At 69.6% G+C, this 54,330-nt stretch carries 55 protein-coding genes and 10 pseudogenes (1 of these 65 only partly in view); 36 read left to right on the forward strand and 29 right to left on the reverse strand.

The window, feature by feature from the left end; all coding sequences use genetic code 11:
• The first annotated feature begins 348 nt into the window (after positions 1–348).
• Positions 349–774, forward strand: a complete 426-nt coding sequence (locus tag ACFVXA_RS36810) for a hypothetical protein (RefSeq protein WP_362033096.1) — start codon at positions 349–351, stop codon at positions 772–774.
• On the opposite strand, the pseudogene ACFVXA_RS36815 reads toward ACFVXA_RS36810, so the two are convergent.
• A pseudogene (locus tag ACFVXA_RS36815) lies at positions 691–1,551 on the reverse strand (IS5 family transposase). The gene ACFVXA_RS36810 and the pseudogene ACFVXA_RS36815 sit on opposite strands and share 84 nt — an antisense overlap.
• 160 nt (positions 1,552–1,711) lie before the next feature.
• Between ACFVXA_RS36815 and ACFVXA_RS36820 the strand changes: the two are divergent.
• The gene (locus tag ACFVXA_RS36820; protein ID WP_362033004.1) at positions 1,712–1,930 is read left to right on the forward strand and encodes a hypothetical protein; all 219 of its coding nucleotides are present in this window, start codon (positions 1,712–1,714) and stop codon (positions 1,928–1,930) included.
• 61 nt (positions 1,931–1,991) lie between these two features.
• Here the strand turns inward: ACFVXA_RS36820 and ACFVXA_RS36825 are convergent, their stop codons facing one another.
• Positions 1,992–2,132 carry a hypothetical protein gene (locus ACFVXA_RS36825; RefSeq protein ID WP_383909465.1) on the reverse strand — a complete coding sequence of 47 codons (141 nt, stop codon included), beginning with the start codon at positions 2,130–2,132 and terminating at the stop codon, positions 1,992–1,994.
• A gap of 250 nt (positions 2,133–2,382) precedes the next feature.
• A complete protein-coding gene (locus ACFVXA_RS36830) occupies positions 2,383–3,765 on the reverse strand; it encodes an MFS transporter (RefSeq protein WP_390028395.1) in 1,383 nt (460 codons plus the stop codon).
• 522 nt (positions 3,766–4,287) lie between these two features.
• Here ACFVXA_RS36830 and ACFVXA_RS36835 point away from each other — a divergent pair.
• The 10 genes and pseudogenes from ACFVXA_RS36835 to ACFVXA_RS36880 all read left to right on the forward strand — a co-directional run bounded on the left by ACFVXA_RS36835 (position 4,288) and on the right by ACFVXA_RS36880 (position 12,998).
• Positions 4,288–4,896: a riboflavin synthase gene (locus ACFVXA_RS36835; protein ID WP_362033012.1), complete on the forward strand. Its 609-nt coding sequence runs from the start codon at positions 4,288–4,290 to the stop codon at positions 4,894–4,896.
• Complete coding sequence (locus ACFVXA_RS36840; protein WP_384404228.1) at positions 4,893–5,540, forward strand: nicotinamide riboside transporter PnuC; 648 nt, start codon at positions 4,893–4,895, stop codon at positions 5,538–5,540. Before ACFVXA_RS36835 ends, ACFVXA_RS36840 begins: the two co-directional genes overlap by 4 nt.
• Complete coding sequence (locus ACFVXA_RS36845) at positions 5,537–6,877, forward strand: bifunctional 3,4-dihydroxy-2-butanone-4-phosphate synthase/GTP cyclohydrolase II (protein ID WP_390028398.1); 1,341 nt, start codon at positions 5,537–5,539, stop codon at positions 6,875–6,877. Before ACFVXA_RS36840 ends, ACFVXA_RS36845 begins: the two co-directional genes overlap by 4 nt.
• 23 nt (positions 6,878–6,900) lie before the next feature.
• Positions 6,901–7,416 carry a 6,7-dimethyl-8-ribityllumazine synthase gene (ribH, locus tag ACFVXA_RS36850; protein ID WP_390028399.1) on the forward strand — a complete coding sequence of 172 codons (516 nt, stop codon included), beginning with the start codon at positions 6,901–6,903 and terminating at the stop codon, positions 7,414–7,416.
• A 223-nt stretch (positions 7,417–7,639) separates the two neighbouring features.
• Positions 7,640–8,023, forward strand: a complete 384-nt coding sequence (locus ACFVXA_RS36855; protein WP_390028400.1) for a transposase domain-containing protein — start codon at positions 7,640–7,642, stop codon at positions 8,021–8,023.
• A gap of 54 nt (positions 8,024–8,077) precedes the next feature.
• Positions 8,078–8,575, forward strand: a pseudogene (locus ACFVXA_RS36860) (transposase); the annotation flags it as partial.
• Between the two features lie 255 nt (positions 8,576–8,830).
• Positions 8,831–9,382: a SigE family RNA polymerase sigma factor gene (locus tag ACFVXA_RS36865; RefSeq protein ID WP_390028402.1), complete on the forward strand. Its 552-nt coding sequence runs from the start codon at positions 8,831–8,833 to the stop codon at positions 9,380–9,382.
• Positions 9,379–10,095 (forward strand): hypothetical protein, encoded by a 717-nt coding sequence (locus ACFVXA_RS36870; RefSeq protein WP_390028403.1) that lies wholly within the window; start codon positions 9,379–9,381, stop codon positions 10,093–10,095. Before ACFVXA_RS36865 ends, ACFVXA_RS36870 begins: the two co-directional genes overlap by 4 nt.
• Positions 10,096–10,794: 699 nt before the next feature.
• A complete protein-coding gene (locus ACFVXA_RS36875; protein ID WP_390028405.1) occupies positions 10,795–11,793 on the forward strand; it encodes a DUF1259 domain-containing protein in 999 nt (332 codons plus the stop codon).
• Positions 11,793–12,998, forward strand: a complete 1,206-nt coding sequence (locus tag ACFVXA_RS36880) for a cytochrome P450 (protein ID WP_362033030.1) — start codon at positions 11,793–11,795, stop codon at positions 12,996–12,998. Before ACFVXA_RS36875 ends, ACFVXA_RS36880 begins: the two co-directional genes overlap by 1 nt.
• Before the next feature lie 527 nt (positions 12,999–13,525).
• Here ACFVXA_RS36880 and ACFVXA_RS36885 read toward each other — a convergent pair.
• The gene (locus ACFVXA_RS36885; protein WP_390028406.1) at positions 13,526–14,863 is read right to left on the reverse strand and encodes a PLP-dependent aminotransferase family protein; all 1,338 of its coding nucleotides are present in this window, start codon (positions 14,861–14,863) and stop codon (positions 13,526–13,528) included.
• A gap of 88 nt (positions 14,864–14,951) precedes the next feature.
• Between ACFVXA_RS36885 and ACFVXA_RS36890 the strand changes: the two genes are divergently transcribed.
• Positions 14,952–15,575 carry a DJ-1/PfpI family protein gene (locus ACFVXA_RS36890; protein WP_390028408.1) on the forward strand — a complete coding sequence of 208 codons (624 nt, stop codon included), beginning with the start codon at positions 14,952–14,954 and terminating at the stop codon, positions 15,573–15,575.
• A gap of 57 nt (positions 15,576–15,632) precedes the next feature.
• On the opposite strand, the pseudogene ACFVXA_RS36895 reads toward ACFVXA_RS36890, so the two are convergent.
• Together ACFVXA_RS36895 and ACFVXA_RS36900 are read right to left on the reverse strand one after the other, a co-directional pair.
• Positions 15,633–16,016: pseudogene (locus ACFVXA_RS36895) on the reverse strand (helix-turn-helix domain-containing protein); the annotation flags it as partial.
• A gap of 4 nt (positions 16,017–16,020) precedes the next feature.
• Positions 16,021–16,893: a hypothetical protein gene (locus ACFVXA_RS36900; RefSeq protein WP_390028409.1), complete on the reverse strand. Its 873-nt coding sequence runs from the start codon at positions 16,891–16,893 to the stop codon at positions 16,021–16,023.
• Between the two features lie 200 nt (positions 16,894–17,093).
• Between ACFVXA_RS36900 and ACFVXA_RS36905 the strand changes: the two are divergent.
• The 4 genes and pseudogenes from ACFVXA_RS36905 to ACFVXA_RS36920 form a co-directional block, all read left to right on the forward strand.
• Positions 17,094–17,165 (forward strand): annotated as a pseudogene (locus tag ACFVXA_RS36905) (ArsR family transcriptional regulator); the annotation flags it as partial.
• 151 nt (positions 17,166–17,316) lie between these two features.
• The gene (locus ACFVXA_RS36910) at positions 17,317–17,583 is read left to right on the forward strand and encodes a hypothetical protein (RefSeq protein WP_390028438.1); all 267 of its coding nucleotides are present in this window, start codon (positions 17,317–17,319) and stop codon (positions 17,581–17,583) included.
• Complete coding sequence (locus ACFVXA_RS36915; protein WP_390028411.1) at positions 17,580–17,792, forward strand: hypothetical protein; 213 nt, start codon at positions 17,580–17,582, stop codon at positions 17,790–17,792. Before ACFVXA_RS36910 ends, ACFVXA_RS36915 begins: the two co-directional genes overlap by 4 nt.
• 560 nt (positions 17,793–18,352) lie before the next feature.
• Positions 18,353–19,240 (forward strand): hypothetical protein, encoded by an 888-nt coding sequence (locus tag ACFVXA_RS36920; RefSeq protein WP_383745566.1) that lies wholly within the window; start codon positions 18,353–18,355, stop codon positions 19,238–19,240.
• A 211-nt stretch (positions 19,241–19,451) separates the two neighbouring features.
• Here the strand turns inward: ACFVXA_RS36920 and ACFVXA_RS36925 are convergent, their stop codons facing one another.
• A complete protein-coding gene (locus ACFVXA_RS36925) occupies positions 19,452–20,666 on the reverse strand; it encodes an RNA-guided endonuclease InsQ/TnpB family protein (protein ID WP_390028413.1) in 1,215 nt (404 codons plus the stop codon).
• A 51-nt stretch (positions 20,667–20,717) separates the two neighbouring features.
• On the opposite strand from ACFVXA_RS36925, the gene tnpA reads away from it, so the two are divergent.
• Positions 20,718–21,146, forward strand: a complete 429-nt coding sequence (tnpA, locus tag ACFVXA_RS36930) for an IS200/IS605 family transposase (protein WP_390028414.1) — start codon at positions 20,718–20,720, stop codon at positions 21,144–21,146.
• A gap of 461 nt (positions 21,147–21,607) precedes the next feature.
• On the opposite strand, the gene ACFVXA_RS36935 is transcribed toward tnpA, so the two are convergent.
• From ACFVXA_RS36935 to ACFVXA_RS36960, 6 genes are all read right to left on the reverse strand, one after another.
• Positions 21,608–22,336: a GntR family transcriptional regulator gene (locus ACFVXA_RS36935; RefSeq protein WP_384023384.1), complete on the reverse strand. Its 729-nt coding sequence runs from the start codon at positions 22,334–22,336 to the stop codon at positions 21,608–21,610.
• A gap of 38 nt (positions 22,337–22,374) precedes the next feature.
• Positions 22,375–23,988 (reverse strand): sugar ABC transporter ATP-binding protein, encoded by a 1,614-nt coding sequence (locus ACFVXA_RS36940; RefSeq protein ID WP_390028415.1) that lies wholly within the window; start codon positions 23,986–23,988, stop codon positions 22,375–22,377.
• Positions 23,985–25,070, reverse strand: a complete 1,086-nt coding sequence (locus ACFVXA_RS36945) for an ABC transporter permease (protein WP_362033067.1) — start codon at positions 25,068–25,070, stop codon at positions 23,985–23,987. Before ACFVXA_RS36945 ends, ACFVXA_RS36940 begins: the two co-directional genes overlap by 4 nt.
• Positions 25,067–26,140 (reverse strand): ABC transporter permease, encoded by a 1,074-nt coding sequence (locus ACFVXA_RS36950; protein WP_390028417.1) that lies wholly within the window; start codon positions 26,138–26,140, stop codon positions 25,067–25,069. The genes ACFVXA_RS36945 and ACFVXA_RS36950 overlap by 4 nt, the downstream gene beginning before the upstream one ends.
• A complete protein-coding gene (locus ACFVXA_RS36955) occupies positions 26,137–27,225 on the reverse strand; it encodes a mandelate racemase/muconate lactonizing enzyme family protein (protein ID WP_390028419.1) in 1,089 nt (362 codons plus the stop codon). Before ACFVXA_RS36955 ends, ACFVXA_RS36950 begins: the two co-directional genes overlap by 4 nt.
• A gap of 82 nt (positions 27,226–27,307) precedes the next feature.
• Positions 27,308–28,378 carry a sugar ABC transporter substrate-binding protein gene (locus ACFVXA_RS36960; RefSeq protein WP_389470732.1) on the reverse strand — a complete coding sequence of 357 codons (1,071 nt, stop codon included), beginning with the start codon at positions 28,376–28,378 and terminating at the stop codon, positions 27,308–27,310.
• Positions 28,379–29,112: 734 nt separating this feature from the next.
• On the opposite strand from ACFVXA_RS36960, the gene ACFVXA_RS36965 reads away from it, so the two are divergent.
• On the forward strand, positions 29,113–29,565 hold the full coding sequence (locus ACFVXA_RS36965) for an ANTAR domain-containing protein (RefSeq protein ID WP_383909514.1): 453 nt from the start codon (positions 29,113–29,115) through the stop codon (positions 29,563–29,565).
• A gap of 61 nt (positions 29,566–29,626) precedes the next feature.
• On the opposite strand, the gene ACFVXA_RS36970 is transcribed toward ACFVXA_RS36965, so the two are convergent.
• Positions 29,627–30,688 (reverse strand): YihY/virulence factor BrkB family protein, encoded by a 1,062-nt coding sequence (locus tag ACFVXA_RS36970; protein WP_383909517.1) that lies wholly within the window; start codon positions 30,686–30,688, stop codon positions 29,627–29,629.
• A gap of 643 nt (positions 30,689–31,331) precedes the next feature.
• On the opposite strand from ACFVXA_RS36970, the gene ACFVXA_RS36975 reads away from it, so the two are divergent.
• Positions 31,332–31,712: a hypothetical protein gene (locus ACFVXA_RS36975; RefSeq protein WP_390028420.1), complete on the forward strand. Its 381-nt coding sequence runs from the start codon at positions 31,332–31,334 to the stop codon at positions 31,710–31,712.
• Positions 31,713–31,799: 87 nt separating this feature from the next.
• Positions 31,800–32,483 (forward strand): DUF6766 family protein, encoded by a 684-nt coding sequence (locus ACFVXA_RS36980; RefSeq protein ID WP_383909523.1) that lies wholly within the window; start codon positions 31,800–31,802, stop codon positions 32,481–32,483.
• 31 nt (positions 32,484–32,514) lie between these two features.
• Here ACFVXA_RS36980 and ACFVXA_RS36985 read toward each other — a convergent pair.
• Both ACFVXA_RS36985 and ACFVXA_RS36990 read right to left on the reverse strand, forming a co-directional pair.
• Positions 32,515–32,718 (reverse strand): annotated as a pseudogene (locus tag ACFVXA_RS36985) (hypothetical protein); the annotation flags it as partial.
• Positions 32,719–32,895: 177 nt separating this feature from the next.
• The gene (locus ACFVXA_RS36990) at positions 32,896–33,069 is read right to left on the reverse strand and encodes a hypothetical protein (RefSeq protein ID WP_362033087.1); all 174 of its coding nucleotides are present in this window, start codon (positions 33,067–33,069) and stop codon (positions 32,896–32,898) included.
• A 266-nt stretch (positions 33,070–33,335) separates the two neighbouring features.
• Here ACFVXA_RS36990 and ACFVXA_RS36995 point away from each other — a divergent pair, with 266 nt between their 5' ends.
• Positions 33,336–34,526: an alcohol dehydrogenase catalytic domain-containing protein gene (locus ACFVXA_RS36995; RefSeq protein ID WP_383909525.1), complete on the forward strand. Its 1,191-nt coding sequence runs from the start codon at positions 33,336–33,338 to the stop codon at positions 34,524–34,526.
• Positions 34,527–34,615: 89 nt separating this feature from the next.
• Here ACFVXA_RS36995 and ACFVXA_RS37000 read toward each other — a convergent pair.
• A pseudogene (locus ACFVXA_RS37000) lies at positions 34,616–34,974 on the reverse strand (Ppx/GppA family phosphatase); the annotation flags it as partial.
• Positions 34,975–35,132: 158 nt separating this feature from the next.
• On the opposite strand from ACFVXA_RS37000, the gene ACFVXA_RS37005 reads away from it, so the two are divergent.
• The gene (locus ACFVXA_RS37005; protein WP_390028421.1) at positions 35,133–36,611 is read left to right on the forward strand and encodes an aminotransferase class I/II-fold pyridoxal phosphate-dependent enzyme; all 1,479 of its coding nucleotides are present in this window, start codon (positions 35,133–35,135) and stop codon (positions 36,609–36,611) included.
• Between the two features lie 93 nt (positions 36,612–36,704).
• On the forward strand, positions 36,705–37,367 hold the full coding sequence (locus ACFVXA_RS37010; protein ID WP_390028422.1) for a HemK2/MTQ2 family protein methyltransferase: 663 nt from the start codon (positions 36,705–36,707) through the stop codon (positions 37,365–37,367).
• A gap of 101 nt (positions 37,368–37,468) precedes the next feature.
• Here ACFVXA_RS37010 and ACFVXA_RS37015 read toward each other — a convergent pair whose 3' ends face one another.
• The 3 genes from ACFVXA_RS37015 to ACFVXA_RS37025 all read right to left on the reverse strand — a co-directional run bounded on the left by ACFVXA_RS37015 (position 37,469) and on the right by ACFVXA_RS37025 (position 39,392).
• Positions 37,469–37,840 (reverse strand): DUF6479 family protein, encoded by a 372-nt coding sequence (locus ACFVXA_RS37015; protein WP_390028423.1) that lies wholly within the window; start codon positions 37,838–37,840, stop codon positions 37,469–37,471.
• A 521-nt stretch (positions 37,841–38,361) separates the two neighbouring features.
• Positions 38,362–38,580, reverse strand: coding sequence for a hypothetical protein (locus ACFVXA_RS37020; protein WP_362033193.1), 219 nt, complete (start codon positions 38,578–38,580; stop codon positions 38,362–38,364).
• A gap of 485 nt (positions 38,581–39,065) precedes the next feature.
• Positions 39,066–39,392, reverse strand: coding sequence for a plasmid stabilization protein (locus ACFVXA_RS37025; RefSeq protein ID WP_383745590.1), 327 nt, complete (start codon positions 39,390–39,392; stop codon positions 39,066–39,068).
• A 253-nt stretch (positions 39,393–39,645) separates the two neighbouring features.
• Between ACFVXA_RS37025 and ACFVXA_RS37030 the strand changes: the two genes are divergently transcribed.
• The gene (locus ACFVXA_RS37030; RefSeq protein ID WP_384402732.1) at positions 39,646–39,759 is read left to right on the forward strand and encodes an LPFR motif small protein; all 114 of its coding nucleotides are present in this window, start codon (positions 39,646–39,648) and stop codon (positions 39,757–39,759) included.
• On the opposite strand, the gene ACFVXA_RS37035 is transcribed toward ACFVXA_RS37030, so the two are convergent.
• From ACFVXA_RS37035 to ACFVXA_RS37050, 4 genes are all read right to left on the reverse strand, one after another.
• On the reverse strand, positions 39,710–40,849 hold the full coding sequence (locus tag ACFVXA_RS37035; RefSeq protein ID WP_390028424.1) for an aromatic acid exporter family protein: 1,140 nt from the start codon (positions 40,847–40,849) through the stop codon (positions 39,710–39,712). The genes ACFVXA_RS37030 and ACFVXA_RS37035 overlap by 50 nt on opposite strands.
• Entirely contained in the window at positions 40,846–41,718 is an 873-nt protein-coding gene (locus ACFVXA_RS37040; protein WP_390028425.1) for an SDR family oxidoreductase, read from the reverse strand. The genes ACFVXA_RS37035 and ACFVXA_RS37040 overlap by 4 nt, the downstream gene beginning before the upstream one ends.
• Positions 41,719–41,936: 218 nt before the next feature.
• The gene (locus ACFVXA_RS37045; protein ID WP_389754849.1) at positions 41,937–42,590 is read right to left on the reverse strand and encodes a hypothetical protein; all 654 of its coding nucleotides are present in this window, start codon (positions 42,588–42,590) and stop codon (positions 41,937–41,939) included.
• Between the two features lie 58 nt (positions 42,591–42,648).
• Positions 42,649–43,383 (reverse strand): DUF2071 domain-containing protein, encoded by a 735-nt coding sequence (locus ACFVXA_RS37050; protein WP_362033203.1) that lies wholly within the window; start codon positions 43,381–43,383, stop codon positions 42,649–42,651.
• 322 nt (positions 43,384–43,705) lie between these two features.
• Here ACFVXA_RS37050 and ACFVXA_RS37055 point away from each other — a divergent pair, with 322 nt between their 5' ends.
• The 4 genes from ACFVXA_RS37055 to ACFVXA_RS37070 all read left to right on the forward strand — a co-directional run bounded on the left by ACFVXA_RS37055 (position 43,706) and on the right by ACFVXA_RS37070 (position 47,262).
• Positions 43,706–44,122 carry a CBS domain-containing protein gene (locus tag ACFVXA_RS37055; protein WP_362033206.1) on the forward strand — a complete coding sequence of 139 codons (417 nt, stop codon included), beginning with the start codon at positions 43,706–43,708 and terminating at the stop codon, positions 44,120–44,122.
• Positions 44,123–45,043: 921 nt separating this feature from the next.
• Positions 45,044–45,232 carry a DUF6381 family protein gene (locus ACFVXA_RS37060; RefSeq protein ID WP_362033283.1) on the forward strand — a complete coding sequence of 63 codons (189 nt, stop codon included), beginning with the start codon at positions 45,044–45,046 and terminating at the stop codon, positions 45,230–45,232.
• Between the two features lie 810 nt (positions 45,233–46,042).
• A complete protein-coding gene (locus tag ACFVXA_RS37065; protein WP_383745597.1) occupies positions 46,043–46,576 on the forward strand; it encodes a cysteine hydrolase family protein in 534 nt (177 codons plus the stop codon).
• Between the two features lie 260 nt (positions 46,577–46,836).
• Positions 46,837–47,262, forward strand: a complete 426-nt coding sequence (locus ACFVXA_RS37070; protein ID WP_362033212.1) for an SRPBCC family protein — start codon at positions 46,837–46,839, stop codon at positions 47,260–47,262.
• A 278-nt stretch (positions 47,263–47,540) separates the two neighbouring features.
• Here the strand turns inward: ACFVXA_RS37070 and ACFVXA_RS37075 are convergent, their stop codons facing one another.
• Positions 47,541–47,894 (reverse strand): DUF1330 domain-containing protein, encoded by a 354-nt coding sequence (locus ACFVXA_RS37075; RefSeq protein ID WP_390028426.1) that lies wholly within the window; start codon positions 47,892–47,894, stop codon positions 47,541–47,543.
• A 542-nt stretch (positions 47,895–48,436) separates the two neighbouring features.
• Here ACFVXA_RS37075 and ACFVXA_RS37080 point away from each other — a divergent pair.
• On the forward strand, positions 48,437–48,928 hold the full coding sequence (locus tag ACFVXA_RS37080; RefSeq protein WP_390028437.1) for a flavin reductase family protein: 492 nt from the start codon (positions 48,437–48,439) through the stop codon (positions 48,926–48,928).
• A gap of 130 nt (positions 48,929–49,058) precedes the next feature.
• Here ACFVXA_RS37080 and ACFVXA_RS37085 read toward each other — a convergent pair whose 3' ends face one another.
• Both ACFVXA_RS37085 and ACFVXA_RS37090 read right to left on the reverse strand, forming a co-directional pair.
• Positions 49,059–49,625, reverse strand: a complete 567-nt coding sequence (locus ACFVXA_RS37085; RefSeq protein ID WP_390028427.1) for a GNAT family N-acetyltransferase — start codon at positions 49,623–49,625, stop codon at positions 49,059–49,061.
• A 460-nt stretch (positions 49,626–50,085) separates the two neighbouring features.
• Positions 50,086–50,424 (reverse strand): hypothetical protein, encoded by a 339-nt coding sequence (locus ACFVXA_RS37090; protein ID WP_390028429.1) that lies wholly within the window; start codon positions 50,422–50,424, stop codon positions 50,086–50,088.
• Positions 50,425–50,508: 84 nt separating this feature from the next.
• On the opposite strand from ACFVXA_RS37090, the pseudogene ACFVXA_RS37095 reads away from it, so the two are divergent.
• The 4 genes and pseudogenes from ACFVXA_RS37095 to ACFVXA_RS37110 form a co-directional block, all read left to right on the forward strand.
• Positions 50,509–51,140, forward strand: a pseudogene (locus ACFVXA_RS37095) (IS5 family transposase); the annotation flags it as partial.
• Positions 51,131–51,340: pseudogene (locus ACFVXA_RS37100) on the forward strand (IS200/IS605 family accessory protein TnpB-related protein); the annotation flags it as partial. The pseudogenes ACFVXA_RS37095 and ACFVXA_RS37100, both read left to right, overlap by 10 nt.
• 46 nt (positions 51,341–51,386) lie before the next feature.
• Complete coding sequence (locus tag ACFVXA_RS37105; protein WP_362033225.1) at positions 51,387–51,671, forward strand: hypothetical protein; 285 nt, start codon at positions 51,387–51,389, stop codon at positions 51,669–51,671.
• A complete protein-coding gene (locus ACFVXA_RS37110) occupies positions 51,668–52,063 on the forward strand; it encodes a hypothetical protein (RefSeq protein ID WP_362033228.1) in 396 nt (131 codons plus the stop codon). Before ACFVXA_RS37105 ends, ACFVXA_RS37110 begins: the two co-directional genes overlap by 4 nt.
• 212 nt (positions 52,064–52,275) lie before the next feature.
• Here the strand turns inward: ACFVXA_RS37110 and ACFVXA_RS37115 are convergent, their stop codons facing one another.
• A complete protein-coding gene (locus ACFVXA_RS37115; protein ID WP_362033231.1) occupies positions 52,276–52,626 on the reverse strand; it encodes a DUF4333 domain-containing protein in 351 nt (116 codons plus the stop codon).
• 112 nt (positions 52,627–52,738) lie between these two features.
• Between ACFVXA_RS37115 and ACFVXA_RS37120 the strand changes: the two are divergent.
• Positions 52,739–53,110 (forward strand): annotated as a pseudogene (locus ACFVXA_RS37120) (transposase); the annotation flags it as partial.
• 261 nt (positions 53,111–53,371) lie between these two features.
• Positions 53,372–54,040 carry a biosynthetic peptidoglycan transglycosylase gene (locus ACFVXA_RS37125; protein ID WP_389936308.1) on the forward strand — a complete coding sequence of 223 codons (669 nt, stop codon included), beginning with the start codon at positions 53,372–53,374 and terminating at the stop codon, positions 54,038–54,040.
• A gap of 158 nt (positions 54,041–54,198) precedes the next feature.
• On the opposite strand, the pseudogene ACFVXA_RS37130 reads toward ACFVXA_RS37125, so the two are convergent.
• Positions 54,199–54,330 (reverse strand): annotated as a pseudogene (locus ACFVXA_RS37130) (DUF4440 domain-containing protein) (its annotated part continues 55 nt past the right edge of the window); the annotation flags it as partial.

Below are 54,330 nucleotides of genomic sequence, written 5' to 3' on the forward strand. Positions count from 1 at the left end.
TTCTCCGGTGCTACTTGAAGGTGCCAATCGCCCTGAGATGCGCATGAGAATGACATAAAAGGCAGCTAAAACCAGAAGAAGACCTGCTGCGTAAAAACTTTTGACAGCCGCGCCATAAGCATCTCCAGCCAGGGACATGGGCGAAAGCGGCCGCAACGGGGATGTCAGCCCCCCGACCATGCCCGTACGGTGGCGGTGACGCGGGTGAACTCCGGGACGGCTCGCGCAACGGATGGTGCAAGAGCAGACGCAACGGTTGACGCAAGAGATGATGCCGCCAGGCGGCCCAGGCCACGGTTCCAACAGCAGCACCGTAGGGCGGTGGCATCTTCGTACGACTTTCCCCACATGCTGACCGCCGCCCAGAGCAAGCTTGATCAGGTGCCTGCCGACCTCCAGGCGCTCTTCGAGACGCTTCCATGGTCGGTGGAGCCGACGGACGGGTGGGAGACGCACGAGAACGCATGGCGGCCTGCATCGCGCCCCGCCTCCCCCGGCTGGGATCCGCAAGACGCCACAGAGGTCGCCCGGCTGCGGGCGAGGGAAGTCGAGCTCGCCCGGCTGGTCGTGGGCCACCAGTTCTGGGGTGAGCTCAGTCCCGCCGACCTGCCAGCCGCCCGCGACGCGCTCAAGCACCACCGCGAGCGCAAGACAGCCGACACCGTCAGCCAAGGCCTGTCCCTTTGGTCGTTAGCGGCGTGTCCAGATGAGGACGGCGGCGAGGTGGAGAGCGGCTTGGCAGGCGATCGCGAGCTTGTCGCTCCATGTCGCTAGGCCGCGCCACTGCTTGAGGCGGTTGATGCACCGCTCGACGGTGTTGCGCTGTCTATAAGCGTCTGTGTCGAAGCCGGGTGGCCGGCCGCCTCGGCGGCCTCGCCGCAGGCGGTGGCCGATCTGGTCGCACGGCTGCGGGATGACCGCACGGATCGCGCGGCGCCGCAGGTGGCTGCGGATTGCACGGGACGAATAGGCGCGATCGGCCAGGACCATGAGGGGGGCGGGTCCGGGGCCGGCCGGGACCGGTTCTCGGCACGCGGATGCGGGCCATGACCGTCTCGAAGGCGGGCGCGTCGCCGGCCTGGCCCGCGGTGACGGTCAGAGCCAGGGGCCGTGCACGGCTGTCCGCGGCCAGATGGACCCTGGTGCTCAGCCCGCCGCGAGAGCGTCCCAGCGCGTGGACGTCCGGCTCGTTGCGGCAGGCTGCCCCCTTTTGGGGGCTCCGGCGGCGTGTCGGTGGGCCCGGACAACGGTGGAGTCGACTGACACGGTCCAGCCGATGTCAGCGTCGGTGTCGGCCGCAGCCAGGACCGCGGCGAGGATCTTCTCCCAGGTGTTGTCGGCTGCCCACCTGATCAGGCATTTGTGAGCGGTCTGGAAGGAGCCGAGTTCGGCAGGCAGGTCCCGCCAGGGTGAGCAGGTGCGGTATTTCCACGCGATGGCTTCCAGCGTGCGGCGGTGGTCGGCCCACCGCCGACCCCGGGGTGGATTGGCCGGCATCAGCGGCTCGCTCCGGTCCCACATTGCATCACTGATCACTAGCCGGATGGACATATCCGATCAACTGTCCAGCCCCCTGGAGAGACACGCGCCCTCACAAGTCCCGCAACAGCACCCGCTGACCCCTTCGCGTGACCCGACGAGTAGCTTTGCAGCAGCCGAACTTGGGGGAACGATGGCCTTCGGTGAACTCTTGACGCTTTGGCTCCTCGCCATGGCAGTTCTGGGAATGACCGGTGCTGGGCTCGGTGTCTATGCCCTGATCTGCAACCGGGCGCCTGGACGACTGCTCGGCAAAACAGTACGGAACCCCAGACTTTGGGGAACCGGCATGCTGTTCATGGTCTCCAGCTTGGCCTTCGTCTCATGGACGCCGTTCATCATCGGGCTCGGCATCACTGTCACCGGCCACGCTGTTAAGCCCACCGGGTGACCCAGAATCGCCACTCACGCGACGGCACCAGCGCCGCCAGGGCGGGTCGAAGAGACAGGCTCTAGCCGCCAGCACGCCGGCGGTACGCGTCGATCGCGCCGCGTACCGTGCCGGCTTCCTGCCACTCCTCTTCCTGGGCTTCGGAGGGCGGACGGCCGGTGTGTACGAGGGAGTTGGCCGCTGTGGCGACCGCCTCCGGCATCGCGTAACGGGGCACTATGTGGCCGGGACGCTAAGGCAACTGCATTGGCCGGCGAAGGCCCCCATAAGAGACGGCGCCGGCCTGAGCCTCTACCAGGTCGCACGCGAACTGCGGTTGCTCCTCGCGCTCTGGATCGGCGCCTGCTCCGCCTGTCACCGCGACATGCCAGAACCGATATGAGCCTGACCAGGCACTGCTGGAATCCAAGCGCCTGGAGGGCGAAGGTTCGGCTGGCGCCGAGATCCCGCGATCAGGACCGGCGCAAGAGGCTTCGGGCCTTGGGGAGTGCCAGAGGCGGCAGATGCTGCCGGAGCGCCTGGCTGCGGCTGAAGTGGTAGGCCAGCGCAAGGGCTAGGACGCTAAGCAGCATGCAGGAGAGGCCGGCGTCGGCGAATGCGGCTCGGGGCCCGACAGTGTGGACAAGAGCGCCGGTGAGGGGGCCGCCGACAGCTCCGCCGCCCATCATGGCGACCACATAGAGACCGCCGATCCGTCCTTGGATGCCGCGCTTCCCACTGAGTTGCACAGCCGCGTTGGCTGTCGTACTGAACACCAGGGCGCACATCCCGATCGGGGCCAGGAGCACAGCGAAGGCCCCAACCCCGGGGCAGGCGGCCGCGCCTGTCTCCAGGGCTCCGAGGACGCCGGCGGATGCGGCCAGGATCGTGAGCCGACCGCCGCGCAGCCGCCCGGCGAGCAGTGCGCCGCAAAGGGACCCCGCGGCCAGTACGGTGCTGAGCACGCCGAAAGACGGTGCGCCCGCGCCCCATCCCAGGGCGGCGTAGGTGGGGAGCAGCACGGCGAAATTCGAGCCGAGGATGCCCATCAATGCGACAAGGGCGAGGATCCACAGCAGCTCAGGGCGGGCCGCGACATGGCGGAGAGCTTCCCAGCGGTGTTCGGCCCGACCGTGCTGTGGACAGCGGTGCTGCCCCTGGGGCGCCCGCATCCGGAGCAAGAGACACAGGCACGCAAGGGAGGCTGATGCGCACAGGGCAAAAGTAAAGCTGACGCCGGCGAAGCCGATCAGCACACCCGCCGTGGCAGGCCCCGTCAGCCGGCCGAGCTGACGTCCGCAAGAGGTGACGCTGACGGCGCTGCGCAGGCGGTCGCGGTCGACGAAGTCGGGCAGAAAGGCCTGTCGGGCCGGGGTTTCGACTGCGGAGACAGTGCCCAGCAGCGCGGCAATCACATACACCCAGGACAGCCGTGCCTCGTGACACGCGACCAGCGTCGCCAGGGCCAGAGCAAGGAGCATGTTCAGCACAGCGCACAGAGTCAGCAGCAGGCGCCGGGGATAGCGGTCGGCCACCACTCCGCCGCACAGGCCGAGGGCGAGGGCTGGTAGGCACTGAAGGGCCACCGCTATGCCGACGGCCGTCGCGCTGTGAGTTGCGCTCAGTACCAGCCAGTCCTGCGCAGTCCCCTGAACCCAGCTGCTGGCATTGGACAGAGTCTGAGCGGCTGTGAAGAGCCGGAAGTCAGGGATCCGAAGCGCACTCCAACCGTCGCCGGGTGTATCGGCCGGGCTCTTGCGCAGTGCTGGCGCAGGAAGGGCAGTGGGCACTCCACGATCATGTAGCCGCCTGTGGTCACACGCACTCCCCCACCCGGCACTCGTTGACGACGACACCTGCCACCCCCGATCGGAGGACCCACAGCTCGGCCGGTAGCGCTTGCCACGGTGTCGGGCTCAGGCAGGCCGTCGATGATGTTCGGCACGGTGGTTTTTGATCAATGCCGGATCTGACGAACACGAGGCGATGTGTGCTCACAGCGACCGTGTGAGGCCTGAGGATCTGACGAGCCCGGCTGTGTCCAGCGCCGGCTGTTTCGAGCGCCCGGCTGTCTCGAGCGCCCGGCTGTGTCCAGCGTCGGCTGTTTCGAGGCCGCCGTGGCCGGTGTCTCCCTGAATGCGCAGGTCACGACGTGGGGGGCAGACATCCCCCGTGAGGTGGGCTGATCGGTGGATGCTGCGCTGTGGGCGCGGCTGCGATGCTCGCAGAACGGTTGATCCGGGAGCGCCTGTGTGGGGTCCCTATCGCCCGCGGAGGGCTTGTGCTCCCCGCTGCGGTCACCGTGCCGTCGTATGCGGCCGGGGGCGGGGCGAAGGATCGACTGCCATTGCATCGCTTGTTTTGTGGAGGGCTCGGAAGTGTTCACCGGAATCGTTGAGGAGCTGGGTGAGGTCACCGCCGTCGAGAACCTCGGCGATGCCTCCCGTTTCCGGGTCCGCGGCCCCGTTGTGGCCAAGGGCGCGCAGCATGGCGACTCGATCGCCGTGAACGGGGTCTGTCTCACTGTCGTGGAGTACGAGGGCGGTGAGTTCACTGCCGACGTCATGGCGGAGACCCTGGACCGCTCCAGCCTCGGCGCGCTGGCCGTGGGTTCCCGCGTCAACCTGGAACGGCCGATGGCCGTGGGCGCGCGCCTTGGCGGTCACATCGTGCAGGGCCATGTCGACGGCACCGGCGAGGTGCTGGAGCGCGAGCCGTCCGAGAACTGGGAGGTCGTGAAGATCTCGCTGCCGGCGCGCCTGTCCCGCTACGTCGTCGAGAAGGGTTCCGTCACCGTCGACGGCATCAGCCTCACGGTCGTGGAGGCCGGTCCCGGCCACTTCGCCGTGAGCCTCGTCCCGACCACCCTCGGCCTGACCACGCTCGGCGTGAAGCAGCCCGGCGATCCGGTCAATCTCGAGGTCGACGTCATCGCCAAGTACGTCGAGTGTCTCCTTAGCGACCGTGCCCGGAAGGACACCGGGTGAACTGGCTCAACTCCGGGGCGTTCATTGTCTTGGGACAGCACATCAAGTGGTCGGACATGATCGGCAACACGATCGGTTTGTTCGCCCTGGCGTGCGGGTTGCGCCGCTCGCTGTGGAGTTGGCCCGCCCAGTTCCTGTCCGGTCTCATCCTCTTTGCTGCCTTTGTCCCTGCTCATCTGGTGGGAAGCGCTGGTAAGCAGGTCGTGGTGATGGTCGTCGCCGCGTGGGGCTGGGGGCAGTGGGTCCGCAGCCGGAAACAGGTCTCAGACGGTTCGGTCGCCGTTCGCTTCGGCACCTGGCGCGAGCGCACCATGATGCTGGCCGGCGCCGCTCTCGGCACTGCCGCCGTCGCCCTGCTGTTCACCGCCTACCCGGCCCTGTCGCGGGACCCGTGGCCGGACGCATACATCTTCGTCGGCACCATCGTCGCCATGTATGCCCAGGCGCGCGGCATGGTCGAGTTCTGGTTCGCCTGGCTTCTGGTCAACCTCGTCGGCGTACCGCTCAACTTCGCAGGCGGCTTCGCCTTCTCCGGCTTCGTCTACGTCATCTACAGCGCGCTCGTCCTGTGGGGTTTGCGCGATTGGTGGCTTCGGTCCCGTTCAGCATGCATGCCTACCCCGGAAGGAACGGCAACATCATGAGTGCCTTTCTGTCTCCCGTCCCTGCTGCGCCGGAAGTACTGCGCGCTGCCCTCTCGAATCCGGTCCACTGTCCGGCCGACGGCGACGAGGACCGCTGTCTTGACCCGGTTGAGCTGGCCATCGCCGACATCGCGAGCGGCCGTCCGGTGGTCGTCGTCGACGACGAGGACCGGGAGAACGAGGGCGACCTCGTCATCGCCGCCGAGCACGCGACTCCCGAGATCGTCGCGTTCATGATGAGCGAGTGCCGTGGTCTGATGTGTGCCCCCATGGAGTCCGAGGAGCTGGACCGGCTCCGGCTCCCGCAGATGGTCGACGACAACACCGAGTCGATGAAGACCGCGTTCACCATCTCCGTGGACGCCTGTGCCGCCCACGGTGTGAGCACCGGCATCTCGGCGTCCGACCGGGCGACGACGCTCCAGTTGCTCGCGAGCGGTACGGCCGGGCCGTCCGACTTCGTCCGCCCCGGCCATGTCTTCCCGCTGCGCGCCAGGCCCGGCGGCGTCCTGGTCCGCAACGGCCACACCGAGGCCGCCGTCGACCTCGCCCGCCTCGCAGGGCTCCGCCCCGCGGGCGCGATCGTCGAGATCGCGGGCGAGGACGGCCGGATGCTCCGCCTGCCCGAGCTGATCCCCTTCGCCCGCAAGCACGGCCTGACGATCATCTCCATCGAGGACCTGATCGCCTACCGCCGCACCGCCGAGCCCACCGTCCGCCGCGAGGCCGAGGTCCACCTGCCCACCGCCTTCGGCGAGTTCACGGCGTACGGCTACCGCTCCACCGTCGACGGCGTCGAGCACGTCGCCCTCGTCCACGGCGAGATCGGCGCCGGCGAGGACGTCCTCGTCCGCGTCCACTCCGAATGCCTCACCGGCGACGTCTTCGGCTCGCTGCGCTGCGACTGCGGACCCCAACTGGACAGCGCCCTGCAGCGCGTCCAGGAGGAAGGCCGGGGCGTGGTGGTGTACCTGCGTGGCCATGAAGGACGCGGCATCGGCCTGCTGTCCAAGCTCCGGGCGTACGAGCTCCAGGAGCGCGGCCGGGACACCCTCGACGCCAACCTGGAGCTCGGCCTGCCCGCCGACGCCCGCGACTATGGCGCGAGCGCGCAGATCCTGGACGACCTCGGCGTCCACAGCCTGCGCCTGATGACCAACAACCCCGACAAGACCGACGCACTCGTCCGGCACGGCCTCAAGGTCACCGAGCGGGAGCCGATGCCCGTACAGGCGGGCGAGCACAACCTCCGCTACCTGCGCACCAAGCGGGACCGGATGGGGCACGACCTGCCCTGGCTCGACACGGCCACCGTGTCGGCCTGCGGCAATCGGTGAGCAAGAGCAGAGCGAGGAGAGACGTGAGCGGCAAGGGTGCACCGGAACTGTCCGTACGCAACGTGAGCGACCTCAGGGTCGCCGTCATCGCGGCGCAGTGGCACGAGAAGGTGATGGACGGCCTCGTCGACGGCGCGCTGCGCGCGTTGCACGAGCTGGGAATCGACGAGCCGACCCTGCTCAGGGTCCCCGGCAGCTTCGAGCTGCCCGTCGTCGCCAAGGTCCTCGCGGGCCGCGGCTACGACGCGATCGTCGCCCTCGGCGTCGTCATCCGCGGCGGGACCCCGCACTTCGAGTACGTGTGCCAGGGCGTCACACAGGGCCTGACCCAGGTCAGCGTCGACACCGGCGTACCCGTCGGCTTCGGCGTGCTCACCTGCGACACCGAGGAACAGGCCCTGGACCGGGCCGGCATCGAGGGCTCCCACGAGGACAAGGGACACGAGGCGGTGACCGCCGCCGTCGCGACCGCGGCCACACTCTGCTCGGGTATAGCGAGCTCGCTGGAAACGGCTTCGAGGAGTCCTGGTGCTGCATGACTGACAGGTCGCTCTTTTAGCAGGGAGGGACCTTCGTGCCGGTCGATGGTTGCTGTCCGGCCGGGAGCGGTCGGCCGGCAAGGCCGGCTGCTGCTGCTGCTGCAAATCGTCATGTCGACGGCCCGTCCGGTGTCCCCTCGAAGCCGGCGAAGGCGGCGGGAGCCACAGTTCGGCGACCGGATCCGGCTGCTCGGCGTACTCGCTGAGGAGAAACACCCCCGAAGTGGTCGACGAGGTGCTGGAGTTGGCCGGAAGAGCCGAGCGCCGAGGCAGGCTCCTGCCGGCCGGCCGCGTGGTGGCCTGCTTCGTCCTGGCTCTGTGCCTGTTCAGCAGCTCCGACAGCAGCGGGCCGCCGGGATACCGGGTGGTCCTGCGGACCCTGGCCGAGAAGCTGCGGCACCTGCCGGGCGGGATCGTCGCTGCGGCACCTGCCGGGCGGGATCGTCCAGCGCCTGCCTGCCAGTTCGGCCCTCGCCAGAGCCCGCCGGTGCCTGGGCGGCAAGCCGTTCCAGGAGTCTCGGGTCGCGGGGCCGACGAGCACTGCTCAAGTCCTGTGGATCGGCGCGGGAGGCACGCGGAGGGCGTACGTTCCCGCTTGATCCTGTGAGGGTCACCGAGTAGGTGGGCCCGCGTTCACAGCGCGGGTTGGGCAGGCACGCCCGTGTTCAGCGTAGTCACCACCGACGGTTTTGCCGGGTCCGGCTCCCTGATCGACGAGATGGTGCGCGAGGGCGCCCGTCGGATGTTCGCCGCCGCGCTGGAGGCCGAAGTCAACAAGTACGTCGCCGAGTTGGCGGCCGAGACCGACGAGATGGGCCGGCGCCTGGTGGTCCGCGACGGTTGTCCTCGGCCCCGCAGCGTGGTCACGCCGCCGGCTCGGTTGAGGTCAAGGCCCCGCGCGTGAACGACAAACGCGTGGGTGCGGCCACCGGAGAGTGACGGCGGTCCTCCTCGAAGATCGTCCCGCTGTGGTGCCGCACATCGCCGATGGTTTCCGAGGTACTGCCGCTGTTCTGCCTGCAGGGGCTGTCCAGCGGCGACTTCGTCCCGGCGTTGGAGCACTCGGCAGCGCGGCCGGCTGTCCTACGCGACGGTGACCCGGCTGACGATGCAGTGGCAGGACGGCCACGCCGCCTTCTGCGACCGGGACTTGTCCGGCCGCGGTCTTCAAACTCGTCGAGTCCGCTTTAGGCCTGCTGTAGGGCGATCACCGGAGCCCTCCTGGTGCCGCTGGTCCGGACAGGCGCCAGGTTCGAGGACGGTGTCCTGGTCGAGCGGCAGGAGGCTGGCCGCAGGAACCGCCACGACGCTCCGGGCGAGGAGCCTGGCAGCCTCGTGATCGAAAAAGTCCGACCGGCAGGGCAGTCGAACTCCGTTCCGTACCCGTCTTTACGGGGGAACGAGGGAGGGCACTATGAACGCCGACGAGGAACGCGAGTTCCGCGAGTTCGTGGCGGCGCGGTCGAGATCGCTGCTGCACACGGCCTATCTGCTGACCGGGGACTGGGAGCAGGGCCGCGACCTGCTGCAGACCGCGCTTGCCTCCACCGCTCGGCGTTGGTCGAAGCTGCGCGACCGGCAGCAGCCGGAGACCTACGTACGCCGGGCGATCTACCACGCTCAGGTGGACCGCTTCCGGCTGCTCAGCTGGGGACGGGAGACGGTCACCGACACCCTGCCGGACCAGCCGTCCGCGCAGGCCGTTGACTGGGCCGACGCCGTGGTCCAGCGGCAGGACATCATGGCCGCGCTGCGGCGACTGCCCAAGCGCCAGCGCGCGGTGATCGTGCTGCGTTACTTCGAGGACCAGCCGGACACCGAGATCGCCGCGATTCTGGGCGTCGCCCAGGGGACGGTCCGCAGCCAGACCCACAAGGCCCTCGCCTCCCTGCGCACCGCCTTGGCCGAGGCAGGGCCGTCGGCCACCGCCTCCTCCACCGCCTCCGGAAGGGGCGTCATCGTATGAACGACTCGACCGAACACCCGCTGCACGAAACGTTGCTGCACGATGCCTTGCACGCCCATGTCCGGGAGAGCGGCGGTAATGCCGCGGGTCCCTGTCTGGTCGGCCTGGCCGACGGCGCATTGCAGGTCGCCCGGCGGCGGCAGCGGCTGGCCCGCGCCGGGGCCGGCATCGCCGCCGCCGTGGTGGTCGCCACCGCGTGGGTGGCCGTCGCGGACGGCGCGACCCGGCACGCGCACCGCGTTCAGCCCGCCGCGCAGGGCACCGGGAACACCGCGAAGGAGGCCCTGATCTCCCTCCTGCCGGTCACCTCGTCCACGGAGCACGCCTGCACCCATGGCAGCGGCGGCTACACCGTGCACGCGAGCGCGACCCACCCGGCGTCCTGCATCCACGCCGACCGGGCCAGGGGCATGACCGACGTCCATGCCGCCTCCGCGAAGGCCGTCAAAAGCAGCATCGACGGCACCTGGCAGGTCGAGGTGACCCTCAGCTCCGCCGACCGGACCCGTTTCGCCGCCCTCACCGGCTCCCTCGCCGCGGCCCCCTCCCCGCGCAACGGATTCGCCATCGTCATCGACGGCAAGCTCTGGGGCAACCCCTTCGTGACCTCCTCGATCACCGGCGGCCGCCTCGAAATCGTCGGGGCCTTCGTCGGGGACCTCACCAGCGCCACCGCCCACGACCTCGCCCTCCGGCTGGATACCGGCAAGTGACCCACATCCTGTGTGACCTGCGCTGATAGCCGGTACAGGTCACACCCCCGGACTCCCCCCATGGCGCAGGGCAAACCCGACGTCCGGGAGAGCGACTCCACCCGCGGCGAGTAGCGGCGCCGGGCGAGCATCCCGGCGCCGAAGCCGACTCCTGCTACAGCGTTGACGAACCGGTGACCAAGGTGCACGAGTGCGTCCTGCACTCGATCGGCGAGGCGTTCAACCACCACCGCCTGCCTGTGAACCTGGCCGAGCCGCCGGCTGTGGCCAGGGCGACGACGGGAAGCGAACTCCCCTCTCACACGATCCACACCCTCGGCGCCACGCACGATCCGCAGGCCAGCCCGCTGAGGGTTCGGTGCCGACGCGCGTCCGGACGGCGGCCAGCCCGGGCGGTTCCGCATCGAGTGGCCAATCTGCCCGACGGGCTAGCCTCGCGCCTTCGTGAAGCGGGCTGTCCCATGAGTGACACCCGCACAGCGGCAAGTGCCCCTGACCACGGTGATGGAGCCCTTATCGAACCCGGAGCGGTTCGCCCGGCAGACGCTGGCTGGGGTGGCCTCGATGGCTCGCGCGACGAGCTGCTGTACAGCCGCACTCCGAAGGCGGCAGCCAGTTAGCCCACCTGCGGGATGTGACTGTGCCGATCAGCGGTCCACGCGGTCTCCCGTGCTTGCATCGCGCCAGGAGGCATATGACATGGATGACGAGCGACAGCAGGACACCCGCTCTCGGCTCACCGCGTCCCGGCGCCGTGTGCTGGCCGTGGCCGCCCTTGCGCCCGTGCTCACCGGTGTGCCTGCCGGGGCCCGCGCCCTGTCCGGCGGACCGCACGACCGCGCCCTGGTCGAACCGGTGATGACCAAGCTGGCGGACTGGACGGACGTGGGCAAGGCTCTCGGCCGACCCGGTGACATGAAGCGGTTCATGTACCACACGGCCTTGCCGCGCCAGGACCTCACGGTCTTCTCCCGCGGCATCCGGATCAACCCCGCGCTCGCCCTGGGCACGCACGTGTCCTTCGTCCGGTACGCAGACCACAGCACGCTTTTGATGGGCGACGCTGTGGTCACCGAGCGCGAACTGCAGCACTTCAGTGACGTCCTGCAGCAGCACGAGATCATGCAGACCGCCATCCACAAACACCTGCTCGCCCACGAGCCGGCTGTCTGGTGGGTTCATCTGCACGCCCACGGCCACGATCCGGTCGCCGTCGCCCGCGGTCTGCGCGCCGCATTCGACTGCACCGGCACCCCGCCCGCCGAACCCACCACCTCCTCGCCGCCCGTCGACCTGGACACCGCCGCGATCGACGCCGCCATGGGCGTCAAGGGCACCACCGACGGCGAGATCTACAAGAGCGTCTACGTCCGCCGCGAGACCGTCGCCGACGGCCCTGTGATCCTGCCTCCGGGACTGGGCGCCACCACGTCCGTCAACTTCCAGCCGCTCGGCGGCGGAAGGGCCGCCCTCAGCGGTGACCTGGTCATGATCGCCAAGGAGGTCCAGCCCGCCCTCGTGGCCCTGCGGCGCGGTGGCGTCGAACTCGTCGAGGTGCACCACCACAACCTCACCGACGAACCACGCCTGTTCTTCGTCCACTACTGGGCCGTCGGCGATGCCGTTCGCCTCGCCAAGGCCATTCGCCGGGCCGTGGACACCACCAACGTCGTACCCATGCCCGGAGGAGCCGCCTGATGACCGCGGACAACGAGTCCATCATCTGCCCGTTCGACTTCAGTGAAGCCCTGGAGTTCGACCCTGCGCTCGCGGACCTGATGCACCGCGATTCCCCCGCACGCGTCCGGCTTCCCTACGGCGATGCGGACGTGTGGCTGGTCACCGGCTTCGACGCCGTCAAGCAGGTGACCACCGACCACCGGCTCAGCCGGGCCGCCATCATCGGCCACGACTACCCGCGGCTGACGCCGGAGCCCATCGTCTCGCCCGAATCGATCAACGTGATGGACCCGCCGCACAGCAGCCGCGTCCGCCAGCTGGCCTCGCAGGCCTTCACCCAGCAGCAGGTCGACGGGATGCGGAGCCGGATCACCCGGCTCGCGGACGTCCTGCTGGACAAGATGGAGGAGGACGGGCCGCCGGCGGACCTGGTTCAGCACCTCTCCGATCCGCTTCCCCAGCACACCATCCTGGACCTCCTCGGCATCGAACGGGAGGAATGGCCCCAGATGCAGGAGTCCGTGCGCCAGCTGCTGGTCGTCGGCGCGGGCAACAAAGAGGCCGCGGCGAGCGCCAAGGCCGATCTGACGGCCTACTTCGCCAAGCTCGTCGGGCAGCGCCGGAACTCACCCGGCAAGGACCTCATCAGCGTGATGGCCGCAGCGCGGGACGGCGAGGACCAGCTTGACGACAGGGAACTGGCGGTCATGGCACTGACGCTGACACTCAGCGGCCAGGACACGGCAACGTGCCAGATCAGCGACATCGCGTACCTGCTCCTGACGCGTCCCGAGCTGATGGAACACCTCAGGCGCCGGCCGGAGACCCTGACTGACGTCCTGCAGGAGATGCTCCGCCACATCCCGTTCCGCAAGGGGGTCGGTATCCCCCGGGTGGCCCTTGAGGACGTGGAGCTGGACGGCGTACGGATCCGGGCGGGCGACTTCGTCCACGTGTCATACCTGACGGCCAACCGTGACCCGGAGCGCTTCCCGGACTCGCACGTCCTCGACCCCAGCCGGCCGTACCAGCCGCACATGACGTTCGGCTGGGGCGGACACCGGTGCATCGCGGTGCCCTTGGCCATGGCGGAGCTGGAAGTGGCGATCGGGCGCCTCTTGGAGCGCTTCCCCGGGCTGCGGCTTGCGGTGCCGCCGGAGGAAGTGCGGTGGGACACGAAGACGATCCGGCGGTTTCCGCTGGAGCTTCCGGTGGCTTGGTAGGAACGCCCGAATCGCGCCGGGCCTGATGGGGGTAGTGCGTCGGCGCGCTCGGTCAATGCGAGCACTCCAGGTGGGAGTGCACGGTGGAAACCCGCAGGTCAGAGTGATGGCTCTGATCGAATGCGGCACCCGCTCCATCACCGACGCGGCCTTCGACTCGATCGCCGGATGCAGCGAGCACAAGCTCGCCCGCCGCCTGCTCGCCTCCCTGCGGCCAGGCATGCTGCTGCTGGCCCGACCGCAACTTCGCCGGCCACGCACTGGGGGGCCTGGTCGAAGCGACCGGCTCCGCCTCGCCTGGCAGGGCGGAGCCGGGGCTGCGTTCGCAGCGCGGTGCGAGCGGACCTGCGAAGAGCAGCACCGCGGCGCACGGCTCGTGAACGTCTCGAGCGGTCACCAGCCTGCGAACCGTGATTTCCTCATCAGTGCCGGGTCGCAGGCCGACCGGGTTTCCCCAGGCCTCCAGCGCCGACGGCCTCTCGTACGCAGACGCCGGTGCGGGCAGGAACCGGCTGAGCGGGGGCAGTTCAGGCGTAGGCGTCCTCGACGGCGACTCGTCGCACGGTACGCAGCGTCGACTGGAGAGTGTCCAGATCGGTCGAGCCCAGAGCGAGGCGGATCGCCTGCGGTGTGTGCATCGAGGTGGTGAACGGCTCGGCCGTGGATACCGAGATGTGCTGACGCGCGAGGGTGGCGGTCAGGCGATCGGCGCGTGCGTCGTCGGGCAGCGGCAGCCAGGTGAAGTAGGAGGAGGGGTGGCTGATGAGCGGCAGGCCTGCCAGCTCTTGTCGGGCGAGTGCCTGGCGGGCCTTGGCGTCGTCTCGTTTCTGCGCTTCCAGGTGGTCCGCCGTGCCGTCATCGAGCCAGCGGCAGGCGATCGCGGTGGTGAGGGCCGGGGTGTTCCAGGTAGTCGCCCGAATCGCGCGTTCGAGCGGCGGCACCGCAGACGGCGGGGCGACGACGAAGCCGACCCGCAGGCCGGTGGCGACGCTCTTGGACAGTCCCGAGACGTAGAGGGTGATGTCCGGCGCGGACGCAGCCAGCGGCGGTGGAGGGTCCTCGGCCAGGTAGGCGTAGGAGGCGTCTTCGATGATGAGCGGACCGTGCTGTCGAGCGATCTTGATCAGGCGGGTCCGGTCAGCTGCCGGCATGACCCAGCCCAGCGGGTTGTGCAAGGTGGGCATGGTGTAGATCGCGCGCACGGGGCGGGTCGCGCACAGCTTCTCGAGGGCATCGAGATCCGGCCCGTCGGCGGTTGCGGGTATGGGCTCCAGGTCGAGATGGAAGGCATGCGCGAGCACTTTGAAGCCCGGGTAGGTGAGTGCGTCGACCGCGACGACGTCGCCGGCGTTGAGCGCGGCCATGACGGTGATGGCCAGGCCGTGCTGCGCACCGTTGACGATGAGGATGTGATCCGCGTCAGTGGTGATTCCCCGACGCCTCAGGTGCCGTGCGATCGAGGCTCTGTCCTGGGGACGCCCTCGATGGGGCTGGTAGCGCAGCAGCGAGTCGAGATCACCGGAGGTGGCCACCTCTCGCAGGGCCTGCCGGAGGAGGTCGGCTTGCCCGGGCAGCGACGGGTAGTTGAAGTTGAGGTCGACCGCATCCGTGGCGATGACCTGCTGGTCGATGCCGTGACCGGCGGGAACCGCGATGTCACGCACGAACGTGCCGCGGCCCTGTTCCCGGCTCACCAGGCCCATCGTTTCCAGCTCGGCGTACACCCGCGTCGCGGTCACCACGGCGATGCCCTCACGGGCGGCGAGCCCGCGGTGTGTCGGCAGCCGCACGCCCGCGGCGAGCCGCCCGGTCCGGATGTCGGATGCGAGCGCGTCGACCAGCATTTTGTACCGCGAGGCTGCCATACACCGGATTGTATGCATGACAATTCTTTGACTGTCCTGTTCGCGGGTCCTTACCGTCAAGACCCACCCACCCGGAAGGACAGCCGCCGTGCACATCGCCATCCTCACCTTCGAGGGCTACAACGAGCTCGACTCCCTGATCGCACTCGGTGTCCTCAACCGCATCAAGACCGACGGCTGGCGCGTCACCATCGCGACCCCCGGCCCCAAGGTGACGTCGATGAACGGGGTCGTCATCGAACAGATGTCGACCCTCGAGGAGGCGTGCGCCGCTGACGCCGTCATCGTCGGCAGCGGCATCGCCACCCGCGAGGTCGTCGAAGACCCGGCGATCATGAACACCCTGCGCGGCCTCGACCCCTCGCGCCAGCTCATCGCGGCACAGTGCTCCGGCGCGCTCGTGCTGGCCAGGCTCGGCCTGCTCAACAACATCCCCGCCTGCACCGACCTGACCACCAAGCCCTGGGTCATCGCCGCCGGCGCCGAGGTGCTCAACCAGCCCTTCTACGCCAAGGACAACATCGCCACCGCCGGCGGCTGCCTGGCCTCGCACTACCTCGCCGCCTGGATCATCGCCCGCCTCGAGGGCAACGACGCCGCCGAAAGCGCGCTGCACTATGTCGCCCCGGTCGGCGAGAAGGAGGAATACATCGAGCGCGCCTGGCGCAACATCAGCCCCTACCTGCCCGCTGCCGCACCGGCGCTCGTCTGAACGACCCGCCGCAAGCAGCGACCGGCCAGGAAGCCCCGTCATGTCGTGCTGCGCCATCGATGTCCGTGACCAGTGGGTGGCGTTCTTCGGGAGCTGCTCCAGCGTGGTGACCACGACCGCTTCCACCTGATCGACGCTGATGGTGGGCGGCCGGCCCGGCCGGGGCTCGTCGGCCAGCCCGTCCAGCCGCTCGGCGAGGAAGCGTCGGCGCCACTTGCGGACGGTGTCCGCACTCACCCGCAGATCCCGGGCGACCGCGACGATCGGCGGTACTTCCGGGCCCGCGCACGCCAGCACGATCCGCGCCCGCAGGGCCAGGGCCTGGGCCGATGTCGCCCGACGCGTCCACCGTTCCCACACCGCCCGCTCATCATCAGACAGCAGTAAGGGTTCCAGCTTCGGGCCCCGACGAGGAACTGACGCACCAGCAGCAGAAGTCACGCAACTACTGACGATCAACTACTGGCGCAGGACCCTGGCCGAGCTTCCGCAGCACCTCGGCGATGTTGGCCCGGTACGTCCGCAGCGCCTGCAGGCCGGCGGTGTAGCGGTCGCGATGCCGTGTGATGTCCGCAGCCTGCTTCTGCGCCCGTACGGCGTGCCAGAGCTCGGCCGTATGGTGGCGGCGCTTGCAGGTGACGTCCGCGACGGCGGTGGCCCGCTCCCGCTGCGTATGCCGGGTGTTGCCGTCGCTCTCCCGCTGCCAGGCGTCGTCCGTGTACGCCGCGACGGGGTCGGGATAGCGGGTGAATCCTTGTTCTGCCACACAGCGGGACCACACACCCCAGGCCGCGTGAAGGCGCGGGTCACGCTTGACCGCCTTGTCGACCTCGATCGCCCTTCTGCTTGCGTAGAGCCAGTCCCGCTTGAGGTCGATGCCCTGCATCAGCCGCCGGCTCGCGTCGGCGTTGCAGGCGGGCCAGTCCGCATACTCAGCGTTTGTCATGCGGCGGCCCTTGGGCCGGACGGCCGGGTGCTTTGCCGGGTCCCAGCCGTAGCCCCAGCGGCGGGCCGTGTCCAGATCGAGGGCGCCATAGTCGGTGCTGACCGCGGTGGCGACGAGGGGGTCGCTGGGGTAGCGGGGGTCGAGCGGGAAGTCCCGGTGGCCGCGGTTGGCCATGCACTGCCGGATCAGCAACGCCGATGCCTGCCGGGACCGCTGGTAGTCCTGCGGCGTGTAGTCGTAACGGTCGGCCGGTAGGGGGCCGGGGTCCGACGCTGTGCGAATGACCTCCGGGCGTTCCGGTCCGGAGGCGCAGAACGCCGCCAGCATCGCCACCCCCGCCGTGGCGCCCAGCCGCCACCCCCGCCACACCATGACCAGGAATGCTAGCGGGCGGCGTGTACGTGATCGGCCGCAGCCCCGGAGACTCACTTGTAAAGGATTCTTTAGAAAGATGTCTTTAGACAGATGTCTTTAGATGCATGTCCGAGCGCACGCCCAAGGCCGGCACGCCGAACCGCTCCGTCCATCTCGCAGACCCCGGCGCCCTGCGCGCCTACGCCCACTCCACCCGTATGAAGCTGGTCGGGCTGCTGCGCGTCGAAGGGCCGTTCACGGCGACCCGCGCCGCGGAACTGACCGGCGAGTCCGTGGCCAGCTGCTCGTACCACCTGCGGATGCTCGCCGAGTACGGCCTGGTCGAGGAAGCCGAGGGCGGCCAGGGCCGGGAGAAGCCCTGGCGGGCCACGGCCCGCTCAGGGCGCCGACAGCGAGGCGGCCGAAGCGCTCAACACGGCCATGGCACAGCGGTACTTCGAACGGATGACCCAGGCGGTCGAGACCCGGCAGCAACTGCCGCGCGAGTGGCGCGAGGCGGAGCAGTTCGGCGACGACGTCGTCTACCTGACGGCCGCCGAACTCGCCGAGCTGGGTGAGCAGTTCTCGGTGCTGCTGGAGTCCTACGGCGAGCGGTTCGACGACCCGTCACGGCGTCCGGAAGGGGCAGAGCCGGTGACCGTGCTGCGTATCGCGTTCCGCAACCGCCGGGGGGAAGCCGCGTCATGAACCACCACCCGGACATACACGCCCTCCACGCCGCCCGCGCGGCCGAGCTGCGTGCACAGGCCCACGCCGGGGAGCTGCGCCGGAGCGCCGGCGCCGGCCGTTCGGGCCGGAGCAGCACGCCGCTCCGCGCCCGCCTCGGCCGGCTACTGGTCGAGGCGGGCCTGCGGCTCCTGCACTCGCCGGCGCCACCGCGCCCGGCGGAAGGCTGAGAGCGCGCCAGCGCTTCGTCGGCCGCTTTGAGTGTCCGAGCAGCCAACGAGCCTTCTGCTCCGCTGCTGTCACGGGTGATGTGCCGGCGGTGGTGGCTGCGGTGGTGCCGGGCAGCGGCTGCAGCAGTCTCGGCTGCAGCCCGACCGCACAGCGGTGCCTGGTGTCCTGGCCGCGGCGAAGAGGGCGCCGGCCGCGGTACACCAGGCTGAGGCGGCGGGCTCGTTGGCCGCCAGCAGCTTCCACATCGTCACGGCAGTGCAGGCTGCTGCGGCCGCACATGCCAGCCCGGCAAGCCACCGCTGGGCGCGCAGGAGGAGGTGCCGAAGGGTGTGACGCCACGCCGGCTGTGTGTTCATGGTTGCTCTCCCATGGGTTGGAGGGGGCCTGAATGAAGCCAGATTCAGGCGGCCAGGTCCTCCTTCGCCATGGATCCTGCGGATGGCACTCGTCAGCGCGTCGCATCCCCGACCATGGGAGGTGACAGCGGCGGGTGGCCACGCGTTGTGCCCATTGACATAGGTGAGGTCACCGCGCTAGCCGATGCGGCGGGAGGGCGCACGTGCGGGAAGTGTGGGACTGGGAGGCGTGGACCGAGCAACTCGTCGGCGATGCGGGCGAGGACCTCTCCGGGGTGTTCACCAACGTCAAGGTGCATACGCTGCGCGTGACACAGGTCAAGTGGGCCACCGACTGGGAGACCCGGGCATTTTGCGATCTCGCCCTCCACCTGCTCTACCAGCATCACCTCACCGACACCTCGTCGCCCTCACTGAGCCACGAACTCAAGCTGTTCAAGAACCTCGGTCCCGAGGACCTGATGCGCCATGCGTCCCGGCTGATTCCCGACGCGCACCAAGCGGACAGGCTCGACCGGCAACGGTGGCTCGACACCTGGCGCCACCAGGCGGCATTCCTCGAAGACCTCATCGCCTACCTGTTCAGGCCCGGAGTCGTCCTGCGCCGGGTCCGGCAGGTCCAGGAAGAACTCGTCGCGATGGCCCCGGCTCTGACACTCGGCGACCTCATCAGAGAAGGCACGGAAGCGGAACTGCAGTCCACCCTGGCCAGCCCGGTCGTGGGACTGCAGACCTTCATCCAGGCAGCCCTGCCGCGCCAGCCTCGGATCCAGCAAGCGATCCACGCCATCGAAACCACGGCCCTGGACGAGTGGGCACGTCTGTACGGCGCCGTCTTTCCCGCCTACGGCCTCAGCCTGCGCCCCGGCGTCAGCTGGCTGGACATGTCCCGGCTCTTCGACGCCCTCATCGAGGGCGTCCTCCTCAAAGCCCGCACTCTCGACCACATTCCCTGCCTCGCCAACGGAGACAACCTTCTGGCCGGCGGGATCTTCGCCCTGCTGCCGGCCCTGTGCGACATCCCAGCCGCACAAGTCGACAGCCTGACCGTCTGCGAACCCATCCGCTGGAAACCGGACCCCCGGACCTGACCGCCCCTCAGACTGGGCCTGGCGCCGGCGGCAGGGACCGTGCTCCCCTCGGCGAGTGACGACGGCCGCAGGTGGTGCGTGTGGACGAACACGTGGTGGTGGTACGGCGGACTGGCGCCCCAGCAGGGCCGTCCAGGACTCGTCCTGCCACGGCCCGCGCTGCGGCCCGAAACATGTGACTCCTCCCCCTCGTGAACGAGGGGGCTTCTCGCTATGCCGGTTGGGCTTCGCGACGGACCAGCCCGGCCCGTAGAACGTTGAGCGCGGCCACGGTGTCAGCGTGCGCCTGGTGGTCGCAGTTCTGACAGTGGAACTTCGACTGTGTGGGCCGGTTCTCCGCTGCGACGTGCCCGCATTCGGGGCAGGTGCGGGAGGTGTTGCGGGGGTCCACGGCGATCACTTCCCGTCCGGCGCTTTCAGCCTTGGCGTGCAGGATCGTCAGGAACACCCCCCATCCGGCATCGGAGATCGAGTGGTTGAGTCCGGCCTTGGAGGCGGCCCCGTTGGGCAGGAAGCTGCCCGGGGTCGTGCGGTGGGGCTTCGGGGCGGGAGCCTTGACCATATTGCGGATCTTGAGGTCTTCGTGCGCGATGAAGTCGTGTTCGCGCACGAGGTTGAGGGCGGTTTTGTGTGCGTGGTCGAGGCGTCGGCGCCGGACCTTGCGGTGCAGGTCGGCGACCTTCTGAACGGCCCGTTGGTGGTTCTTGGTGCGCTTGTCGCGGCGCACCCGGGGAAAGCGGGACAGTGCCCGCTGTGCGGCTTCGAGTTTCGCGGCGGCGCGGCGGCTGTGGCGCGGGTTGGGCGCGAACTCGCCGCCTGAGTCGGCAAGGAAGTTGGCTATGCCCATGTCGATGCCGACCACGCTGCCGGTCGCGGGCAGCGGCTCCGGCTGGGACTGCTCGGCGGTCAGGATCACGTACCAGCGCTTGCCTTCGCGCTTGACGGAGACGGTCTTGACCTTGCCGACCACGGGCCGGTGCTGGTTGACCTTGACGTGCCCGACGGCTTGGAAGCGGACACGGGTGACCGGGTCGTGCGGGGTGGAGTCCCAGCGGCAGCCGTCGCCGTCCTTGGAGAAGTCGACGGTGTCGAACCAGTTGATGCCCCGGAAACGGGGGTAGCCCGGCGTCTCGCCGGACTTGACCCGGCGGAAGAACGCGGCGAACGCCTTGTCCAGGCGGCGCAACGTCGCCTGCTGCGACGAGAACGACCAGCGACCCTGACGTTCCGGGTCGAACGCCCGGATGGCCTTGAGCTGCGCGGACTGCTGCCCGTACTTGACGCTCGTCTTCGAGGCGTGCCGGTAGGCCTCGCGGCGTTCCTGCAAGGCTCCGTTGTAGAGCGAGCAGTGATCCCGCAGCATCTCGCCGAGCGTGGCCGTCTGGCGAACGGTGGGCCGCATGAGGAACGTGTACGCACGGATCATCCGGCCCACCCCCTTCCTGGTCAGCTTCACAGAAGATACTGCGCTTGGCGTATGTCACCGCGCTGGGAACCAAACCCTGATATCCGTACCGGACGCCACGTCGCCCACCACCTGCACGCTCACTTGGTGTTCATCACCAAATACCGGCGCGATGTCTTCGATGACGCCATGCTCAAGCGCTGCGAAGAGATCATGCGGGAGGTCTGCACCAGCTTCGAAGTGGAACTGCGCGAGTTCAATGGCGAAGCCGACCACGTCCACCTGCTCGTGCACTACCCGCCGAAGATCGCCCTGTCCAAGCTGATCAACAGCCTCAAGGGCGTCAGCTCCCGCTACCTGCGGGCCGAATACACCGGCCGGATAAACCGCATTGCGATGGGCTCGGTGTTCTGGTCGCGCTCCTACTTCGCCGGCTCCTGCGGCGGTGCACCGCTGACCGTGATCCGTCAGTACATCGAGGGCCAGAAGCAGCCTGTCTGACCGTCAAAACAGAGACGGAGCGAACTCCGGCGCTGCGCGCCTCCGGGACGAGGATGCGTTTCCCTCCCCGGCTGAAGCCCGGGATACCCACGCAAGATCAGGGATGGCGGCCCACGACGGTGGCGCCGATGTGCTCCTCACGGCGTTCGACCCGGTCGGCGTCGATTCCCGTCCTGCCGTCGGCGGTCCTGGGTCGCGGCGGACAGCCATGCCCGCAAGCCCTCGGTCCCGTCGCCGAAGGGTGCGTCCAGGCGCTGGTCCGTGCCGGCGGCGAAGCTGTCGAGGGAGACGGTGAGGCGGTGTACACGCAGCCCGGGCAGGGGGTGTCCCCGGCTCGGGGTTCCCGCTCTCACCTCTGCGTCGAACGGGAAGCGGCAGGACCGCCGGCTGGCCCGAGCAATGCAGGAAATCTTCTCGGGCCCTGTCCCCCGACGGCCACGGCGAGGTTCTTCGGGCCCCGGTCAGACGCCGTCGCGGAAGCAGTGCAGCTGGCGTTCGAGGCTGCTCCGCAGGTGCTCCCGCATGGCCTGTGCGGCTCGGTCGGAGTTGCGCCGGAGGAGGGCACGCAGGATCCGCTCGTGCTCCGCCACCGTGGCCGGACCGGCACCGGTGATGGCGCTGAGGCGGAAGATGTGGAGGTGGGCGTGGAGACGCTCGACGGCGTCCGCAAGCAGAACGCGCCCCGACGCCGTGGCCAGCGTGTCGTGGAACTGCTGGTCGAGGGCGGCGAACCGGCCGTACAGCGCGTAGCTGTCGCCCTCTTCCGGCTCATTCCTCATCTGCTCCATGAGCTCTTCCACATGGTCCAGTTGGGCCTCGGTGGCCCGCTCGGCCGCCAGCGCCACGGCGTGCGGTTCGAGGAGCATCCGCATCTCGAAGAGCTCCTCGATGCCCTCGACCGTGAGGAGATCCGTGGCGCGGTATCCGGCGAGGGAGCGCTTGGTGACCAGGCCGTCCGCCTCCAGCCGGGCGAGCGCCTCACGTACGGGCGTCGGTGACACCTCAAGCGCACGCGCGAGGGCCTCGATACCCACGCGGGCACCGGGCTTGATCTGGTGGTCCATCACCATCGCCTTGATGGCCTCGTACACACTGTCGGCAAGGACCTGGCGCTGCGGGAGGGCTCGGGGCGGTGTGACGTCGTCAAAGGCCGCGTCCGGCACTCCGCCGTGAGGCTTCTCCGACAGCATGGCCTGCCTCCCCTTTGAGCCGTCCGGACGATGTGGCTCTACGAATCGTATAGGTTTTCCACCGGTTTCCTCCTACGGATCATGGCTTCATGTGCCCGCCCCACCTGCGAGTTGTCACCAGAAGGGTGCGGTACCTCCCCTGCTCCGTGGATGAGGCGGATGACCTGGCCGCTCATCCTCTCGTAGTCGTGCTCGTTCCCGACCTCGCCACGGATGCGGTGGTCCGCCATGACGACGATGCGATCGGCCAGTGTCACCATCTCGCCGAGGTCACTGCTGATCAGCAGGATGGGCAGACCGTCGCGGGCGAGGTCCCAGATCAGTTCGTGGAAGGCATGCTTGGTGCGGACGTCGACGCCGACGGTCGGTTCGTCGACGACGAGCAGCCGGGTCTTCACCGCCAGCCACTTGGCGAGACTCACCTTCTGCTGATTGCCGCCGGACAGTTCGCCGGCGTTCTGTTCCAGCGAGGCGACACGGATGCCGAGCCGTGCCACGAGATCGTCGGCGACGTCTCTCTCCTGCTGGTCGCAGACGTACCCGAGGGCCCGCGCGAGTCTCTTCCACACCGTGACGGTGAGGTTCCGCAGGATCGGCTGCTCGAGGAAGACGCCTTCCTCCTTGCGGTTCTCGGTGAGATAGCCGATGCCGTACTCGTGCAGTGCCTGCCGTGGTGAGGAGATCCGCGCGGTCTGGCCGTGTACGCGGACCTCGCCCGCCGTGACACGCTCGAGCCCGAGGCCGAGGACGGCTTTGACCAGTTCGCTGCGGCCGGCGCCGACGAGGCCGTACAGCCCGACGATCTCCCCGGGGCGCACGTCGAGACCGATGTCGCGGTGACCGGCCGAGGTGGCCACGCCGGTGAGGGAGAGCGCGGGCACGGCGGACGCGTCCACCGTGCGCGGGGAGAGTACGGTCGCCGCATGGCTGCGGCCCACCATCAGAGTCACGATCTCGTCGTGCGTGTGCTCGGCGAGCGGGGCCGACTCCAGTACGCAGTGGCCGTCGCGCAGCACGGTGACGGTGTCGCAGACCGCGAAGACCTCCTCCAGCTTGTGGCTGACGAAGACGACGCAGGTGCCCCGGTCCGTCAGCCGCCGGATCACGTCGAAGAGCCGTTCGGCCTCCTGCGGGGAGAGGGAGGCGGTCGGCTCGTCCAGCAGCAGGACCCGGCTGTCGGTGTGCAGCGCCTTGGCGATCTCGACCAACTGCTGCTGGGCGACGGAGAGTTCACTGACCGGGGTGTGCGGGTTCAGGTCGAGTCCGACATCCCGCAGGCAGCGCTCGACCGGGCCGGTCATGGCCGCGCGGTCGATGAGGCCACGGCGTGACGGCGGCTTGTGGAGCGTGATGTTCTCCGCCACGGAGAACGCGGGAATGAGATTGCGCTCCTGGTGCACCACCCCGATGCCGGCGCGTGTCGCGTCCAGTGGGTTCCGCAGGTGCGCCTCGCTGCCACCCAGCAGCAGACGGCCGCCGTCCGGCGCGTGGACGCCGGTCAGGACCTTGATCAGTGTCGACTTGCCGGCACCGTTCTCACCGAGCAGCGCGTGCACGGTTCCCGCCGTCAGGCGCAGAGCCACCTCGTCCAGGGCGCGTACGCCGGGAAAGACCTTGACGATGTTCTCGCACTCGAGCAGTACGTCGTTCACGGGGCTCCCCCTGTGCTCGGCAGGGTGTGGGCGGGCGCCGGCCGGTTGCCGGGGGGCGTGGGCGGTCTCTCGTCGTCGGTCCTGCTCGCGAGGCCGAGGTGGGTCCGGTGGAGGCGGCCACCGACCACCGTGGCGAGTACGACGACGCCGATGAGGAAGTTGACCCAGCTGGGGTCGAGCGAGAACTCGGCGCGTGCGCTGTCGATGAGCCGCATGACGAAGGCGGCCAGTACGGTCCCCAGAACGGCCACCGACCCTCCCGTCAGGGCCACTCCGCCGATGATGGGGGCGGCGAAGCTGGGCAGCAGCCAGTCGCCGCCGACACTGCGGTTGACTCCGGGCAGCGAGGCGGTGGCGATCAGCGCGGCCACCCCGACGAGAAGGCCGGACAGGGTGTGCGCCAGGACGATCTGGCGGTCGGTGGAAATGCCCGAGAGCCGCGCGGCCAGCGGGTTCCCGCCCGCCGCGAGGAGCCGCCTTCCGGCGATGCCCCGGTGCATGAACAGGGCGAGGAGGGCGGCCACGGCCAGCGCCGTGACGAAGACGAGCGGCACGTTGAGGGGAGCGGCCGTCCCCAGGTCGCGCAGGGTGGCGGAGTAGCCGTCGACGGTGCGTGTACCGGCCAGCCGGTACTGCGCCCCCAGCAGGATGGTCATGGTGCCGAGCGTGACGATGAAGCCGTTGATGCGGGTGGCCACGATGAACAGACCCGTGAGCGCGCCGATCGCCGTGGCGGCCAGCACGCCGATCGCCACGGCCAGGGCCGCCGGCAGGCCGGCGTCGGCCATGAGAACACCCATGGCGCAGGCGGTGGATCCGCCGAGCGCGCCGACCGCGAGGTTGAGCTGTCCGACGCACAGGGCGACCATCTGGGCCAGGCCGATGAGAATGGGCGTCGCCAGATACTGCAGGAACGTCCGGACCGAGTTGCCCTCGAAGAACGAGCCTCCCGACGCCGCCCCCAGACCGATGTACCCGGCCACGACGACGCCGAGCAGGGTGAGGGAGGTGGAGCGGGACAAACGGCGCAGCGCTGGGACCACATCGGCCGCCCAGGGACGGGGAGTTGTGGGGGTCGTCATGTCGAGCGCACCACCTTTCGGTAGCTGACGAGGTGGCGCACCCGGTCGGCGGACAGGGCCAGCAGCAGGACGCAGCCGAGGTAGATGTTGAGGCTCTCCAGGCCCACGCCGAGGAGGTCGAGGCCCTTGCGGATGACGCCGACCAGCGAGGTGCCCAGCAGGGCGCCGATGACCGAGACGACGCCACCGGTGAGCAGGGTGCCGCCGAGGACGGCTCCGAGGAACGACGGGAGCATGAAGTCGTCGCCGATGGAGGCACGGAACGTGCCCGTGCTGACGGCGGCCATGAACCCGGCGAGGGCGGCCAGCAGACCCGACAGCGTGTGCGCCGTGATGACCCGGCGTGCGGTGGGGATGCCCGACAGTTCCGCGGCGGCCGGATTGGCGCCCGTCAGCAGGAGTTCCCTGCCGGTACGGGTGTAGCGGTAGAGGAAGCCGAGGCCGAGCACGGCCAGGACGGTGAACTGCGCCAGTTGCGGGATCGCCGGTGAGCCGCAGACGGGACCGACGCAGATGTCGGCGAGCGAGTACTGGCGTAGCTCCCCCACGCCGGCCGGTGTCCGGGTGAAGGCCGCGTTCTCCGTGAGCGAGGAGTACAGCAGGGAGACGAGCCCAAGGAGTGCGAAGTCCATGGCGAGGGTCACGACGAAGGAGCTCACCTGGGTGCGGGCGATGATCCATCCGGTCAGTGCGCCGATCAGCGCACCCGCCAGCAGACAGACCAACAGGCCGGCGGCCAGCGGGAGTCCGAACCGGTCGTAGCCGAGTCCGGCGAACAGGGCACCGAAGGAGGCCATGCGGCCCACGGCCAGGTTCATGTGCCCGACGGACAGGACGACCATCTGGGCCAGGGCCACCACGGTCAGTGTCGAGATGTCACGCAGCAGCGGGAAGAGGACGAGTCTCGCGTCGAAGAAGGCCGGGCGCAGCAGGCCGAAGACGATGACGAGCGCGACGACGAGGCCGAACAGGCCCAGTTGCTGGGGGGCCAAAAGACGCCGGCGCGGAGCAGGGCGCTGTGCCGCGGGTGGCTGCCCGGTCTCCGCCGGGGGCGATGATGCCGTGGTCACGCCACCCTCCGGTCTTCGATCGCGTCATGGTCCCAGTCGATGCCGATCCCCGGCTCGTCCGGGGCCACGGCGTGCCCGTCGCGCACCGTCAGTTCGGTGCGGGTGACGGCCCTCAGCTGCGGGATGTGCTCGACGTAGCTGCCGTTGGGCACCGCGGCCGCCAGGCTGACGTGCAGTTCCATCAGGAAGTGCGGGCAGACCATGACGTTGTACGCCTCCGCCAGGTGGGCGACCTTCAGCCAGGGGGTGATGCCGCCGACGCGGGCCGCGTCGACCTGCACCACGGAGGCGGCGCCGGCCTCCAGATACTGGCGGAACTGGCCCAGCGAGTAGAGGGTCTCCCCCACGGCGATCGGTATGTTGGTCGCGCGGGCCAGCCGTGCGTGACCGCTCACGTCGTCCGCCGGCATCGGCTCCTCGAACCAGAACGGCCCATGGGGTTCGAGCGCCGAGGCCAGTCGCACCGCCGACGACAGCGTCTGGGACTGGTTGGCGTCCGTCATGATGCGCAGCGTGGGGCCGACCGCCTCGCGCACCGCGCGCAGCCGCTCCACGTCCTCGGCCGGGTGCGGCTTGCCCACCTTGATCTTGACGCCGGCCCACCCGGAGTCGCGGGCCGCGAGGGCCGACTTCACCAGCTCGTCGGTGCTCAGATGCAGCCAGCCGCCTTCGGTGTCGTACAGCGGAATCTCCTGGCGATGGCCGCCCGCCAGCCGCCACAACGGCTCGTCCGCGCGCTTGCATCTCAGGTCCCACAGGGCGGTGTCGACGGCGGCGAGGGCGAGCGAGGTGACGGCTCCGACGGCGGTCGCCCGCGTCAGGGCGAACAGCCGCTGCCACAGGGCCTCGACGTTCCGGGCGTCCTGACCGGTCAGGGAGGGAAGCAGATGGTCGCGCAGGAGCGCCAGCACGGAGGAGCCGCCGGTGCCGATCGTGTAGCTGTACCCCATGCCGGCCAGGCCGTCGTCGGTGGCGAGGTCGACGAATATCGTCTCCTGCTTGATGAATGTCTGGACCGCGTCGGTGCGGTTCTGCTCCACCGCGACATCGGCCAGCCGGGCCGTGGCGGTCGTGATGATGGTCATGACGGTGTCCGCTTCTCCGTGGTCAAGGGCCCTGGTCAAGGGCGTGGGCGGCAGACCGGCAGAGCCGGTGGTGTGGGCCCGGTCAGCCGCAGTTGAGGAGCTTGTCGGCGAACTGCTTCTTGAGGTCGGCGCTCTTGCGCCGCCTCTCCTTGTCGTAGTCGGCGACATTCGCCTTGGTGACCACGAAGGAGCCGGAGTCCACGATCACCCCGGGGTCGCGCATCACGCACTGCTTGCTCTGCAGCAGAGCGAGCGCCCACGTGCCCACGTCCGCCTGGCCCACCGGGTTCTGTACGACCGTGGCGCTGACGGAGCCGTCCTTGATGGAGCCGATGATCTTGGCGTCGTCGTCGATGGCCACGACCTTCGCCGACGATCGAGAACGTCTCACCCCGTCCGCGGCGGCGACCGCGGGGTTGTAGGCCGTGGTGACGATGCCCTGGATCTCCTTGCCCTTGGCGGCCAGCAGGTCGGACACCGCTTTCTGCGCGGTCTGCAGGTCCTTGTCGATGTCGGTGACCGTCTGCAGGAGTTTCACCTTGCCCTTGGTCTCCTTCACCGCCTTGGCCACGCCCTTGATCCGCAACTGGGTGTTGGCGTCCACGTTGTTGCCGGTCAGGTGGACCAGCGTGCCCTTGCCGCCCATGGCGTCGATGGCGGCGCGGGTGGCGCGGTAGGCCGCGAGTTCGACGTTCGTGGACAGACAGAAGTCGGCCTTGTTCACCTTGCCGGCCGGGCACGAGCCCAGGGAGGCCACCGCGAACCCCTGCGACTTGAGGTCGAAGAAGGTGCTGTTGATGTCGGTCGGCGAGACGCCGAAGACACCGAAGGCGTTGTAGCCGCGCGCCGCGAGTGTGGAGAGCAGGTTGTTCTGCTTCTGCTGATCCCACTCGGCGGTCTCGTCGAACGTCACTCCCCCGAGGCCGTACTCGCTCCGCGCTGCGGCTCCCGTCACCTTCCACTGCTGGAAGTACGGGTGGGCGCCGCCCGGGACGAGCGCCACCTTGACGCCGGAACCGTCGGCCGGCTCGGCCGTCCCGTTCCCCGTGCCCTGCCCGGGAGCCGCGTTCCCGCCGGCCGGCTCCCCCGAGTTCTTCAAGGTGCACGCAGTCAGACCGCCGGTGAGCACCACCACGGCGACAGCACTGGACAAGAGGGGCCTGATCCGGAGGTACGGCACCACAACTCCCCTGAATTCAATAGGATATTTGCGGGGAGATGCTGCGCGAGGCGCCGTCCTGCGTCAAGACATCTGACAAAAACAGGAGCCGGAAGCGACGGATCGTCCCTGTTACGCCACGTCCTGCGCTCGCTCGCCCTGCGGTCCGCCGTCCCGGCGTGAGCGCCGCAGCGTCCGCCTCCGGATCAGAAGCCCTAACAATCCCATAGGAAATCTGAGAATCGGTTGGTTCCACGGAGGCGGCACGGACCCGGGCGGAGACAGCCCGGATCCGCGGACGGAAGGGGAAGCCGGGCGCGGGCCGCCGCGGTCGAACCCCTCTGGCGCAGGGGCGCGCCGGCCCGGTGGAGGCTTTCGAGGGCAGCGGCCCCGGGACTCCTTCCGGAGTCCCGGGTTCCGCGTCCGTCCCACGTATCACGCGGGGGCTATGCCGTGTCGGCCGCCTTGTTCAGGACCATCAGAGTGCGGAGTGCGGCGGGCAGACTGCTCCCCGGGGTCCACGTGCTCGTACGGGCGGCTGCCGGGGCTGCCGCACGCTTCGGCCCGGCCTGGTGATCTACGTCTCGCGTCGTACTGGGGAGAACTCAATTCGACGAACTCCGGGCAGAGAGCCGGAGGCGGGAAGGAATCGTTGAGACAAGGAGGCAGGGGTGACTCGCAGTGCCGGCGGATCAGAGCCATCGTCTGAGGATTCGGCGCAGGAGCGTGTGGAGGAGCTGCAGGATGAGAACGCTCAGCTTCACGAAGCGATCCGCTCGCACGCCGTGGTGGACCAGGCGATCGGCGTCGTCCTTGCCCTAGGACGGCTGACGCCGGATCAGGGCTGGGAGGTCCTGAGAGCGGTCTCCCAGCACACGAACATCAAGCTGCGGCACGTAGCGGAACTGATCGTCGAATGGGCGCGGACGGGAGACCTGTGCGCCGGCATCCGCTCAGAGCTGGAACGGCGGATCGCGCAGTGCACCCCGCCCGGCACACCGGCACCCGAGCACACCGGCTCAGCATCCGCACGCGCCCTGCCGCCGCCCGCCACAGGGTGGTGTGCTCGGCCCTCTCCTGCACCGCCGGCGCGATCTGCCGCACCCAGCGCCGCCCCGGCGCGATCGCCCGCCTCGCCAGCCGCCGATCCCGGTCCCGCAGGCCCGCCGTCACTCCCATGACCAGCCGGCTTCCCGTCGATCCCCCTCACACCGATACCGCGGCCGGCGGTGATCCACCACCTCAGGATTCGAGGCGGCGATGGTCCTCCTCATCCCACTTCCGGGTGTCGCGCGGCTGCACGTACGGCTCGTCCCCGGCCGGATGGCCCCCGGCGACGGCGCGCTGGCGGGCCAGCTCCGCATCGAACTCCAGGCCGAGCAGGATCGCCAGGTTGGTGATCCACAGCCACACCAGGAAGACGATCACGCCCGCGAGCGTTCCGTAGGTCTTGTTGTACGAGGCGAAGTTCGCCACGTACAGCGCGAACCCGGCGGAGGCGATCATCCAGATCAGCAGTGCCAGGAAGCTGCCCGGGGTGATCCAGCGGAAACCGCGGACCTTCGCGTTCGGGGTCGCCCAGTACAGGACCGCGATCATGACCGTGACCAGGACCACCAGCACCGGCCACTTCCCGATCGACCACACCGTCAACGCGGTGTCGCCCAGCCCGAGCGCCGTGCCCACTTCCCGCGCAAGGCCGCCGGCGAACACGACGATCAGCGAACTGATCACGGCCATGACCATCAGAACCACGGTCACGCCGACCCGCACCGGCAGCACCTTCCACACCGGACGGCCCTCGGGGATGTCGTAGACCGCGTTGGCGCTGCGGATGAACGCGGCGACATAGCCGGACGCCGACCACACCGCCAGCACCAGACCGGCAATGGCCATGAGGGAGCCGAGCCCGGCGTTGCCCTGCATCTGCTGCACCGCGTTGCGCAGGACGTCCTGCGCCGCGCCCGGGGCGAGCTTCTGGATGTTGTCCAGCACCGCCTTCGTCGCCGACTGGCCGACGATTCCCAGCAGGGATACGAGTGCCAGCAGCGCGGGGAACAGCGCCAGGATCCCGTAGTACGTCAGCGCCGCGGCCCGGTCGCCCAGCTCGTCCTTCTTGAACTCTTTCAGGGTGCCTTTGAGCACCATCCCCCAGGAGCGCCTGGGCAGGTCCGTCGGACTGTCCGGCGCACGCCCCTCCACCTGCTCATCCGGCCCGGCGTGCGGGGCCTGCACGGTCTCGGCCTCTCGGGCGGCCCCGGCATGCCCGCCGCGCCGCCCGTGCCATTTCCCTGTCCGACCCATTCCGCACGGGTATCCGGTCCAGCGCCACCCATACGCGAATTTGCGGCATACGGACTTTCTTTCTCCTCTCAGCCTTCCGCGCCGGTGGCGCCGCGGCCGCTCCCACCGGCTTCGACTCGCTCGGTGGGTGTCTCGACGCTGGTGTGGCACTTGATGTGCCAGGGAGTGGACTCGTGGGGCGATACGGGCGGCTCGGCGGGGCGGTGTGGCAGCCGTGCAGGCGGCGCGGCGGGCACGGGCGGAGCCGGGCCGCGAGCGGGACCCGGTGGCACGGGCGGGCAAGGCGGCCCGCGCCGCGTGGCGGTGGCGGGCTGGTGGCCCGCGCCGCGTGGCAGGTGGCGGGCTGGTGGCCCGCGCCGCGTGGCGGTGGGCGGGCTGGTGGCCTGCGGCTCCGCTGGCATTCGGGGCGCCCTGGGTGGCGGTCATGCGGGTGGACGACGGTGTACCGGTCGATCGCGCACGGTCAGCAGCTCGCGGCGAACGCGACGGGCCCGTGACCCGACGTCATATAGCCCGAACGCTCTGCGCTCGCCCGGCACACGGCGCGGCTGCCGTCGGTGACCATGGCCACCGCATCAGCATGGTCCGTCAGCCCTGACCCACAAGTGGAGGTTCCTTGTCGCACTGGAGGAGTACGGCCCTGATGGCAGTCGTCTGCGCTGGCTGCCTGACCGGCTGCAGCACGCTCGGCGAACGGGAAGCGGCTGCGTCCCGGGCGGCCCTGCGCTTCGAGGAGAGCGTCCGGCAGGCTGACGGCACACGCGCCTGCGCGGCGCTGGCCCCCGAAACCCGGCAGGAGCTCGAGGAGTCCGCGAAGATGCCCTGCGCCAAAGCCCTCTTCGAAGAGCAGCTGTCCCACGCGGCGGCAGTGCGTGGGGTCCAGGTCTACGGGCAGCAGGCACGGGTGGTCCTCAACACCGACACCCTGTTCCTGTCAGCCTTCCCGGCCGGTTGGAAGATCACCGCGGCAGGCTGTGTGCCACGCCCCCACCAGCCGTATCAGTGCCAGGTCAAAGGGGGGTGACCAGAGGATGCGCACCCTGTTCACGCTGCTGCTCCTGACGGTTGGCGCCGGTCTCAGCTACTTCACCGCCATTGGACTGATGCAGCGATGAGCCGCCTGGCACAGTTCCTGAAACACAACGGCCTCACCCTGGCCTTCGGCACCGGCTTCCTGCTCACCCTCGCCGGCCAGGCCGTGTCCGGACACGCCAACTTCAACAACCAGCTCGTCATCGACGGGCTGCACCCGATCGGCTTCCTCCAATACCTCACGACCTCCGACTTCGCCGTGGACGTCACCGAGAACTGGCAGTCGGAATACCTGCAGTTCTTCCTCTACATCTTCGGCACCGTCTGGCTGCTCCAACACGGTTCGCCCGAGTCCAAGCAACTCCACAAGGCCGGTGTGGAAAGCGACCGTGAACAGAAGGTCGGCGACCACGCCGGCCCCTCCTCACCCCGCTGGGCAGCCGACAAGGGATGGCGGCAGACGCTGTACTCGCGCTCCCTGGGCCTCGTCATGGCCACCATCTTCGTGTGGTCGTGGCTGGCCCAGTCCATCACCGGCGCAGCCGCCTACAACGAGGAACACCTGCGCCAACTCCAGGCACCCGTCTCCTGGCCGCAGTACCTGGGCTCCGCCGACTTCTGGAACCGCACCCTGCAGAACTGGCAGTCCGAGCTCCTGGCCGTCGCCTCGATGGCCATCCTCTCGGTCTACCTGCGCCAACGTGGATCCCCCGAATCCAAGCCCGTCGGCGCCGCCCACACCTCCACCGGAGTTGAGGGCTGAGGTCCACCAGCACCTGGCAGGCGTCACCCGCCTCGTCCGCCGCCTCGCAGATGCCGTCGCGGCCAGGCATCAGGAGCGACTGGCACAAAGGCACCGGCACCAGGTCGAGTTCGGCCCTGAGTACGGTCACCAGCGTGCCCTCGCTGCCCACCGGCGTCCGCCACGTCGAAGCCGTTCTCCGGCAGCGATCCAGGTTGCCGCCAAAGACGCGGCGCAGGATCTCCGGAAAGCCGCGCCATGCCTTCATGCCGCCCAGGAGCACCCGCCCCGTGCCCGCCGGCCCGACGGGGGCGGACCGAGTCGGACATACGTGGGGCCGAAGAGACCCTCGGTTCTCTTCGGCCCCGCGTTCCCTGTTCCCCTTGTTCCCCTTCGGGTTTCCCTCGCGGGTCACCCTTTGGCCTCACGCCGGTCAGTCCTCACCCCTGACGATGTTCCACTCGGCGGCCCTACCCGCCGCCTGCGCGGTGTCGCCGTCGATGACGCTCGCCACACACGTGCGCACGTTCCCGCGCCGACGGCGCGCCTTCGCCCAGCCCGTCTCGGGTCGGCGGATGGTGCCCTGCTTCCTGACGTCCGCGGTCACGGCGCTTCATCTTCCTTCTGCGTACGGTTTCACTCGGCGCCGGCACGCTCTCTGCAAGGCCCGCCGTTGCCGTCTGTCGGTTCCCGGGCGAGTCCCCCTCGGGCACCTCGGCAAACCCGGGCGTGCCGCCGGTCGGCCCCGTCGGCCGTTGACGGCAACGGCGTCGCCCGTCCGTCTTTTAGCCGTAGGTGCTGGGTACTCGGGGCCCATGACCTCGCCGGTGCGTCGCGCGCTCGGCACCCACCCAGAGGAAGGGAGCGTCCGCTATGAGGGCGGTGACCTGGCAGGGACGGCGGCACGTGAGCGTGGACTCCGTTCCGGACCCGACGATCAAGGAACCGACGGACGCGGTCGTTCGCATCACCTCGACCGGCCTGTGCGGATCCGACCTGCACCTGTACGAGGTGTTCACGCCTTTCATGACCCCCGGCGACATCCTCGGGCACGAGCCCATGGGCGTGGTGGAGGAGACAGGAGCGGACGTGGCGGACCTGCGGCCCGGGGACCGCGTGGTGGTGCCCTTCCAGATCGCCTGCGGGCACTGCTGGATGTGCGACTCGGGTCTGCCGACCCAGTGCGAGACCACCCAGGTCACCGACCAGGGTATGGGCGCGGCGCTCTTCGGCTACACCAAGCTGTACGGAGCGGTGCCGGGCGCGCAGGCCGAGTACCTGAGAGTGCCCCAGGCCCAGTACGGACCCATCAAGGTGCCCGAGGGACCGGCGGACGACCGCTTCGTCTACCTGTCCGACGTGCTGCCCACCGCGTGGCAGGCCGTGCAGTACGCCGACGTCCCGCCCGGCGGTACGGTCGCCGTCCTCGGTCTCGGCCCCATCGGGGACATGGCCTGCCGTATCGCCCTGCAGCGGGGCGCCCGCGCCGTCTTCGGCGTCGATCTCGTCGCCACACGGTTGAGCCGGGCGCGGGACCGTGGCGTCGAGGTGTTCGACCTGTCGGATTTCGACGGCGGCAAGGAGCTCGTACGGGCCGTCCGGGACCGCACGGACGGGCGCGGGCCCGACAGCGTGATCGACGCAGTGGGCGCGGAGGCGCATGGCAGTCCGCTGGGGCGGATGGCGCAGCAGGCGACCGGCTTCCTGCCCCGCGGTGTGGCGGCCCGGCTCGCCGAGAAGGCCGGGACGGACCGGCTGGCGGCGCTGCGCACGGCCATCGACCTGGTCCGGCGGGGCGGGACGATCTCAGTCAGCGGCGTCTACGGCGGCGCGGCCGATCCGCTGCCTTTGCTGACCATGTTCGACAAACAGATCCAGCTCAGGATGGGGCAGGCCAACGTACGCCGCTGGGTGGACGACCTGCTGCCACTGCTCACGGACGACGACCCGCTCGGCGTGGACGACTTCGCCACCCACCATCTGCCGCTGGAGGACGCCCCGCACGCGTACGAGATCTTCCAGCGCAAGGAGGACGACGCGGTGAAGATCCTCATGCGTCCGTGACGTCCCCCGCCGCCGCTCGCGTCGCCGATCGCGTCGCCGATCGCGTCCGGCCCGCCGGCGCGGCCGGCCCGGACGCGTTCCGCCTCGGATCAGCTCGGCTGCGTCGCGATGCGCAGCGCCACCGCGCCCACGGGCGCGGCCTCGTCCCTCTGCCCGGCGGCCTCCGTCCACCACGCCCCACCGTCCTCGAAGTGCCGCAGGAGCACGCGCCCGGCAACAGGGCGCGCTCGGCCGCCGGACGCGCGGCGAGCCTCTCCAGGCAGGCGCGCAGGTTCCCACGTGCCACCTCACGCGGCACGAACGGCCCTGCGCGCCCGGGGGCCGCACCGCACAGCGGGGCCCGTTGCGGAAAGGTCCGCGAGGTCGCCACCGCCGTACGCGGCCCTTCCCGGCGGATCCGCGCGGCCCCGTCCCGCAGCTGATGGCGGACCCTGCGGCGCAGCGCCTTCGCTGCTCGGGCGGCGGTCCTGGCCGTCGAAGAACTCCCGGGTCCGGCAGCGGTACGCCGCCCTCGGCGTCCGACGCAACCAACCGAACCGTGGGCGGCCGGGGCCGGTCGGCGGGCTTGCCTGATTGGCCCCCGGGGGGCGCGGGAACTCGTGTGCCATGTCTGTCGATCACACGCGAGCACCCGTACTGGAAGCCCTGGCGGAGCACCGAAAGCTGGGCCGTCTCTCCTTCACCCCGCCCGGCCACAAACAGGCCCGGGGCGCCGACCCGGAGGTGCGGGAGGTGCTGGGTGACGCCGTCTTCCACGGCGACCTGTTGGCCTCCGGGGGCCTCGACGATCGTCGGATGAAGGGACAGGTGCTGGAGCGGGCCGAAGAGCTGATGGCCGACGCGGTGCACGCCGAGCACACGTTCTTCACCACGTGCGGCAGTTCCCTGTCGGTCAAGTCGGCCATGCTGGCCACGGCGGGCCCGCACGAGGAACTGCTCGTCGGCCGGGACGCCCACAAGTCCGTCGTCTCGGGCCTGATCCTGTCCGGGATCCGCCCGGTGTGGGTGGAGCCCCGCTGGGACGCCGAACGTCATCTGGCGCACCCTCCGTCGGCCGAGGACTACGAGAAGGCCTTCGCCGCCCACCCCGACGCCAGGGGCGCCCTGGTCACCAGTCCGACCCCGTATGGAGGCTGCGCCGATCTGCGGGGCATCGCTGACGTCTGTCACCGCCGCTCCCGGCCGCTGATCGTGGACGAGGCGTGGGGTGCGCATCTGCCGTTCCATCCCAATCTGCCGTCCTGGGCGATGGACGCGGGCGCCGACATCTGTGTGACGAGCATCCACAAGATGGGCAGCGGTCTGGAGCAGGGATCCGTCTTCCACCTCCAGGGCGACCTGATCGACCCGGCGGTGCTGAAATCCCGGTCGGACCTGCTCGGCACCACCAGCCCGTCCGTGCTCCTCTACGCCGGTCTCGACGGCTGGCGACGGCAGATGGCCCTGCACGGCCGGGCCCTCCTGGGGGCCGCTCTGGAGCTGGCGGCCGACGTACGGGCCGCGATCGAGGAGATCGACGGACTCCATGTGAACGACGCCACCGACTTCTGCGGTCCGCAGGCGGCCGACGACTTCGATCCGCTGCCCGTCGTCATCGATGTCAGCGGCCTCGGCACCACGGGCTACCGGGCGGCGGACTGGCTGCGCGAGCACAAGGCCGTGGACGTGCACCTGGCCGACCACCGCCGGATCAGCACCCAGCTCACCCACGCCGACGAACGGGAGACGACCAGCCGGCTCCTGTTCGCGTTGCAGGATCTGGCGCGCGCCGCGCCGCAACTGCGGCCGGCGCCACGGGTGGACCTCCCCTCCCCCACCGCGCTGCGGCTGGCGCAGATCGACCTGCCCCGCGACGCGTACTTCGGGCCCACGGCGGATGTCCCGGTCGCGGAGGCCGAAGGACGCATCGCGGCGGAGATGCTCACCCCGTACCCGCCGGGCATTCCGGCGGTCCTTCCCGGCCAGCGCCTCACCGAGCCGGTCCTGCGCTATCTGCGCACCGGGGTGGCCGCCGGCATGAACCTCCCGGACGCCGCGGACCCCGGCCTCGCCACGGTGCGGGTCGTCGATGAACCAGGCGGCTGAGACCGCGTGCCGAGCACGGTTTCCTGGGGCGCTCAAGGCACAGGGACCGGCCGCCATATACCGGTCCGAAGATGGAGGAATCGGAGGTGTCTCATGGGAATGCCGACGCTTCCCCTGCTGGCACCCCCGGGTGTCTACACACCCCAGTACGACACCGACCTCCTGTCCCGCGCGCCGCGCCGCGAGGAGGTCGGTCCCGCGACCGAGGTCCTCGACCTCGGGACGGGCAGCGGAGCGCTCGCGGGGCGGGCGGCGGAGCCTGGAGCCAGGGTGAGCGCCGTCGACATCGCCTGGCGGGCCGTGTTCACCGCCCGCCTGAACGCGCTGCTGTCCCGTCGGCGGGTCACGGTACGCCACGGGGACCTGACCGCGGCGGTCCCCGGATACTCGTACGACCTCGTGGTCAGCAACCCGCCGTACGTGCCGTCCCCGGCCGATCGCCTCCCGCGCCGGGGACCGGAGCGGTCCTGGGACGCAGGACACGACGGCCGCGCGTTCGTAGACCGGATCTGCGACACGGCACCCTGGGTTCTGCGCCCCCGCGGCGTCCTGCTGATCGTGCACTCCGCCCTGTGCGGGACAGAGTCCACACTGAGCCGCCTCGCCGCGGCGGGGCTGCCCGCCTCGGCCGTCGACCGCGCCTTCGTCCCGTTCGGGCCGGTGCTGCGCGAGCGCCGGACCTGGCTGCGCCGACAGGGACCGCTGACCGACGAGAACACGGAAGAGCTGGTGGTCATCCGTGCCGAACACTCCTGAGCGTCCCCCTCGCGTCACCAAGGGGGCCGATCGCAGTGGGGTCGAGTGCCGTAAGGGTGCCTCGAAGCTCACGTCGTACGGCGCAGGTGCTGTCGGGAGGCTCACGTCCTGCCGGACCCGCCACCGCCGAACGAACCGCTCGATCCGCGGCTCCAGCGTCGCCGCTGCTGGTTGTCGGCGCGTCTGCTGCCGGAAGCGTGGAGTTCGTACGGGGTGAGCGGCTGGCTCTCGTCCGAGGCTCGGGGCACCTCGTCCGGCTCCCGCATCTGCCGGGTCTCGTGTACCGGCCCGGACTCGGGCAGCTCGGGATGCTCGGGCGTGCGGGGCGGCCCGGGCTCGCGCGTGCGGGGCGGTCCGGGCTCGCGCCGCCGCACTCTGATGCCCAGCCGGACCGCCCACACAAGGGCGCCGGCGATGACGAGGCCGCCGACGAAAGCGCCGATGGTGCCCAGCGCCGCGGTCGAAGCGGCCATTTCATAGTGTGTCGTGTTCATTTTTGGCGAGTACCCCGCTCCGGCGATCCGCCCCTCACTGCGCTTCCCCCCGTCGGTGGGCGCCAGGCCGGTGACCCTCGTGCGCACCTGCGCCCTCCAAGAGCTCGACGAGGCGGGGGCTGATCGAGTCACCGCGCGCTTGCGGGTCGTCCTGGACTCGCAGGAGAGCCGCACCGACAACGTGACGGCGACGGCGGAGAGTACGGTGGCGTGCCGGTGCGGAAGCCCTTGGCGGTGACGTCCGTACTCGAGTTCTCCCGCAGGCAGGCGTTGAGGTCCTCCGCATGCACCTCGTGCCATGAGTTGCCCTGCCAAAGGCTGGGAAAGGGGTTCCCGGGGGGCGCCTCGATCCATCCAGTACGACGCCGAGTACTCGTGAGCGGCGCTTCCCCGGCTCGCCGGCTGAACCAGAGAAGCCTGAGCCGAGCCGGCCCCATGGGAACATCGCTGAACCCGGCCTGCCTGCCAAGTCCCCTGCCCGACCGCCCCATCCCACGCATTCAGTCGCTCCGTGCCCACACCTCAGGCCCGCCGCCGTACCACTCGATGATCGGCAAGTCGGCCACATCGACCTCGTCAAGGCCTTCCCAGCCCGCACCCTGCAGCAGGTGTGTCAGCCCGCTCAGGCTGTGCACCGCGCCCAGGAGTGCACCGTCCACCCACACCTGGCGGCCTTCGTCTCTCGTGGGCGGGGAAATGGTCACGGAACGCTCGGTCATGCACACAGCCTCACCCGCGGCCTCGCGCCGCGCACCACAGGAGCAGCCCGCGGATCGGTGGCAGAGGGAATTGGAGGACTACCCGACAGCCGGGGCAGGGCGGGTGGTGGGACTGATGGGGAATCAGCCACAGGGGGGCAAGCCGCAGGCGAGGTTTGAGCCCGTCGAAGCTGTCACCGCGCTGATCGCCTTTGCGGCCTCGCGTCCTGGCGGCCGTGAGGGCGTGTCACCCTCCTCCGGCCACGGCCATTCCTTCTGCGGGCCCGCTCCACGCCATGGCAGCGGGCCCGCAACGCCATAGCCGTCCACGGGTGTCACCGACAAACGGGGGGATGGCCCGTACACGGTGCGGGCAAGAGCCTGCTGGATGGCGCGCCGGCGCTCGCACCGGCGGGGGCTGCCCGGCCGATGGCGCATGGCCGCGGGCCGACCGCAGTGCGCGGCGGCCTTTGACAGGCCTCATCAGCAGATTCCGGCTACCGGGCTCAGCGGCCCAGCGCGTTCTTCAGTTGCTGCTTGCTCATCGACGACCTTCCATGGATGTCGCGCTTCTTGGCGTCTTCGTAGAGCTGGTCCTTGGTAGGCCCCTGAGCACCGGAGTGCGAGCGCTGACCGCCCCGCTGTGAGGCGGACTTCGCATCGCGTGTGGACGTCTTGCTGGCGGACTTCGACTCACCCGCCCTCGCACGCTCCTTGTTCACCGTGCGCGCCGCGATCTCCTTGGCCCGGCTGCTGGACTCCCCGCGGTCTTCCGCGCTCTCCTTGATGTGCTCGTACTGCCGCTCGCGTTTCTTGCTCGATCCTGCAGGCATAACGCGCTCCTCTCGTGCGGGTGCCCGACCGGGCACACCAGACACACTCCAGGTACCCCAACAGACCAGCGGGCCACCGCTGCATGCCACGAATCCGCTCCCCCGGACCAGAGCCGACCCCCGCGCGGAGCACGAGCGATTCGTTCGTACGGCACGGCAGTGCTCGCCGCGCGCACCTCAAGGGAGAGGGGGCCGCGCGGGCGCCGCCGGACACCCGCTGGCAGGCGAGACGGCGGCGCCGGTGGCCCAGTGGCTGTATGTGCGCTCGCTGCTTCGCGCCATCGGCAACGCCTTCGCCACCGTTGTGTCGTTGTCGTTCAGGGCACTCGCCCGGCTGTTCGTCGGGGCTTCCCGCTCCGCTGACTGACGACCGAGGTGAGATCGTCCAGTAGCCGCTGCGTGTCGGCGGTCAGCCCGCCCAGCGCGGACATCGTCTCGAAGCGGCCGTCCGCGAGGACGGCGGTCAGTTGCCGGTGAGCCGCGGCTGCCACGCCCAGGGCACGGGGACGCTCGTCGTCCGCACCTTCCGGGAGTTCGGCCACGTCACCGGCCGCCCTCAGCAGCGCTGCCAAAGGGTCCGGTACGCAGTCCGGTAGCGCGGCGGTTTCGGTGAGCGTGCGCATGGTCGCCCTGATGTCCTCGGTAATCCGGTCCCACTCGACGTCCCACTCGGCCGCCGGGGGGGCGGGGACCGAGCTGCGCAGCCTGTGGGCCGGGTTGAGACGGTAGCTCTCGTCCGACCGCCGTCGCGCCACCCGTAGGTCCGTCACCTGGCCCGTCAGCCGTACTGCCCGGTCGTACCAGCCGCGCGCCTGCTCCTCGTCGTACGGCTCCTGGATGCCGTCGGCGACGGTGTGCAGCAACTCGGCGCAGTCTTTCGGCAGTCGGTCGCCTAGACGGCGGACGCGGCGGGTGTGGACCGGCGGCCGCACCAGGGCGTTCACGCAGACGCCGATGGCCGCGCCCAGCAAGGTCTCCAGGAGCCGATGCAAAATGTCGAAGCCCGTGTACGAGCCGTAGACGAGTACGAACAGCGCGGCCGTGGCCGCGTACAGACCCTGGTCACCGAAGCGCGCGTAGTTGCCGAGCAGCACGGTGAGAGGCAGAGCCAGCGCCATCGCCGTCATGGTGTTGTGGGTCAGCACGCCCGCTCCGGCGGCGAGGAGTGTGCCCGCCACGACCACGACGAACTGCTGCAGCGCGGACAGCAGTGACCGGTAGACGGTGCTCTGCACCAAAAACAGTGCGGTCCATGGCGCCAGCAGAGCCATCGGCGCGTTCCACCACCAGCCCGCCACCGCCCAGGCCAGCAGCGCGGCGCCCGCCGCCTTGAGGGACTGCACCGCAGTGTCGCGCTCGGGGCCGGCCTCGGTGAAAGCCGGGCGGACCGAGCGCCAGACGCCTGCGGCCTCCCAGGCGAGCGATGGCCAGGCGATGACGCTGTCCTTCCTCCTCACGGCAGCGGGACTCCTCCGGTGGCGTTCACGATCTCCGCGGTGATGAAACTCGATCGTGGCGACGCGAGAAACACGAAGGCGGGCGCCATTTCGGCGGGCTGGGCAGGCCGCCCCAGCGGCGCCTGCTTGCCGAACTCCACGGTGTCCGGGAGTGTCGCCGGAATCAGCGGAGTCCATACAGGGCCGGGAGCAACGGCGTTGACGCGGACGCCGTCGGAGGCCACCATCTGCGCGAGCCCCTGCGTGAACGTCACGATCGCGCCTTTGGTCATCGCGTAGTCGAGGAGATGCGGACTGGGCTTGTACGCCTGCACGGACGTGGTGTTGATGATGCAACCGCCGGAGGGGATGTGAGGCAGGGCCATCTTGCACAGCCAGAACATGCCGTACAGGTTCGTGTGGACGACGCGGTCGAACTGCTCCGTCGAGATCGCTTCGATCCCATCAGGCTGGGACATCTGATAGGCGGCGTTGTTGACGAGGATGTCGATGCGTCCGAACTCGTCGACGGCGCGCTCCACCAGTCGGCGGCACTGCTCCTCCTCGCGGATGTCGCAGGGCACGGCGACGGCCTTGCGGCCCGCGTCCTCGACGAGGCGGGCGGTCTCTCCGGCGTCCTGCCCTTCCTCCGGCAGGTAGGTGAACAGCACATCGGCGCCCTCGCGGGCGTAGGCGAGGGCCACCGCCCGGCCGATACCGGAGTCGCCGCCGGTCACCACCGCCGTGCGGTCGAGGAGGAGTCCGCTGCCTTCGTAGGAGTCCTCGCCGTGGTCGGGCGGAGGGTCCATGGGGCCGGTCCAGCCGGGGTGCTCCTGGTCCTGCTGGGGGAAGTCGGGGCGGGGGTGCTTGTCAGTCGGGTTCTCGGGCACGGGTACTGCCCTCCTGGGTCATGGATCAGCGACGCGCAGGGCACTGGGGCCACTGGCGCCGGGTTCGATGGGTCATCAGACGCGACGTAGCAGAGAGAGCGGGTGCCCTGAACGCCGCGGATATGGGCCGCCTCTGCTGAGACTGGGTGCCCAGGAGAGAGTGATCCATACGTGCGCAGCATGGCTCCCGCAGGCCACATGCCCTCGGCGCGGCGGTGTCACCGGCTCCGCCGCGATACCGGGGTCAGGGCCACCGTCGTCGTGACCCGGGTGAGTGCGGGTTTCCGGGGAACCGAACCGAACCCGAAGCGCACGGGGGGTACCACAGGCGCCATCGCGCCGAGGTCGTCACCCTCGAAGATCGCCGACACCGCGCGGATCGGCCAGAGGTCCTGGGCGCCGTACCATTCGCGGCGGTCCGCACCGGCACTGCCACGGGTGCGCACGCCGACCAGCAACACGCGGGCGGGGAAGTCCGCCAGGGTGCTCCATGCCGGCAGCCGGGCGAGCACACCGGGCACGACACGCAGCAACCATCCCAGGAGCCGTCGGCGGCCGACGGTGAAGCGCAGGCCGAGTGGCCCGGCCATGACGGTCCAGATGTCGTCCGCGACGCCCACATCGACCGGGACGACGTGCACGGCGTCGAAGATGTAGGTGCCGCTGATGAAATCTGCCGTCTCGGGAGTGGGGGCGAGCAGCAGCCGTTCTCCGTCGGCCCGCTCCAGCATCACATCGCTGAACGGCCCGAACGGCGACCGTGGCCAGTGCCCCAGCACGATGCGCGTCCCGGCAGTGGTGCCCAGGCCGGCGATCCAGCCGTCGAAGCGCAGCCGCGGGCGCCGCGTGGCCTCGCTGAGAATCCGGCTCATCCGCTCGCTTCCGCTCGAAGGTCCCGAGTAGGTCCGACAGAGCAAGGCCCTGTCGCGTTCAGGCGCGGTCGGAAGGGGCCGGCCCTGGGACGCAGGGCCGGGAGACCCCCAGCCGTACGTGCCTGACCCCTTCCGAGTAATGCACGACGGGCTCGCCGAGCGGGGCCGGGAGCCCCGCCGCGGTGGTCAGGCTCTCCTCCAGCACCTCGACGGTGGCGTCGGCCAGCGGCCATGGCTCGTGCTCCACCGGCGTCTCCCAGACAAGACCCATCCGGCGGGTGTACGCCCGCCAGCGCGAGGTCAGCCACACGTCCCGCGCCGTCGGCTCGATCGGGTCGCCGGGGCGGACGACCAGGCGGTAGGAGGCCCCACCGGTCCGCCTCGATCCGGTGTACGTGACGGTGTCTCCGCTCGCCGAAACGCGCAGGGTCCCCTGGTTGTACGGAGCGCCGACCGCACGAGCCGCGACCATCAAGGAACAGGCGACCTCGATGGACAGGAACCAGAGCCCGTCCCGCCCGTCCCTGCGCCGGACGTACGTCCGCAGGTTGGTCTCCGCGAAGCTCGGGAGCCCGGGCACCGCGGCGGATATGCCGGGAGGGCGAACGTCCGCCATGACGAACGGAATGAGACCCACCCAGGCAACCCCGTCGTATTCGTCCACGACCAGTCTCTTGGGCACCAGAGCTTGAACCCCCTCCGGCCGGAAGGGCCAGTGGACGAACGTCTGCCTCAGCCAGCTGGCCCGCAACGCGGGCACGCGCACCCGCTGCTCCGCTTCGTACGCCACCATAGGCGCCGGGTCCCCCCTCACGGCCGACGGAAACGTGCAGGTCAAGGACGTAAGAGGACCGCCGCGTGTGGATCACCGCTTTCGGGCACCCGCCGTGGGCTCATCGAACCGGATGCTCTGATACTCACGCCCCCAGTTTCAGGACACGAAGAACGCGCGCACTGACCACCCGAAGCGCCGGGACAGCCATTCGGGTCACTTCAGGTAGGAGGCGTTAGCTGTTCTGCGCGAGGGGAACACGTTGCCTCGTCACGTCAGCCAGCACTCTCCGGCAGAGCAGGTTCCGGAAGAGGGCGCGATCCAGAAAGACAGGACGACCAGCATGACTACGGCGCGAGAGATCATGACCGGCGGCGCCGAATGCGTCGGAGCGGACGAGAGCGTTCTGGAAGCGGCGAAAAAGATGAAGCAGCTCGGTGTCGGCGCGCTGCCCATCTGCGGCACCGACAACAAGCTCAAAGGCATGCTCACCGACCGCGACATCGTGGTTAAGGTCCTCGGCGCCGGCAAGGACCCTTCCTCGGTCACGGCCGGCGAGCTGGCTCAGGGCGAGGCGGTCACGATCGGCGCCGACGACGACGCAGAAGAGATCCTGCGGACGATGTCCCAGCACAAGGTGCGCCGTCTGCCGGTCATCGACGGACACGACCTCGTCGGCATGGTCGCCCAGGCCGACGTCGCCCGCGCCCTGTCGGACCCGCAGGTCGGCAGCCTCCTCGACGCCCTGTCCACCGACTGACCCCGCCCTCCTGTGCCAGGCCCCGGTTTGCCTCCCCGCGACCGGGGCCCTTTTCGTTGCTTTTGCAGGCTGCGGTTGTGCCGCGAGCGGTGCCCAGGGGCTTGCGATGGGGCCGACGCTCTGGACAGCGCAGGCCCGATGGCCGGCCAGAACATCGCTGCAGAACCCGTGCGCGCATCGGGTGAGGCGTGAGCGGCTTCGGACACGCCGACGGGGCGGCCGGCCCGGCCACCTGGCTGTCGCCTCCAGGGCAATCCCTTGACAGCGTCAGGCCGGGCGCCCCCTCACCACGACCGTGGAGGGAAGGCCTGGAGGCCTCAGCCGGAGCCGCGAGTCCGGCAGGACAAGATGCGGCGCGCCACCTGCTGCGAGGACGCTACGTCGAGCATCGCTCGGGTGGCGGGGCTGGGGTTGAATCAGCTCCACGCCAGATACTCGATGCGGTCCGTCGACCACCGGGACCAGCGCCAGTTCGGGGTTCGGGGTCGTCGGCGACCAGCGGTCGAAAGAACACCGACGGCAGCAGCGCAATGCCGAGCCCGCGAAGCACCTCGAGACGGAGCGCGGTCAGAAGGTCCTCGCCGCCCTCGACGAGGTCGCCCAGGCCCACGACGCTCCGGTCGCCACGCGCGCAATCAGCCGAGTGATCAGCCGACGCACGCGCGACGAAGCCACGGCCGCTGAGGGCGAATTCCAGGGATCCTCGCCACACGTTGACGAGCCCCGAGGAGTTCCCCGAGGCGGCCAAGGCGTGTTCCCGCCGGTCCCCCCCGGGCACCCCCGCCCACGCGCGCTGCCCGCGCGTCCGGCACCCCAAAGCGAGTAGCAGCAAGGATCACAGTCAGTGACCTTCCAGGATGCGCGGACCTGGAGGAACTGCTTCGCTGGTGGCCCGCTCTCCCCGTTCACGAAGGAGTGATCATGAGCGCAACAAACCCTTCCCGCGGCTCTGCCCAGCAAATGCGTCAGAAGGTCCAGGAGATGGAGGAGGCCGCCCAGCGCGCCTCCGACCCCCAGGAGCGCCAGCGGCTGCAGGACAAGGCCCGCAAGCTGCGCGAGCAGAGCGAGCAGCAGGGCGGCCCCTCTGAGGGCATCGACCCCACGATCTGACGCCCCCGCACAAGGCCGGCCGGCAGACTGTCGCATGCCCCACCCCCGCGACGGACTGCCGGCCGGTCCGCGTAGCCGCCGTGCCGAGGGCAGCACCCTCCAACCGCACACGGCCTGTCCACAGGCATCCGCTGAGTCGCAGAGCCGGGGCAACGGGTGCACGCGAGCAACAGGTTCAGGGTGTTCAGCCGGTGGACAAGCCCTGGAGTCGGTCACCTCGACCAATACGACAACCCGAAATGAGGGCGGTCGTCACCCCCTTTCGGGGGGCGGCCGGGTGTGGGCGGTAGACAGACCGGGCGGGTGCGCGGGAGTCGGGAAGAGAGCGCCGATGTGGGCGAGGCGCTCGACCTCAGTGGAGTCGACGCCGGGCAGGTCTCGAGTCAGGGCTGGCCGACCGGGACCCGGAAACAGTGGTGACGGCCGGCGCACTGAGCACCCTTGGGACAGCAACTGCTGCGCCTGCTCCGCTACGAAGCAGGTGCGCCCGAGGGCGGACTGACGGCGTGCTCCTGTCGCTGAAGCCTCCGCACCTCGGCCGGAGTGTGCCGGAGAGCCGCCCCACCCGGCGGGAAAAGCGGAAAAACGGGCCGCGTGCTCTCGTACCGACACCGCAGGTTCGGGCGCCTCGCAACGGAGTCGAGTCTTCTCTCCCCCACGCCGCGTGCAAGCGCCGTCGGCGGCGGGCGAGCCATCCGCTCCGAAAGGCGGTGGCCGGCGCACCGACGCCCATAAGAAGCGCGACAGACGCGCGGGCAGCGACCGCTGCGCGGCCAGCGGCGTCATCACGGGAGTGGAAGCATGGGTCACATGGACTGCGCAGTCGTCGTGATCGACATGATCAACACCTACGACCATGCGGACGCCGATCTCCTGTTGCCGTCTGCCGCGAAGGCCGTCCCCCTGATCGTCCGGCTGATCCAAAGGGCTCGGGAGCGGAGCGTCCCCGTCATCTATGTCAACGACAACTTCGGTGAGTGGCGTTCGCACCACGGAGAGATCCTGGACACCGCCCTCGCGGGCCCTCACGCGAACCTCGTCGAACCTCTTCGCCCGGACGACGAGTCACTCTTCGTCGTCAAGGCCCGCCACTCGATCTTCTACGAGACCCCACTCGCCTACCTGCTGAGCCAGCTGGACATCCGGCACGTCGTCCTGTGCGGGCAGGTCACCGAGCAGTGTGTTCTGTACTCGGCTCTGGATGCCCACATCCGTCACCTGAAGGTGACGGTGCCACACGACGCCGTCGCGCACATACACGAAAACCTGGCGGAGGCGGCACTGCAGATGATGGAACGGAACATGGGGGCGACTATCTGTTCAGCGGACTCACTCGCCCTGTGACCTGGGCACAAGACGGGAGAGCGGGTGGGGTGACCGCATCCCTTGAAGTGCCGACCACCGCGGACCCTGGTCGCCGTCCTCGCGGGGTGCCCGTCTGCACATCGACGAGGGTGGAGAGGGACACAGGCACCCGCCAGAGCGGCGGTCTCGGCGAAGTCCTGGGCCGGAGCTCCCGTTCGTGTGAGCCCTGTGCCTGCGGGTAGGCGGGCTCCACCAACTCGTCAGACCCGGCGTCGAGCCGGCCGTGAAAGAGGTGCCGTATGTCCGCATCACTGGTGGAGACCGTCGACATCGAAGCCCCCGTCGCCGTCACGTGGGCGCTGTGGAGCGACGTGAGCCGGTGGCCGTCCTTCCTGAGTCACGTACGGCTGGTGGAGCCGCTGGACGAGCGGCGCTTTGCCTGGCAGCTGTCGCTGCCGGGGGCCGACAAGAACTTCGTCGCCGAGCTGACCGAGGTGATCCCCGAGGACCGCATCGCCTGGCACACCACGCAGGGCGTTCACCACGCGGGCGTCGTCACCTTCCACCGCCTCAGCGACACCTCGAGCCGGGTGACCCTGCAGATCGAGTACGACCCGAAGGGCTTCGTCGAGCACCTCGGAGCGCTCACCAACTTGGACTCCACGCTCGCGAACTACGACCTCGGCGAGTTCCAGAAGCTGGCCGAGGCGACAGCCGCGCGCTGACCGGCGGCCGGAGCAGTGTGAGTTGAGGTCCGGTCCGGTCCCGTCCGGTCCGGTCCGGTGGGCGGGAGTGGCCCTGGCGGGGCGGGGTCCGGGCGGGCTGTCCGGCGCGCGCTGCTGCACGTCGCTGCGGTCCGGGACGGTCGGCCCGGACTTCTGCCGTCTGCCCGCTGTGCGAGGCGGTGTGCGGGGACGTCACCGGCATCGGCCGCGGGGCGCCGCGCTGCCCGCTCGGTGGGGGATGACGTGGGGCAAGGCCGGTGGCCGGCCCCTGCTGGTGTTCACGTGGCGGCCTGTGCGGTGCGCAGTGCGGCCGCCGTGGCGGTCGGGTCGTAGCCGGAGGCAACGCCGTCGATCAGCAGGATGTCGCCGTCGATGTGCCGGGTGCGCAGGGGAAGCAGCTCCTGGTAGGCGGAGGAGTCGTACCAGGCGCGGGCGTCGGTGAGGGAAGGGAAGGCGATGATGACGAGGGCGTCCGGCCAGGTGCCCTCGCGCACTTCGCGTTCCGGGGCGCCGTGGACGAGGAACCGTCCGCCGAACGGGTCCAGGGTCGCCTGGATGCGTTCGATGTAGACAAGGACGTCCTCGGGCAGATCGGCGCGCGGCCGGAGGTTGCCGATGGCGTAGGCAGGCATGCGGGCTCTCCTGTGCGTCACGGGGCGCGGAGGGAAAGGGGCCCCGCGCCGGGCTTCTTGCGGTCTTGTGGTGCGTCGACCGCGCTGCAGGACGACAGCATTGCCGGGCCGTGCGGTCCTGGTCGATTACCCGGGAGGTAAGGGGCCGGCTGCGGCGGGCCCGGGCGCTGCGGCTTGCGGGCCCGGTCGCTGCGGCTGGATCGGGGAAGTCGGTCGTACCGCGGTTCGTGTCACCCGGTCCGGTCGGCAGGGGTCCGGCCGCGGCGGGTCTCCCGGGTGAGCCGACACCGTGCGTGCGCGGGCTCGGTCCCGTCGTCACCACGTGGAGGAGACACCCGTGGGATACGGGAGCGTACGGGGGCGGGCGGGCTGTCGGCCTCGCCGCAGCGCTCTGCTGTCGCGGGCGGCTTGTGGGACTCACCGCACAGGAAGCCGTCTTCGCCGTGGCTTTCGGGGCAGAGTGTCGGGGGTGACGGCGGTGTCTCGGTTGCCCGGTCCCGGGAATGGACGGCCAGGGCGGGAGGAGCGCGAGCATGGTGGACATGGTGGACATGGATGTCTTCACCGACCGGTTGAACCCCGACATGTGCGTGGTGACGGCTGCGGCGGGCGGTGAGCGGGCGGGCTGTCTCGTCGGGTTCGCTTCGCAGTGTTCCCTGCGGCCGGTGCGGTTCGTGGTGTGGCTGTCGAAGGTCAACCGGACCTTTGAGGTGGCCCGTTGTGCCGGTTTCCTCGCCGTGCATCTGCTGACGCCGCAACAGTACGAGGTAGCCGCCCTGTTCGGGGGCGAGAGCGGCGACCACGTCGACAAGTTCGCGCACATCCGCTGGACGCAGGGGCACGGCGGATCCGTGGTCCTGGAGGACTCGCCGGCGTGGTTCGTCGGCAGGATCGAGCAGCGGATCGACGCGGGCGATCACGTCGGTTTCGTCCTTGATCCGATGCAGTGCGGCGAACAGGAGAAGGCCGGCGGGGGGCCGCTGCTGCGGCTCGCGGACGTCCTCACGATCGAGCCCGGGCACCCGGTGGACTGACCCGGTGGCGGCGTCACCGGGTAGCCGCCGGGGGCGTACAACGACCCGCACCGCCCTGATCCCTGATCCCTGATCCCTGATCCCTGATCGGATCATGCAGCTGACACCCCGGACAGGCAACTGTTTCCCGTCATCGGGCCTGAGTATCGGCTCGCCGTATATGCAAGTGGCCGTCCCTGGGGAAAGGCGGCCGGGCAGGAAGGACCTGGTGGAACTGGTATCGCGTCTTCTCCGTAACGCGACACGAGGCGAGATTGTCGACCTGGTGGAGCAGCTCAAGGCGTTCCAGGCCTTCGGCCGCGAAGGCGTCGAAGGCCCAGTTGGTGAGAGAGTCGAGGGCACGAGGGGCCACCCCCCGGCCTCGGGCATGCGCTGCCGTCCAGTAGCCGACCTCTGCGGACCGCCGGTCGGGGCCGGTCCGTTTGAGAACGACGTTGGCAACCAACTGACCCTCGTCGGTGCCGAATTGATCTGCGTATACCGCGAAGCTCAGTCGTTCTCCGGTCTCCCAGCCGCGTCTTTGAACGTCCAACCACTGCACCGCATCCTCGGCACTCTCGACGGGAAGCCTCGTCCAACGGCGCAACGCGGGATCGCGATACGCCTCAACCAGCGGTCTCATGTCGTTATCGTTCCAAGGGCGCAGGAAGAGCGCAGAGGTTGACGGTGTGGCGTCCACCCGCAAGGTGACGTTCATCAAGGCCCTCCCCGGACGGTTCAGCTGATCATTCCTTGTCCGCGATCTGTGCATCGCGCCGTCGCACGCCGAGTCGAACGCCGGCGAGAGGAACGACCCGCAAAAGACGCGTCGCGGGTCGGCGCAGGGTGGACGAAGGCGTGATCTGCGACGCGTCATTGCTCTTGGATGCGACACACTCCGCGGACTGCGTCGCGAAACCGCCCGCACCGACGCGCCTGCCCACATCGCTGCACGGGGTCACCCGCACACGGCCGCTGCGGACACAAGCCCATTCCTCCCTGGGCCGCTTCGGCGAGCAGGGCGCCTCGCTGCTGATGCTGAGGGCGAAGTCCCGGCACAAGAACCGGCACAAAAAGCCGGGGAACGTGCGCGCTGCTGCAAGCTGTCCCCGGAGGCCCTCGCCGTGCTCACCAGAACTGCTTGCCCCCGGCGCCGGCAGCAGGGGGGAATCCTGTGCTCAGGCCGCCGGTTCCTGATCCGTGCCGGCCGTCGGCGGGACCACTCGGAGCTTCGCCATGGGCTGCACCCAGGACAGGTCCGTGCCCTCGAGTTCGACGACGGCGCTCCAGCCGGGGGTCAGTTCGGTGAACTCCCCGTACGGCTCCCGGTATATCCGCAGCACCCGGGCCGGAAAAGCCCCGTCATCCGGTGAGTCGTCCGCCGGGAGCACCGAATCGCCGGGAAAGACGCTCCGCCCCGGACTGATGCAGCGGGCGTGGCAGACCACCTGGTGCGCCGAGGGTCGCTCGTACATGATCACCACTCGCAGTAGTCCCACAGGCTCGGTACTACTCATGTTGAGCATGCCTCCGGGGTCAGAACCAATTGTCAGCCGTTTCAAGACGGTGTCCTACGTGGTGAGGCGGTCGTTGAGCCGTACATGGGGCGGGGTACGTGGAGTTGGATTGTTCCGGACGGCCTGGGGGAGATCGCGAAGCCGCTGATCCCGCCGTCGAGAGTGCGACCACAGGGCGGCGGAACGCAGGACACGTCCGATGAGACGCTGTTCGCGGCCATTATCTATGTCCTGGTCAGCGGATGCGCCTGGCGCCAACTGCCGCCCTGCTTCGGCATATCGAAGTCGACCGCTCACCGCCGGTTCCTGATCTGGTCCCGTGCCGGTGTCTGGGGCCGCCTGCACGAAGCCGTGCTGCACCGCCTCGACGACGCCGGCCTCGTCGACGTCACCCGCATGGTCCTCGACACCGCCCACGTCAGGGCTAAAAAAAGGGGGGTGAACACACAGGTCCGAACCCCGTGGACCGGGGCAGGCCGGGTTCCACGATGCACGTCTTGTCGGACGCGAACGGCCTGCCCCTTCTCGTCGGCATCTCGGCCGGCAACACCCACGACAGCGAAGGGCTGAAGCCCATGGTGGCCGGTCACCAAACGAGACACGACCCCCACCGCGGCCGGTACTTCAAGCCCCAGCGCCTTCCCGCCGACAAAGCCTACGACCGGCCCGACCTGCGGAAATGGCTGCGCGGCAGGCGGATCGGCGTGCGCATCGCTGTTCGCTCGCCTCCCGTGATCTGAAGGCGCGGTGCGCGGCCGGGCCGGACCACGACACCGAGCGGTGGGCCGAGCGCAAGCGCACCCTCACGCAGCAGTCCTCCTCCCGCTGGGCCGGGTCGATCACGAAGGCCACCCGCGATCAGTGGGCACTCGCCCGGCGCGGGCAGCACGCGCACATCCAGAGCCTTCAGGCCGGGACGGGCAAGGCCCAGCCCCCAACTATAGAGATGCTATGGTTGCGCTATGGCGAATACGACGATTCAGGTGACGAAGCAGACCCGCGACCACCTCGCCGAGCTTGCCGAAGAGCGCGGGCTGAGTATCGGCCAGCTCGTCGACGCACTCGCCGCCGCGGAGCCCACCGCAGCCCAGCGGGCCGAGCAGGTGGCGGCCGCGCGGACGCATGCCCGTAAAGTGATCGGCGTCGACGTCAGCGACGAGGAGTTCGCCACTCTCGACGTGCTGGGCAACCTGCGGCGGATCGCGGCGGAGAAGGTCTTGGCGATGCCCGGCAGGGACGCCGCGTGATCATTCTCGACACCAGCGCCGTCACCGCCCTGGCGACGGGCCACAAAGCGCTCAACGCGCTCGCGGTCAACGTCACCGCGAGCGGTGACCGCCTCCTCGTTCCAGCTTTGTGCCTGGCTCAGGCCGAGGCGGGCCAAGCCGGGGCCGCACGGGCCGTCCTGGGATACCCGTGCACCGACGTCGAGGTGCTCGGGCAGATCGACGCACCAGCCGTGGGCACCATGTTCCGCGACGGCTACGGCGGCATGGACACCTGCCACGCCCTCTACACCGCACTGCGCCGCACCGGCACCGGCGGCATGCCGATCCTCCTGACCGGCGACGAGGACCACTACCCGCCCGGCATCCTCGCCATCGGCATCGACACCCCCGGCATGCTCGGCTTCCACTGAACGACACGGAGGGCTCGCTCCGGGTGTCGTTTCCGCCTCAGCTTGTTTTTTATCTACCAAGATCTTCCGGGTTTGCCGATGGCCTTGAGAGTCTCGGGGCGTTTGACGCCTCTTGCCCCTGGCCTGGGGCTATCGGTGGTCCACTACTGTCGCCGGCAGGGGCCGGGACGGCCCCGATGTCACGGCTGCGGTTCCGCTCGCTCTGCCGTTCCTCAGCTCAGTGACAGGTCGCCCTGATCGTCCTTGATCTTCACCTTGACCCAGGCATGGCCGCTGCTGTTGCCGTCGCCGACGCCGTCGACGTTGCACTCGAACTCCCGGCCCGCCTCGACGGGGATGGAAGCGGGGCAGCTGACATCGTCGATGGTCGGGGGCTTGGCGAAGTCGGCGGATTTGACGTTGTTGAGCACCGCCCGCGCCAGCGCGTCCTGATCCAGGACGCGCTGCGGCTGCACGGCGGGACTCCCGGCCAGCAGCATGATGGTGAAAGTGAGCGCACAACAGGCGGTCACGGCCAGGGAGAGCGCGATGACAGTACGGGCGAAGCTGCGTTGATCAGTCACGCGGACAGTCCTATCGGGGCTGTCCGTGCTCATACAACCCCCTGTGGTGACGTGAAGTTGCCTCTCGGTCCCTGCGGAGTGCTCCCGCACCCCTGCCTGCGCGGCCGGAGAGGAGCTCGCGCCAGCCCAGCTCCCCCAACACCATCGACGTGGCCGGCAGATGCTCATCCGTACCGACTCCGGCGGCGGCACCCACGAGTTCGTGGCCTGGCTGGCCCAGCGCGGCCGGTGGCTGTCCTACTCGGTCGGCATGACCATCACCGACGCCATCCACCAGGCCGTTCTCACCGTCCCCGCCTCGGCCTGGACGGCGGCCGTCGAGTCCGGAGGCGAGATCCGCGACGGCGCCTGGGTCGCCGGACTCGATGGCGACGTCCTCAAGGGCCGGCCTTCCGGCATGCGGCTGATCGTCCGCAAGGAACGCCCGCACCCCGGCGCTCAGCTGCGTTTCACCGACGCCGACGGTATGCGCCTCACCGTGTTCGGGTGGTGCGTCGAATGACGAAAGCTGGTGGAACTCCGACGAACCGGTCTACGTCCTACATGTCGTGATGATGAGAGACAGGATGCGTGGCCCCCGCCGGCCGAGGGTCGGCATACGTTGAGGCCGTCTGCGTCGGCCCCGCCCAACGGGGAACCCTCCAAGGCGCCCGTCACCGCGACATCCAGTGCCGCCGCGCGTCGGCGGCCTGCCCGGCACCGTTGGCTGCGTCGGATTGCGAAGAGCCTGCTGGCGGTCGGAGTCATGGCACTGGCCGCATGCGTCGCCCTGGCGGCACTGACACCAGGCGTGGGTGGCGCCGAGCAACGAGCGGCCGCTATCGACCGCACCCATCACGTCGTCGGCCCCGCCACCGCCGTGCCCACGCGATTCGCCACCGCACTCATCGCCACCGAGGATTCCCGCTTCTACTCCCATCCCGGTATCGACGTCCTCAGCGCGGGGCGTACCGCGGTGGCGGCGCTCATAGGCAGCGTCGACCAGGGCGGGGCCACGCTTGAGCAGCAGCTGGCCAAACAGCTCTACTACGGCGGCCAGGACGGCGGCGTGACGGCAAAGGCCGGACAGGCGACGCTGGCGGTCAAGCTCGACGCCGGCTACAGCAAACGGCAGGTTCTGCAGATGTACGCCGCAGTGGTGTACTTCGGGGACGGCTTCTACGGCCTGGACGCGGCGAGCCACGGCTACTTCGGGGTGTCGCCGGACCACTTGACCTGGGGCCAGGCAGCACTACTGGCCGGACTCGTGCAAGCTCCGTCGGCCTACGACCCGGTCAACCACCCCTCGCTCGCGGCCTCGCGCCGAAGTCATGTGCTGAACCGGTTGGTTGCCACCGGCTACCTCAGTGCAGCCGAGGCCGCCGCTGCTGCCGTAGCACCGCTGCACCTCGTCGCCGGTAACAACGGCGCCTAGACTCCGGGCGGGGGTCCCGATCTCCGGGTGCGACACCGACACCACGGGAGCCCGGATCAGCTTCCTTCCGCGGCAGGTAGGCGGACCAGCAGCCGCGCGCCGCCGAGACCGCCTTGCGGCTTCCTGCCTGCTGCCTCCTGGCGCCCGCACGCGGTCAAAGTGCCCTGGTGGACGTACATCCGCCAACCCGTCTGCGACAGCCGCCACAAAGAGCTCCGCCATGCCCGACGGCCCTGGTTGTCAGCGGAGGTACGTCAGATGAACGACACCCGGAGCAAGGACGACTCCAG

Origin of the sequence: Streptomyces sp. NPDC058246, assembly GCF_042881985.1 — a bacterium.
Classification (GTDB): Bacteria; Actinomycetota; Actinomycetes; order Streptomycetales; family Streptomycetaceae; genus Streptomyces.

Bases quoted from the DNA above. Each gene is read 5' to 3' on its own strand.
- ACFVXA_RS36810 (WP_362033096.1), top strand. From the start codon at position 349: ATGCTGACCGCCGCCCAGAGCAAGCTTGATCAGGTGCCTGCCGACCTC.
- ACFVXA_RS36820 (WP_362033004.1), top strand. From the start codon at position 1,712: ATGGCAGTTCTGGGAATGACCGGTGCTGGGCTCGGTGTCTATGCCCTG.
- ACFVXA_RS36825 (WP_383909465.1), bottom strand. From the start codon at position 2,132: ATGCCGGAGGCGGTCGCCACAGCGGCCAACTCCCTCGTACACACCGGC.
- ACFVXA_RS36845 (WP_390028398.1), top strand. From the start codon at position 5,537: ATGAGTGCCTTTCTGTCTCCCGTCCCTGCTGCGCCGGAAGTACTGCGC.
- ACFVXA_RS36865 (WP_390028402.1), top strand. From the start codon at position 8,831: ATGAACGCCGACGAGGAACGCGAGTTCCGCGAGTTCGTGGCGGCGCGG.
- ACFVXA_RS36870 (WP_390028403.1), top strand. From the start codon at position 9,379: ATGAACGACTCGACCGAACACCCGCTGCACGAAACGTTGCTGCACGAT.
- ACFVXA_RS36875 (WP_390028405.1), top strand. From the start codon at position 10,795: ATGGATGACGAGCGACAGCAGGACACCCGCTCTCGGCTCACCGCGTCC.
- ACFVXA_RS36880 (WP_362033030.1), top strand. From the start codon at position 11,793: ATGACCGCGGACAACGAGTCCATCATCTGCCCGTTCGACTTCAGTGAA.
- ACFVXA_RS36885 (WP_390028406.1), bottom strand. From the start codon at position 14,863: ATGGCAGCCTCGCGGTACAAAATGCTGGTCGACGCGCTCGCATCCGAC.
- ACFVXA_RS36900 (WP_390028409.1), bottom strand. From the start codon at position 16,893: ATGGTGTGGCGGGGGTGGCGGCTGGGCGCCACGGCGGGGGTGGCGATG.
- ACFVXA_RS36910 (WP_390028438.1), top strand. From the start codon at position 17,317: ATGGCACAGCGGTACTTCGAACGGATGACCCAGGCGGTCGAGACCCGG.
- ACFVXA_RS36915 (WP_390028411.1), top strand. From the start codon at position 17,580: ATGAACCACCACCCGGACATACACGCCCTCCACGCCGCCCGCGCGGCC.
- ACFVXA_RS36925 (WP_390028413.1), bottom strand. From the start codon at position 20,666: ATGATCCGTGCGTACACGTTCCTCATGCGGCCCACCGTTCGCCAGACG.
- tnpA (WP_390028414.1), top strand. From the start codon at position 20,718: ATGTCACCGCGCTGGGAACCAAACCCTGATATCCGTACCGGACGCCAC.
- ACFVXA_RS36935 (WP_384023384.1), bottom strand. From the start codon at position 22,336: ATGCTGTCGGAGAAGCCTCACGGCGGAGTGCCGGACGCGGCCTTTGAC.
- ACFVXA_RS36945 (WP_362033067.1), bottom strand. From the start codon at position 25,070: ATGACGACCCCCACAACTCCCCGTCCCTGGGCGGCCGATGTGGTCCCA.
- ACFVXA_RS36955 (WP_390028419.1), bottom strand. From the start codon at position 27,225: ATGACCATCATCACGACCGCCACGGCCCGGCTGGCCGATGTCGCGGTG.
- ACFVXA_RS36970 (WP_383909517.1), bottom strand. From the start codon at position 30,688: ATGGGTCGGACAGGGAAATGGCACGGGCGGCGCGGCGGGCATGCCGGG.
- ACFVXA_RS36975 (WP_390028420.1), top strand. From the start codon at position 31,332: ATGGCAGTCGTCTGCGCTGGCTGCCTGACCGGCTGCAGCACGCTCGGC.
- ACFVXA_RS36980 (WP_383909523.1), top strand. From the start codon at position 31,800: ATGAGCCGCCTGGCACAGTTCCTGAAACACAACGGCCTCACCCTGGCC.
- ACFVXA_RS36995 (WP_383909525.1), top strand. From the start codon at position 33,336: ATGAGGGCGGTGACCTGGCAGGGACGGCGGCACGTGAGCGTGGACTCC.
- ACFVXA_RS37005 (WP_390028421.1), top strand. From the start codon at position 35,133: ATGTCTGTCGATCACACGCGAGCACCCGTACTGGAAGCCCTGGCGGAG.
- ACFVXA_RS37010 (WP_390028422.1), top strand. From the start codon at position 36,705: ATGGGAATGCCGACGCTTCCCCTGCTGGCACCCCCGGGTGTCTACACA.
- ACFVXA_RS37015 (WP_390028423.1), bottom strand. From the start codon at position 37,840: ATGGCCGCTTCGACCGCGGCGCTGGGCACCATCGGCGCTTTCGTCGGC.
- ACFVXA_RS37020 (WP_362033193.1), bottom strand. From the start codon at position 38,580: ATGACCGAGCGTTCCGTGACCATTTCCCCGCCCACGAGAGACGAAGGC.
- ACFVXA_RS37025 (WP_383745590.1), bottom strand. From the start codon at position 39,392: ATGCCTGCAGGATCGAGCAAGAAACGCGAGCGGCAGTACGAGCACATC.
- ACFVXA_RS37045 (WP_389754849.1), bottom strand. From the start codon at position 42,590: ATGAGCCGGATTCTCAGCGAGGCCACGCGGCGCCCGCGGCTGCGCTTC.
- ACFVXA_RS37050 (WP_362033203.1), bottom strand. From the start codon at position 43,383: ATGGTGGCGTACGAAGCGGAGCAGCGGGTGCGCGTGCCCGCGTTGCGG.
- ACFVXA_RS37055 (WP_362033206.1), top strand. From the start codon at position 43,706: ATGACTACGGCGCGAGAGATCATGACCGGCGGCGCCGAATGCGTCGGA.
- ACFVXA_RS37060 (WP_362033283.1), top strand. From the start codon at position 45,044: ATGAGCGCAACAAACCCTTCCCGCGGCTCTGCCCAGCAAATGCGTCAG.
- ACFVXA_RS37065 (WP_383745597.1), top strand. From the start codon at position 46,043: ATGGACTGCGCAGTCGTCGTGATCGACATGATCAACACCTACGACCAT.
- ACFVXA_RS37070 (WP_362033212.1), top strand. From the start codon at position 46,837: ATGTCCGCATCACTGGTGGAGACCGTCGACATCGAAGCCCCCGTCGCC.
- ACFVXA_RS37075 (WP_390028426.1), bottom strand. From the start codon at position 47,894: ATGCCTGCCTACGCCATCGGCAACCTCCGGCCGCGCGCCGATCTGCCC.
- ACFVXA_RS37080 (WP_390028437.1), top strand. From the start codon at position 48,437: ATGGTGGACATGGATGTCTTCACCGACCGGTTGAACCCCGACATGTGC.
- ACFVXA_RS37085 (WP_390028427.1), bottom strand. From the start codon at position 49,625: ATGAACGTCACCTTGCGGGTGGACGCCACACCGTCAACCTCTGCGCTC.
- ACFVXA_RS37090 (WP_390028429.1), bottom strand. From the start codon at position 50,424: ATGAGTAGTACCGAGCCTGTGGGACTACTGCGAGTGGTGATCATGTAC.
- ACFVXA_RS37105 (WP_362033225.1), top strand. From the start codon at position 51,387: ATGGCGAATACGACGATTCAGGTGACGAAGCAGACCCGCGACCACCTC.
- ACFVXA_RS37125 (WP_389936308.1), top strand. From the start codon at position 53,372: ATGGCACTGGCCGCATGCGTCGCCCTGGCGGCACTGACACCAGGCGTG.